Genomic DNA, 53,844 nt, shown 5'->3' with positions numbered 1-53,844 from the left:
CTGTTGGGCACGGTGGGTGACGCTGCGCATTGCGGCATCTACGAGCGTCGCCCGTCGGTGTGTCGGGAGGTGGAGCCGTCCTGGGAGTTCGGCCGCTCCAGCGCGCAGTGCGACAAGGCGCGACTCGGGCATGGGTTGCCGGTACTGACGCCTGACGACTGGACGATCGCGGCAACGGCCGCCTGACTCGGTTAGCGTGCCATTGCCGGGTTGGCGTCGTTCTGGAAGGCCAGCACGAACTGTTTGAGATCGCCTTCGTTGACGTCCGAAATGGCGACATACCGCATGCCATCGCCTGTCCAGCGGATCACTGTGTAGCCGTGCTCCTGCGTGACGGCCGGCGCGGATGAGCCGCCATCAGCGGGCCACTGGAACAGATTGATCACGTGCAAGCGGCGCTTGTACACCAGTGCCGCCACGCTGTGGCCTTCCAGTGCATCTAGCCGTCCGCCGACCAGTGGGAAGCCTTCGCTGGCGAGGTCCTTCACGCGGGGTGAAAAATCCAGCTTGCCTTCGAACCACGGTTTCACGGTGTGCTGGTCGGTGGAAATCACGTCCATCAGATGCTCGCCCTGAAGCGAGCGGACGTGGCTGGAAATGACCTGGGCGACGACATCGTTCGCACCATGCGAAGGCACCCAATGCAGCCACGCCGGTGCCGAAAGAAGCATTGCAGCGGCAAAGCCGGCGGCCGCGGCAAAGGCGATGGGGCCGCGACGGCGTACCAGCAATGGCGTTGGTGCGACGTTCGCCGGTGGCGTGCTCCAGCGGGCACGCAAGGCATCGGGAGCGCGGTGATAGAGCGAGGGTTCCGACAAGGCCTTCTGCATGATCGTATAGGTCTCGTAGCGCGCCTTGCAGGCCACGCATTCGCCGAGATGGCGTGCCATGGCCGCGCTGTTGGCTGCGTCCAGTTCGTCGTCGAGATAGGCATGCATGAGCAGCCCGGCGTCATCGCACATCATGGCGACGTACCTCCTTGGGCCGGCAGGTGAGTTCGTTCCGCAGGCGTTCGCGCGCGCGGGCCAATCGGGACATGACCGTGCCGATCTTCTGTCCGGTAATGGTGGCGATTTCCTTGTACGAGCATTCTTCCAGCTCGCGTAGAACGAGGATCTCGCGCAGCGGCGCCGGCAGGCGCTCCAGTGCTGCCTGCAGGGCACCGACGTCCACGGCCAGCAGGGTCAGTGCTTCCGGCGAGGGCGCATTGTCGACCAGTGGGTGTGCATCCTCATCCAATTCGTCATGCAGCGCATCCTGCGGATGCCGGCTACGCAGCGTGTAGAAGGTGTTGCGTACGATGGCCAGCAGCCAAACGCGTACGTCGCCGCCGTGGAAACTGTCGAAGTAGCGCAGGGCGCGCAGCATGGCTTCCTGGACTACGTCCTGCGCGTCGGCAGGATTATGCGCGAGCCAGTGCGCGAGGTTATAGGCCGCGTCGAGATACGGCACCACCAGCGCCTCGAAGCGTGCGCTTCGTGCGGCATCGGCACCTCTCGGACGGGCGTTGGGCTCAGTCGGCATAGGGGGGAATACCTCGCTTGGAGCCACTTTATTCCAATGCCTTGTTTTCCGCTTGTACCGGGGAATAGATCATCGTGTCGGCGGGTATTCGGGGTAAGGGCGGCGGGCGAGGTGCCTGTCGCCAATACCGGAGAACCGACCATGAACGACATCGAAGACCGTGAAATAGACGGTCGCCGCCAGTTCCTCAAATGCATGGCGTGGGCGGGCGCCGGCACCTTGTGGCTGATGCACGGCGGCGTGCTTCGCGCGCAGCCCCTGACGGCCAAGGGCGTAGCCTCGGCGACCGATGCCAGCTTCGGCTTCGTGCAGATCAGCGACTCGCATATCGGCTTCCATAAGGCACCGAACATGGACGTGGCGGGAACGCTGCGCGAATCGTTGGCGATGATCAACGCGCAAAAAGTAAGCCCGGATTTCGTGCTGCACACGGGCGACCTCACGCATCTGTCACGCCCGGAAGAATTCGACACCTTGGCCGGGATCATGCAGGACGCACGCATGGGCAAGGTGTTCTATGTGCCGGGTGAGCACGACGTCATTGGTGACAACGGCGCCGAATTTTTTCATCGGTTCGGCGAACGCCAGCAGTCGGGCGGCTGGTACAGCTTCGACCATCGCGGCGTGCACTTCGTCGGACTCATCAACGTGCTCAATCTGAAGGCCGGCGGGCTCGGTTCGCTTGGCGCTGATCAACTGGCGTGGCTGAAGAAAGACCTTGCTGCGCTATCGCCCGACACGCCGCTGGTGGTGTTTGCGCACATGCCGCTGTGGCCTTTGTATCCCGATTGGGGCTGGGGCACCGACGACAGCAACGAAGCGGTGAGTTACCTGCGCCGGTTCGGCTCGGTAAGCGTGCTCAACGGACATATCCACCAGATTCAGCAAAAGGTGGAGGGCAGCATCACGTTCTATACGGCACGTTCCACCGCGTATCCTCAACCAGCTCCCGGCACGGCGTCCGCGCCGGGGCCGATGAAGGACGTCGCACCCGGCGATCTGCATCGTTACCTCGGTATCCGCGACGTACGCCACGTACAAGGTAGCCACGCGCTGGCCGTGACCGAGGAGGTAATGGCATGAAGCAGGCGACGCGTCTCCTAGCGGTGATGGCGGCGCTGCTGCTGTCTGCACCGATATCCTTGTCAGCGAGCGCTGGGGCTGCACCCACGAAGCCTGTCGCGGTGGAGATCCGCAACTTCGCTTTCTGGCCCAAGACCCTGACGGTATCGGCGGGTACGCGCGTGGTGTGGACCAATCGCGACGATGAGCCGCATGTGGTGGTTAGCGCCGGTCACCAGTTCGCATCGTCAGTTGCGCTCGATACCAGCGACAGCTATGCCGTGACGTTCGACCACGCTGGCACTTACACCTACTACTGCGCAATCCACCCGATGATGGTGGGCACCATCATCGTGCAGTGACGGCGCTGTCGAAGCGATAGATGTCCATGGCGAGTAGCCCGTGTTCGATCCCGGCATCGATGCGTTGGGCGTGTGAATGATCACCCGCCGCGCCCAGCGCCACGAACAGTGGCAGGAAGTGCTCGTCGGTGGGATGCGCGCGCTCGGCGAATGGTGCCTGTCGGCGGTAGTCGAGCAAGGCAGGCACGTCTCCCTCCGACAGTTTGCGTTCGACCCACTCGATGAAGGGACGCACGTACGGTGCCTCGCGGTCTTCGCTGTAACCCGCGCGGAGGTCATGCAGATTGTGCGTGATACTGCCCGAGCCGATGACCAGCACACCCTCGTCGCGCAGCGGCGCCAGTGCGCGACCGACCGCGTACTGGTGCGCAGGGCCAAGTTGCGGTTGGATCGAGAGCGGTACGACCGGAATGTCTGCATTCGGGTAGAGCAGGCGCAACGGCACCCATGCACCGTGGTCCAACCCCTGAGTCGGATCGAGCGTCGTCGGCAACCCGGCCTTGTCCAACAGTTCAGTGACCTGCGCGGCCAGCGCAGGATCGCCTTTGGCCGGGTACTGGATGTCGAACAGCGCCGTTGGGAAGCCGTAGAAGTCGTGGATGGTCTCCGGACGCGCTGCGCCGCCGACGTGCGGTTGGCGCGCAAGCCAATGCGCCGTGGCGATCACGATGGCCCTGGGTCGCGGCAACGCGCTCGCCAGCTCCGCCAGTCGTTCGCCCACGCGGCGTGGCTGGATCGCGGTCATGGGTGAACCGTGGGAGATGTAGAGGCTGGGGAGGGTGGTCATGGTGGTTACCTCGGGGGACCACCATAGATTAGGGATTTCGCGGGGGATTGCAGCGCTTGTGGGGTGAACGATGCGTTGTCGGAGTGGAACGATGGGGATGGTGATGGCGCGCCGTTGTGCTTTCTCCCTCTCCCCGGCGGGAATAGGAAAACAAAACGCCGCTGATGCAGCGGCGTTTGATCAATACAGGAACAAGCGGCCCGAGGACGCGAATCACCCGGGCACACCGAGCTTACTTCCCGCGTCGCGGACCCTTGTTGCCACCATACCCATGCGGCTTGGGCTTTCCGCCTGGCTTCTTGAAACCACCCGGACGATTACCACCGCCCGGCCGATGCGGCGGAGCTTCGCTGGCGCCGCTGTCGTTGCCATCCCACTCTCGGATGCGCAACTGCTGCTGGCTCACCCACACCTTCTGCAGGTGCTGAAACACTTCCGCCGGCATACCGGCGGGCAGGTCGATCAGGCTGTATTCGCCGCGGATGCTCAGGCGGCCGATGTGCTGGCTTTCGAGGCCGGCTTCATTTGCGATGGCGCCGATGATGTTGCCCGGCTTCACGCCATGCTCGTGGCCCACTTCGATGCGGTAGGTGCTCTTGCCTTCTTCCGTGTGATGCGGGCGCACCGGACGTGGTGTGAAATCACGCGGACCGGCATCGCGATCGCGGTCGCGCGGACGCTGCTCGCGTTCACCGCGATGTTCACGATCGCCACGATCGCGGCTGTGTTCACGCTCGCGACCCGGTTCGCGCGGCGTAAATTCGCGCTTGGGTGGCGGCGTGAGCAGCAGCGGCTGGTTGCCCTGTGCAATGCGCGCTAGTGCAGCGGCGATCTCGACGGCGGGAATGTTGTGCTCCTGCTCGTACTGCTCGATCAACTGCTGGAACAGACCCAGCTCGCCCACCGCGATGGTGTCGCTGATGCGCTGCTTGAACTTGGCGATGCGTACGTCGTTGACGGCTTCCACCGTCGGCAGCTTCATCTCTTCGATGGGCTGACGCGTAGCGCGTTCGATCGCGCGCAGCATGCCTTTCTCACGCGGGGTCACGAACAAAATAGCCTCGCCGCTGCGACCTGCGCGGCCAGTGCGGCCGATACGGTGCACGTAGCTTTCGGTGTCGTACGGGATGTCGTAGTTCATCACGTGGCTGATGCGTTCCACGTCGAGACCACGCGCTGCCACATCGGTGGCCACCAGAATGTCGAGCTTGCCGTCCTTCAGCTGCTGGATCACTCGCTCACGCTGCGCCTGCGCGATGTCACCATTGATGGCAGCGGCGGCGAGGCCGCGCGCCTGCAGCTTCTCGGCGAGCTCCTCGGTTGCCGACTTGGTGCGCGCGAAGATGATCATCGCGTCGAACGGTTCGGCCTCGAGGATGCGCGTCATGGCATCGAGCTTGTGCATGCCGCTGACGAACCAATAGCGCTGGCGGATGTTCGCGGCCGTGGTGGTGGACGACTTGATCGTCACCTCGCGAGGATCTTTCAGATGCTGCTGAGCGATTTTGCGGATCTGCGACGGCATGGTGGCGGAGAACAGCGCCACCTGGCGCTCCGGCGGCGTCGCCTGGAGCACTTTCTCCACGTCGTCAATGAAGCCCATGCGCAGCATTTCGTCGGCTTCGTCGAGCACCAGGAATTTCAGCTCGGAGAGATCCAGCGTGCCACGCTCCAGATGGTCGATGACACGACCGGGCGTGCCCACCACGATCTGCACGCCGCGCTTGAGCGAGTGCAGCTGCGGACCATAGCTCTGGCCGCCGTAGATCGGCAGCACTTGCAGCCCTGGCATGTGAGTGGCGTAGCGCTGGAATGCTTCAGCCACCTGGATGGCGAGTTCGCGCGTGGGCGCCAGCACCAGCGCCTGCGGCTTGCCGGGCTTAAGGTCGATGCGCGACAGGATCGGCAGCGCAAACGCGGCAGTTTTGCCGGTGCCGGTCTGCGCCTGGCCGAGCACGTCGCGACCTTCCAGCAGAGGCGGAATGGTGGCGGCCTGGATCGGCGAAGGCGATTCATAGCCGACGTCAGTGAGTGCGCGCAGCAGCTCCGGATGGAGGCCAAGCGCAGCAAAGCCGACGGCTGCCGGCTGGGAATCGGAAGACGGGGAGGACATGGGGAACCTCGACATGGCATGCACGACGGCATGCGGGAGAATGACGCCATTGTAACAGGCCCACCCGCCCCCACTGGGTTTTTTTAAGGGCCTGTCGGCCAAATCCCCAAGGAATATTCATGTCTGGACGTCTTGATGGTCGTATCGCGCTGGTCACTGGCGCGTCTTCGGGTATTGGCGAGGCCACGGCGCTGGCCTTGGCGCAGGACGGCGCGAAGGTCGCCATCGCAGCCCGTCGACGCGACCGGCTCGAAGCCCTTGCCGCCAAACTGCAGGCACTGGGCGCTGAACCCACGGTGCTGGTGGCCGATCTGGCGTTGGAGGACGAGGCCAAGCGCATCGTGGCCGAGACCGAAGCGCACTACGGTCGCCTGGATATCCTGGTGAACAACGCTGGCGTGATGTACCTGGAGCCGGTGGAACAGGCCGATCTCGGCCGCTGGCGCCACATGCTGGAGCTCAATGTGCTCAGCCTCATCGCGTCCACGCAGGCTGCGCTGCCGGGTATGCGTGAGCGCCGCGAGGGGCATATCGTGAATATCTCGTCGACGGCCGGGCGCGTCGCTAATCCCAACGCCGCCGCCTATTCCGCGACCAAGTTTGGCGTGGTGGCGTTTTCCGAGGCGCTGCGGCGCGAGGTATACCAGCACAACATCCGCGTCACGGTGATCGAGCCGGGCGTGGTGGAGACAGAGCTGCGCGATCACATCGGCCACGCCCAGACCAAGGACAACCTCAACGCCTGGGCAAACAGCATGCGCCAGCTGCAGCCGGTGGACGTGGCGGATGCCATCGCGTTCTGCGTGTCGCGGCCTTCGCACGTCAACATCAACGAGCTGTTGATGCGGCCCACGGACCAGGAGCGTTGAGCGCAGCGCACTATGATGGTCGGGTTTAGTACTTCAGAGGGACTGGGCATGACAGGGATTGAGACGATCTCCGAGCAGTGCTGCCATGGCGGCGTGCAGGGGTTCTACCGCCATCATTCGGAGGTCTGTGGTGGCACGATGCGTTTTGCATTGTTCCAGCCGCCGCAAGCAGCGCAGGGGCCGTGCCCGGTGCTGTACTTCCTCGCAGGGCTCACGTGCACGGAAGAGACGGCCACCATCAAGGCCGGGGCGCAGCGGCTTGCCGCGGAGCTTGGCCTGATCCTGGTGATGCCTGATACCAGCCCGCGTCAGACCGGTTTCGATGGCGCGACGGGTGATTGGGAGTTCGGGGAGGGTGCGGGGTTCTATCTCGACGCTACGCAGTCGCCGTGGTCGTCGCGGTTCCGCATGCATAGTTACGTGGTGCACGAACTGCCCGCGCTGTTGACGCAGCACTTTCCCGTCGATATTGCGCGCAGCGGCATCATGGGGCATTCGATGGGCGGTCACGGCGCGCTGACCATCGCTTTGCGCCATCGGGACAAATACCGATCGGTGTCGGCCTTTGCGCCCATCGTTGCGCCGAGCCAGGTACCGTGGGGGCAGAAGGCGTTTCCGCGTTATCTCGGCGATGATGCGAAGACGTGGGCCGACTACGATGCTTGCGAACTGGTACGCAAGCATACGTTCGACGGCACCATCCTGATCGATCAGGGCGAAGCAGACAGCTTCCTCACCACGCAACTGAAACCCGAGCTGTTCGATCAGGCATGTGCGGAGGGCGGCCAGTCGCTGTTGTTGCGTCGGCATCCCGGTTACGACCATAGCTACTACTTCATCACCACGTTCATCGAGGATCACCTGCGTCACCACGCCGAGGCGCTGGTCCGTCGGTGAACGCGTTGCACCCGATCACCACATCCCGGACCGTCCTTCGGTTGGCGGAAGTGGCCGATGCGTCCCGCTTGCTGCGCTATCGCGAGCAGAACCGCGAACATCTCGCGCCATGGGAACCCCTGCGTGACGAGGCGTATTACACGCTGGACCATTGCGTGCAGACCCTGGCCGAATCACGCGAGGCGATGCGGCTGGACCGTGCGTATCCGTTCTACGCGCTGGATCTTTCGGGGAAGGAAATCCTGGCAACCTTCACTTTCGCCAACGTCGTGCGCGGTGCATTCCAGGCCTGCCATCTCGGCTACAGCATTGCGTTGCGTCGGCAAGGGCAGGGGGTGATGCAGGAGGTGCTCGAAGCGGCGTTGCCGTGGGCGTTCCTCGAGTTGGACATGCACCGGGTGATGGCCAACTACATGCCGCGCAACGAGCGTAGCGGGCGACTACTGGAACGCTTGGGCTTCGAGCGCGAAGGCTACGCGAAGCGCTATTTGCAGATTGCTGGCGCGTGGGAGGACCACGTGCTCACGTCACGCATACGCCATCCGTAACGGCATCTAGCGGATCGAAAGCCAGATGGTTGCGAGTTGGGCTCAGCTCTTCGTGGCCGGTGCCGTGGCGGGCGCGGAAGTGGCGGGGGCCGGTATGGCCGGAGCCGCTGCTTGCACGGTGGGACGGGTGCAGGCGGCTGGCATCCACTGGCTGTTGCCAGCAATGATGTCGCAACTCCAAGTCAGTGGCGCGCTGCCGCCGGCAGCGGAGTTGTCCAGCGGCGTCAGCAGGAAGACCGGGTCGGGTGCGGCCCCTGTGTCCTTCGTTGTGATGGTGATGCGCCCGCTCTCGGAGATATCGATCTTCGCGGTATAAGCATTGAGCGACGAGGTGGCGTTGAAGCTGAGGTCGCTAGGCTGGAGCCGGTTGAGGCCGCCGCGCACCGTAGTGGCTTCCATAACGACGAGCTTGGCCGCTTCGCCAGCCTTGAGCGCTTCACCCAGGCGCTCGGAAATCCGGTGATTGCGCGAGGCAGGAATCGCAATGGCAGCGATTACCGCAAGCACGGCGAGCACGGCCAGGCCGATCATGAGGGGGACGGACTTTTCGCTGCGCATCTCGATTCTCCGTGGCTACGACGATGCTTGGACAAGCGCTTCCGGCTTGGCGCGCGACTTGTCAAAGCGAAACGTTGCCGGCTTGCCGGCATGAACTCACGGCACACATTCGCACAGTTACGTAGACCCAGGATTAACGCGGGGCCTTACAGTGGCGAAAACGAGTGACCAGGACCTGAAGCGTGGACAACGCGCTGGCGTCTCGAGTGACGCCAGCGCGACAAAGGGCAGTTAGGCCTTTGCAGCCGGACGGCCGCGACGCTGGCGCTTGCGATTGCCTTCGGCCGGACGATCACCGCCTTGGCTGTGACCACCGTGATGACCATGCGGGCGATGCGAACCCTGGGGGCGCCCCTGGCGCCCCTGGCGCTGCTGGGGTTGGCGCTGGCCCTGCACTGGACGCGGTGCGGCGGCGTCGGTACGCAGCGGGTGCGACGGCTCGAAGCCTGGCACGTCGCTGAAGGCGATGTCCTGCTTGAGCAGCTTGCGGATGTCACGCAGCAAGCCCGATTCATCGTGGCTCACCAGCGACACGGCCTTGCCCTCGGCACCGGCACGGCCGGTGCGGCCAATGCGGTGCACGTAGTCTTCCGCGACCATCGGCAGGTCGAAGTTGATCACGATGGGCAGCTGATCGATGTCGATGCCACGTGCCGCGATATCGGTCGCCACCAGCACGGTGACGCGGCCGGTCTTGAAGTCGCTCAGGGCGCGCGTGCGGGCGTTCTGGCTCTTGTTGCCATGGATGGCGGCGGCACGCATGCCGGCGGCACTCAGGAACGTTACCAGCTTGTCGGCGCCGTGCTTGGTGCGGCTGAACACCAGCGTCTGGCGACAGCTGTCCTGCGAGAGCACGTGCAGCAGCAGGTCGCGCTTCTTGGCTGCGTCCACCGGGTGCACATGGTGCGTGACGGTGTTGGCCACGGTGTTCGGGGGCGTTACCGATACTTCGCGCGGCTGGTGCATGAACTGCATGGCGAGCGCTTTGATCGGCGGCGCGAAGGTGGCCGAGAACAACAGCGTCTGGCGATGCTTCGGCACCGCCGCGAGAATGCGCTTGAGGGCCGGCAGGAAGCCCATGTCGAGCATGCGGTCGGCTTCGTCCAGCACCAGCACGTCGATGCCGGAGAGATCCACGGAGCGCTGCTGCATGTGGTCGATAAGGCGGCCAGGCGTGGCGATGATGATGTCCACACCGCGACGCAGTGCCTGCACCTGCGGGCCCATGCTCACGCCACCGAAGATGGTGGTGCTGCTGATGCGCAGGTGCTTGCCGTAGTCACGCAGGTTGTCATGCACCTGGGCGGCGAGTTCACGCGTCGGCGTGAGTATGAGGGCGCGCGGACGGCGTGTGCCGGCGGGCGCGGTTTTCGACAGGCGGTGCAGCAACGGCAGCGAGAAGGCGGCCGTCTTGCCGGTGCCGGTCTGGGCGGCGGCAAGCAGGTCTCCGCCTTCCAGTACCACCGGAATAGCGGCAGCCTGAATGGGAGTGGGGTTGGCGTAGCCCTGTTCGGCAAGCGCACGCAACAACGCGGGCTCAAGGCCCAACGATTCAAACGACATGGGAAGCTCCAGAGCAACCCGGAGCGTTCAAGAACCGTGTTGCATTATTCAAGGGGGAGGGACGACGCGAGGGTCGTGACCGCGAAGTATAGCGTAAATGCCGGCAGCCTGCTTGGCCCGTCTATCGGCGGTTCAGCGTGGCGCCCGCTCCGCCACTAGCAGGTAGCAGTCAAAGGGCGTTTTTCCGTGCAGTGAACGGACGCTCACCGCTAACCCTGCTGCCTCCAACGGGGTGCGCAATTCCTCTTCGCTGGGATAGTGCTGTGCACCGACCCGCATCCAGCCACTGGTGCGCAGAAAGAACTCGGAGATGCGCGTCATGGCGTAGCGCAAGCTGCGTTCGCGAAGCACGTTGCGGATCACCAGTAGGCCGCCGGGGGCGAGGTGGGCTACAGCGTTGTCGAGCAAGGCGCGTTGACCTTCCTGCGGCAGGTAGTGCAACACGTCGAGCAGGGCGACGTGGCCGCGTATGGGTTGCCGCGCCGTGCCGTCAGCGTGGGCTAAATGCAGGGCGTTGCCCAGCCCGGAGAGGTGCAGGGCGCGGTTGCCCGCCTCGATCTTGCGTAGGTCGCTGTCCACGCCCAGGTAGCGCGTGACCGCTCCGTGCGTATGCAAGTACTGGCCGAGAAGCCCAATGCCGCAACCGATGTCGAGCAACGGCATTGGCCGATCCATGACCAGGGCCGCCGTGGCTGCATACGCGGGATCCGCTGCCAGCTTGCTCTTGACGTAGCGGCGCTGGAGCCAGTGGTCGTATGAGTTGGCGATGCGGTAGAGGGCGGCGTCCATGCAGGACATGTGAGCCCACGCCGTGGTTGCGCGATGTGAAGGCCAGCATGTCTTTTCTGTTGGGTGCCACACCCTGCGATGGTCGGCCTTGCGCTGTGGCGGCGGTGATGGTTCGCTTGGCGCCTTCGTCGCCCGCTTCACGATGGAGTAGCCCATGTCGCCACTTGCGCCCCTTCGGGAGCTCACCACCACCCAGCGTCATACCGTGCTGGCCAGCTTTCTCGGCTGGACGCTAGATGCCTTCGACTACTTTCTGCTTACTTTCGTCATCGTGGCGGTGGCCAAGGAGTTTCATTCCGACCAGGGGCATGTGATCACCGGGCTGTTCCTCACGCTGGCGGCGCGACCGCTGGGTGCGTTGTTGTTCGGACGGCTGGCCGATCGTTTTGGGCGACGCCCGATCCTGATGCTCGACGTGATCCTGTTTTCCATATTCGAGCTAGCCACCGCTTTTTCCGCCTCGCTCACCATGTTGCTGGTGCTCCGGTTCCTATTCGGCGTCGCCATGGGTGGCGAATGGGGCATCGGTGCATCGCTGGCGATGGAGTCCATTCCCGCCAAGGCGCGTGGTGTTGTGTCGGGTCTGCTGCAAAGCGGCTATCCCGTCGGTTTTTTCCTGGCGGCCTTGGTGAACTGGCTGTTGGTGGATCACATCGGTTGGCGTGGCCTGTTCGTGGTCGGTGCGGCGCCAGCGTTGCTGGTGCTGTACATCCGCCGCTCCGTGCCCGAGTCCGAGGTGTGGCAGCAGGAGCGTGCGGCGCAGGACAAGAAGGGGCTGCTCGAATCCATGCGGGGCCATTGGAAGCTTGCCATCTACCTCATGGTGTTGATGGCGGCGTTCAACATGTTCAGCCACGGCTCGCAGGATCTGTACCACACCTTCGAAGAGGAAAGCCTGCACTTGCCGACCGGCTCGGGGGCGGCCTTCATGCTGGTGGCCATGCTCAATCTCGGCGCACTGGTGGGCGGGCTGTTCTTCGGCGCGCTGTCTGAGCGTATCGGGCGTCGGCGGGCCATCATTCTTGCCGCGCTGCTCGCGATACCGGTGATTCCGTTGTGGATGTATGGCGCTTCGCTGCCGGCGCTGGCCCTGGGTGCCTTCCTGATCCAGGTGATGGTGCAGGGCGCGTGGGGCGTGGTGCCAACGCACCTCAATGAGCTGTCGCCTGACGGCATGCGCGGGACGCTACCGGGCTTCGCCTACCAGACCGGCAACCTGCTGGCGGCGGTCACGGCCAACGCACAGCACTGGATCGCGAATTGGCGAGGCGGGAATCTGGCGTTCGCCATGTCTGCCTGGATCGCCGCCGTGGCCCTGCTGCTGGCTTTCCTGGCCTGGGTAGGGCCGGAGGCGCGGGGCGTGCGCTTCGGGCAAGCCCGGCCCGACACGGGCGAGTAGCCGGGCAGGCTGGTAGCATTGGGGGTTTGATCCATCACGAGACATGCAATGAAGGCTGGCAAGGACAAGGTCATCTCGCTCCACTACACGCTGACGGTGGACGGTGAAAAGGTCGAGAGCTCCCTCGACCGCAACGAACCGCTGTGGATTCTGCTCGGCTATGGCCAGCTGATTCCGGGCCTGGAAAAGGCACTGGAAGGCCATGAAGCGGGCGAGAACCTGCAGGTTGAAGTGGCGGCGGCCGAAGGTTACGGCGAGCGCCAGGAAGGCATGACCCAGCGTGTGCCGAAGAAGTACTTCCAGCAGTCTGCCAAGCTCAAGCCGGGTATGACTACCGTGCTGGCGCTGAAGGAAGGCGGCCACCGCGTGGTGGTGGTGCAGAAGGTGGGCATGAGCACGGTCGATGTGGACTTGAACCACCCGATGTCGGGCAAGACGCTGAACTTCGATGTGACCATTAATGAAGTGCGTGACGGTACCGAGGAAGAGATTGCGCATGGTCATGCGCATCCGCCGGGTGCTGAGGCGCACTGATAGCGCTTTTCTCCCTCTCTCCTTTGGGAGAGGGGTTAGGCTCGTGAAGCCGCTCCGTCAGGGGCGGCTTTTTTGTTGGCGGTTGGTAGAGGGGGCAGGGGAGCTCGGCTCCTTCTTTCTCCCTCGCCCCCTTCGGGGAGAGGGTTGGGGTGAGGGGTCAATCTAGCCTCATCGTTTCTTCTAAGCCGTCATCCCTGCGTACCCCACAAAAGGGGGCAAGGGCCGGGATCCAGTGTCGTCAGTGGTCGGCTGTCGTCTCGTGCGCTAACTGCGTCTGGCTGCTTACGCAGCGGGCGTTTCGATCGTCTGCCGACGACGCGAAGCTAGTCCCGTGGGACGCTCGAGTCACTTTTCTTTGTTGGCCCAAAGAAATGGCCTGACAGGCCAACGCCCGCAGCATTCTGCAGGGAAAAGCCCGAGCGCTTGAGGCAGGTTGTTGCTTGGCAACCTTCGCCTCTACACAGCGGGTAGTTCGAAGCGCTTCGCAACGCGCCGATGCGGAGAGGACTTAAAGCAGGCTTCGCTACGCCTCCCGACCGGTGTGGAGAACTCGCCACGTAACGGCATCGTTCATCTGCCTTGGCTTTCTGCGCTAGAGCAGGAGCAATGCGACCTGCCGCGATGCGATGTGCAGCAAAGCTGCGCGAGCCGTCCGCTTTCGCCTTTGACCCTCGGGCCCCCTGTGCGGCGGTGAGGGGTGGACGAGAAGGCCCGCAGGGGGATCGGCAGGACGCCGATCCCTTTTCGCCGGGGCAGGAGCCCCGTCGAAAAGCCCGGCCGCCCCTCACGAACTGGCCGGCTTCACCGGCCAGCGCCAAGTGGGGGTGCCCTTTCTTTGGGTTACTTTTCTTTGGGCAAGCAAAGAAAAGTGACTCGGCCTCCGGTAAGAGGTCGAAAGCCCGCCGCAGGCGAGCCAGGTCGCCACCACGCGACAACCTAGCGCAAAGTCACTGGATCCCGGCCTGCGCCGGGATGACGGCAAAGATGAAACGGTGCGACGAGCACCAACCCTCACCCCAACCCTCTCCCCCAAGGGGAGAGGGAGTAGAGCCAGCGAGTTCTGCGCGCTTTAGCGTCGCTCAACCCGAATGCACCATGACGACAGTCAAAGCCAGAACGAACGCCACCACAAACAATGACGGCGCCCCTCAAGGCGCCGCCATCGCTTACATCAAGGGAAACCCGCTCAGACGAGCGTGATATCCACATCCACATTACCGCGCGTCGCATGCGAATACGGGCAGATGTCGCGATGCGCCGTATCCACCAGCTCCTGCGCCACGGTGCGGTCCACACCCGGCAAGCTCACCTCCAATTTCACGGCGATACCGAAACCGGTCGGCTCGCGCGGGCCGATGCCCACGTGCGCGGTGACCGAAGCATCCTTCAACGTCACGCCCTTCTGGCGGGCTACGAAACGCACTGCGCCTTCGAAACAGGCCGCATAACCGGCGGCGAACAGTTGTTCCGGGTTGCTGCCGTGGCCGCCCGGGCCACCCAGGCCCTTCGGCACGACCAACTGCAGGTCGAGGACGCCATCGTCACTCTTGGCGTGGCCTTCGCGGCCGCCGTGTACGGTGGCGGTAGCGGTATAGAGAATCTTGCTGATGTTCATGGTTTAGTCCTCGCGTTGGGAGAGTTGGATCTGTCGGGTGAGTCGCTTCAGTTCATCGCGCAGGCTTTGCATCTGGTCGAGTGACAGCTGCATGCACTGTGCGAGGCATTCGGGAATCCCACTGGCCTGTTCGCGCAGGGCGAGGCCGGTGTCGGTGAGGCGGATGTCCACTTCGCGTTCGTCTTCCTTGCGGCGTTGCCGGCTCACCAGTCCAGCTGTCTGCAGGCGTTTGAGCAGGGGGGTAAGCGTGCCGGAGTCGAGTTGGAGGCGTTGGCCTAGCTCCCGCACCGTCAGGCCGTCCTGCTCCCACAACACCAGCATCACCAGATATTGCGGATAGGTCAGTCCCAGCGGGTCCAGCAGCGGGCGGTACAGACTCGTGACTGAGCGGGACGCGGCATACAGGGCAAAGCAGAGTTGCTGGTCGAGCAGGAGGTGATTGGGTGTGGGCGTCCGGTTCATGCGATAAATCCTAAGCGAAAAATTAAATTGTGTACAATTCAATTTTTCAATCGATGCCATAGGCAGAGCCAAAGGCGCGACCGTGGGGTACTCGGAGCCAGAAAGGGTCGGAGGATGCGCTCGGGTCGGTGAAGCGTCAGTCCATGTCGCTACCGTCGCCGCTGAGGCCGGCGGATCAGGCGCAAGCGCGCTTCTACACGGCAGGAGAGGTCGCGAGGCGACTCGTCAGTCCAGCAGACGTTTGCCGAAGGCGAAGTGGTCTTTCCAATACGGGCCGTCGATATCGTCCAGCCGTACGGTGCCGCCGCTGTTGGGGGCGTGAACAAAACGGCCCTTGCCGACGTAAACGCCCACGTGGCTGATGCCGCTAGAGCCGCCGAAGAACACCAGGTCACCACTGACCAGGTCGGTCATCTGCCCGACCCGCGGCCCGTTCAGCTGAGACATCTCGCGGGAGCTGTGGGGCAGGGTCAGTCCGGCTGCATTGCGGTAAATGTAGTCGACCAAGCCGCTGCAATCGAAACCGCCGTCAGGCGTGTTTCCGCCCCAGCGATAAGGAGTGCCTACCAGGGCAATGGCGCGAAACAGCACGTCATTGGCGGTACCCGCCGCACCGGTGGGAGCGCGGGCCGGCAGGTTGGCCAATGAAGAACGCGAGTCTTTGTAGGTCGGTTCCGGACGCCGACTGTTGCTGGCGCAGGCGGCCAATAGGAGCACGGCGGAGGCGAGCAGGGTGGTGCGGGCCATGCGCCAGGAAACCAACCGGCGGTTGGTTAGAACGGCAAACTCCGGGCGCATCTCGTATCCCCTTTGCTTGAGACGAGCCCGAGGTTATCAAATCAATGAGTTGGAGGAAAGTTGTGAGTGATCACACTAAGTGGGGTCTCCGGCTGTCATGAGCCGGGTGCGCCTACTGTGAGGTTGTGTTCGCCGACCTTGCGATCGCCGCGGTCACGGCTGGTGATCTTGTACTCGCCCGGCCACAGGTAAAGTGAATTCATGGTGTCGTTGGCGGTAAAGACATAGCGGTCTACAGGGATGGCGTCGTCGCTCTCCTTGGTGAGGCGCGCTTCCACGACGCAGGGAAGCTGTCGTTGGCAGATGTCGCTCGAAATCACTCGGGTATCCCGTGCACCACCCAGTGCCAGCCAGTGTGGCCGGCGCTGGTGCCCGGAGGGCGGGAGAATCACGTCGACGTCATGACGGTCCGGGTCGGACGCCCACACACTGCCGCTCTGACGGCTGAGCAATACCGACGGCTTGTCGACCGGGAAGGCGGCGATCAATTGGTTGTACAGGTCCTTCTTGGGCATGGGCCCAATGTCGCGCCAACGCGTCTGGTCGACCGACAGCGGGTCGAAACCTGTCAGCTGCTTGAGCTGCATCGCCATGGGTTTGATGGTCTTGCCCAGATTGCCCACGGCCTTGTCGATGTGTGCATAGCCGGCGTGCACAAACAGTCGGGCGTTGGGGTCGTTCTTGAATACCTCGCGATAGAGCAACTGGGCCTGACCTGCTTCGCGATCAGATAACGCATCGGCATCGGATTCGTAGGCCACCACCTTAAAGCCCAGACGAATCGCTTCGCGGATGATCTGGCCGTAAAGCGGCTCATGCAGGTATTCGCTGCCGCTGCTGGTAACGGGGTAGCCGCGCTTCATCAGGTCGGTGTCGCTGTTGACCAGCGCCTCGGCAGCGAAATAGGTGAAGCCTTCGGCGCGCAGCTTCGGTAGCAAGGCCAGCGTAAGCTCGCGAGTGTGTGCGTCGTGGTGTGCTTCGTTGACCATCACGATGCGGCGGTCGGTGGCGAGCTTGGCGATCTCTGTCGCTGCATCGGCAGGTGCCCAGTCACCGGGGGACGGCAGCGGCACCGGTGTCTGCACGCGGTTGTCGAACGGGAAATCCAATAGGGCCTCGTCATACAGGCCCAGCTCGTCTTCGACGGTGGCAAGCAGTTGCTGGTCGATCAGGCGATCGTCCTTGGTGAGTTGCGGCATGACCTCGCGCAGGTACAAATAGCGCGCCAGATCGTTCTTTATATGCGCCGACTCTTCGAACAGATCGCGCTTCACCGTTATAGCGGTGGACGCCCGGACTGGTGGCTCCGGGGTAGGTGCGGTCTGCGCCGACGTGGCGGACTGCTGCGCGGACGCCGCCGCACACACAACCGTGGCCATCGCCAAAGTCAGTAGGGCACGCCACCTGTACATCATCCTGCCGGACTTCACTTCTGACTTACCCATCGCGCTGAACCCTCGGGGTTAGGGGCGGAACGCTACAATAACCGGATGGATGCTTCACGCAGCGATGTGTTGATTCTTGGCGGCGGCGTTATCGGCCTGGCCTGCGCTTACTTCCTGCTGAAGTCCGGGGCTACCGTGCGGATTTTGGAGCAGGGTAACCCGGGCTGCGGAAGTTCGCACGGCAATTGTGGAACGATCACCCCTAGCCACGCCCCACCCTTGGCCATGCCGGGCACGCTCGGCGTTGCACTGCGCTCGATGCTCAGGGCGGATGCGCCGCTTTACCTCAATCCACGTTTCGATGGACCGCGTTTCCGCTGGCTGCTCGGCTTTGCCCGCCACTGCAATTGGCGCGACTTCGAGCACGCGGCGCACGCGCGTTCGGCCATCCTGCAGCACTCGCGTCGGTTGCTCGCGGAGCTCGTGCACAACGAGCGTTTCGATTGCGAATTCGGTGAAGAAGGCGAGCTGTACGTTTATCGCACCGACAAGGCCTTACATGCCGACCAACGACACCATGCCGACGTGCTCGATCGCCTCGGCATCACCGTTGAGCGATGGCATGGGGAGGAGGTGGAGGCCCGGGAGCCTGCGCTGAAACCGGGTGTCGTCGGTGGCCTGTTCCATCCCGGCGACGCACGCCTGCGGCCGGACCGCTACGCCGCCGAACTTGCGGATCGCGTGCAGGCCATGGGGGGTGTGATCGAATCGGGGGCGCGCATCGACCAATTCGGCACGCAGCAGGATCGTATCGATCATGTCCGCACCACGCGCGGTGTGTTCCGTGGCGACCGTGTCGTGATGGCGCTCGGTGCGTGGTCGCCACTGTTGGCGAACCAGTTAGGTCTGCGCCTGCCGATGCAGCCGGGCAAGGGTTATTCGATCACCTATTCGAGGCCCGCATTGGCCCCCCGTCATGCGTTGGTGTTGCGCGAAGCCGCCGTGTGCGTAACGACCTGGGAGACGGGATTCCGATTGGGTAGCACCATGGAGTTCTCTGGCTATGCGGAGGGCCTCAATCGCACGCGTCTGGATGCTTTGCGTCGCGGCGCGGCGCAGGGGTTGCATGTCTCTGAAGGTCCCGCGATGCAGGAAGAATGGTGGGGCTGGCGCCCGATGAGCGTGGATGAAGTACCCATCATCGGGCCAAGTTCGCGCTGGTCCAACCTCACGTTGGCTACAGCGCATGGCATGCTCGGCGTCAGCATGTCGGCGGCCACGGGTGAGTTGGTGGCGTCGATGTTGCGTGGTGGCGTGCCGTCGCTGGATCCGACCCCCTACGCGCCCTCTAGGTTCGGCGTGTGATCTTGGCGTCCACAGGTTCTGGAGAGCAGCATGGCGGAAACCTTTGACCTGATCGTGCTTGGCGGTGGCTCCGGTGGTTTGGCTACGGCCATTCGAGCGGCGCGCCACGGTGCCCGTGTGGCCTTGCTTGAACCGGGTGCGCTGGGTGGAACATGCGTCAACGTCGGCTGCGTGCCGAAGAAGGCGCTGTGGTACGCAGGGCAATTGGCGCGGGAGCAGCGGCTCGCGCTCGACTATGGTTTTGCGTTGTCGCCGGGTCCGCTCGACTGGGAACATTTTCGTCAGTTGCGTCAGCACTACATCGATGGCATTCGCCAGCGATATGCGGCGAACCTGGCGACGGCGGGCATCCAGGTATTCGCGGAGACGGGACGTTTTGTGTCCGCCGATATCATCGCCACGTCTGGCGGTGAGGAGTTGCACTCTGCGCGGATCGTGATCGCCACGGGTGGCCGCCCACGCCGGCTGGACCTACCCGGCTTCGATCTCGGCATGGTGTCGGACGACATCTTTGCACTTCGCTCATTGCCCAAGCGCATTGCCGTGATCGGCGGCGGCTACATCGCTATCGAGTTCGCGGGCCTGTTCAATGCATTGGGTAGCGAGGTGTCGCTGCACGTGCGTCGCCGGATGCTCACGGACTTCGATATCGAACTCGTGGACGCGCTGGAGCAGCACATGGGCGAGGCGGGGATCAGGGTGACCCGCCAAGTCGAGGTGACGGGCCTGCATCGCGAAGGCGACGCCATCGTGATCGACGACGCCGTGCATGGTCCCTGCGGCTCCTATGACGCTGTGCTGTGGGCAGTCGGCCGTATACCCAACAGCGAGCGACTGGACCTGGAAGCGGCAGGTGTGCGCGTGAATGAAGCCGGGTATGTCGTCACCGATACGTGGCAGAACACCAACGTCGACGGCATCTTCGCGGTGGGCGACATCACCGGGCGTCCCGAACTGACTCCCGTCGCCGTGGCAGCCGGGCGGCGCCTTGCGGATCGTCTGTTTGGCGGGCAGCCGGATAGCCGGCTGGATTACGACAACATTCCTAGCGTCGTCTTTGCTGAGCCCCCGTTGGCGATGGTGGGGCTCACTGAATCCGAAGCACGCGAACAGCATGGCGAACAGGTGCGTGTCTATCGGGCACGCTTCACGCCCCTGCAGTGGGCCGTCAGCGGACGACACTACAAGAGCCTTATGAAGATCGTCTGCGCAGGTGAGGACGAGCGCGTGGTCGGCATGCATGTGCTCGGCAGCGGTGCGGACGAGATGCTTCAGGGTTTCGCTGTCGCAATGAAGATGGGGCTGCGCAAGCGTGATCTCGACGCCACGGTCGCCATCCATCCGAGTTCCGCCGAAGAGCTGGTGCTGATGAGTTGATGCGGCGGGGACGAGGCACCGCCGGCCGCGCTAAACTCAAGCAATGACCGCCACCTATACGTTGCATCGCGGCACCGCGCCGCTGCTCATCAGCCTGCCGCATGACGGCAGCCACATTCCCGATGACATCGTTGCACGCATGCGGCCGAATGCGCAGCGCTCGGTCGATACCGACTGGCACGTGGGGCGACTGTACGAACCGCTCGCGAAGGCTTTGGGCGCCAGCGTCATCCGCCCGGCGGCATCGCGTTACGTGGTTGACCTCAATCGTCCCGCGGATGGGCAAGCGCTTTATCCGGGCAAGCGCGAAACCGGCCTCGTCTCCACGATCGGTTTCGATGGCGAGCCGCTCTATCTCGATGGCGATGAACCCACCGCCGAAGAAATGCAACGTCGGGTAAACGTCTACTGGCGCCCTTACCACGATGCGTTGTCGCAAGAACTTGAGCGTTTGCGCGTGGAGCACGGTCGTGTTGTGTTGTGGGACGGCCATTCCATCCGCAGCCATGTATCCATGTTGTTCGAAGGGCAACTGCCGGACTTCAACCTGGGTACGGCCGACGGCACCAGTTGTTCCGCCGCCTTGCAGGAACAACTCAGGGAAGCGCTGGAGGCCCAGTCCCGTTACAGCTTCGTGGTCAATGGACGCTTCAAGGGCGGCTACATCACGCGCCACTATGGCTGGCCTGCTGAAGGTGTGCAGGCGGTGCAATTGGAGTTGTCACAGCTCAACTATATGGATGAAGACAGTTTCGCGTATGCCGATGAACGAGCAGTGCGCGTGCAGGAGACCATCGCGCGGTTGCTGGCGCTATGTATCGCCTGATCGCAAAAACATTCGGTCGTTGTTAGGCGATTGCAATGTCAAGACGGCCAACGGGAAAATCTGACAACGACGCGAGAAAAGAGCAGTTCCGGATAACGCGGAAACATGCCATGTTTTAGGCGTCGCGCCGCTCGTGTCGCCGGGTTCCGGCCGGGTCCGCGACAGAACACAGATTCTTCAAGTCGAGGCTTATCACATGCGCAAGTTCGCGATCGCTTCCCTGCTCGTAGCGGGTGTGGCTCTTTCCGGTTCCCTGCTGGCGCAGACCGCAGCCCCGCAGCCTGCCGCCCCGCAGGCTGCGCCCGCAGCGGCCAAGCCGGCTTCGGCCACGCCTGCCGCCGCGCCGGCGCACCATCACAAGAAGAGCAAGACCGACAACAACGGCCAGCCCAAGCCAAAGGGCAGCAAGTCGCCCAAGCGCACGGCTAAGTCCACGTTGCCGCAGACCGAAGCCAGCCACTGAGTTCCGGTCAAAGAAAAGCCCCGGCGCGTCAGCGTCGGGGCTTTTTTCTTGCGCGCATACTGGGCGGTTTCAGGACTTGAGTGAGGCGATGCACTTCAGTTCGATGGCGATCGGCGTCGGCAACGCGGTGATACCTAGCGTGGTGCGACACGCGTCGACGCCGGCGAAATGCTCCGCGTAGAGCTTGTTGTAGGCCGGGAAATCGCCCGCCATGTCGGTAAGGAACACGGTGATGTCCACCAGGTCTTCCCAGCGTGCGCCGCTGGCTTCGAGAACAGCGCGCACGTTTGCGAACACTTGCCGGCATTGTGCTTCGATGTCGTAGCCGGCGAGCTTGCCTTCGCTGTCGTAGACATTCCCTGGAATGGCATTGCTGCCCGGCGTGCGTGGACCTACGCCGGAAAGGAACAGCAGGTCGCCCACGCGGCGCGCGTGCGGGTAGGCGCCTACCGGCGCTGGCGCTTGATCCGTGCGGACGACGTTGCTCATCGGTTGAACTCGGGGATGGTTCCCAGGCGCTGGAGCGCGCGCTCGTAAGCGGGCCTTAGCTCGTCACGTGAACTCACGTGCATGCCCATGTCGTTCACATGGCCATCGAACAGGCTGTAGCACCACGCGTGCACGGAGAGCTTCTGACCGCGCTCCCATGCGTCCATCACCATGGTGGTGTGGCAGACGTTGACGGCCTGTTCCATCGCATTGAGCTCGCACAGGCGGGCATTGCGCAGATTCATCAGGTCGATCGAGGTAAGCAGCTTCGAATGCTTCTGCGCCACATCACCCACGTGGCGCAGCCAGTTGTCGACCAGGCCCATGCGGCGTTCGTCCAGCACTGCCTGCACACCGCCGCATCCGTAGTGACCCACTACCAGGATGTGCTCGACCTTGAGCACGTCGACGGCGAACTGAATGGTGCTGAGGCAGTTGAGATCGGTGTGCGACACGACGTTGGCGACGTTGCGCTGCACGAAGATCTCGCCCGGCGGCAGGTCCACGATCTGCGTGGCGGGCACGCGCGAGTCGGAGCAGCCGATCCACAGATATTTGGGGGCTTGCTGCTGAGCTAGACGTTCGAAGAATCGCGGGTCCTGTTCGACCATGGTGGCGGACCACACGCGATTGCTGTCGAGAAGATTTTGGAGGGGGTTTTTCACGGCAGCATTCTCAGTAGCGTATGCAAATATTTTTGGGCTCGGTGAAGAAGCGCAGCGCTTCCGCGCCACCTTCGCGGCCGAGGCCGGATTGCTTGGTGCCACCAAAGGGCGTGCGCAGATCGCGCAGCAGCCAGCAGTTGGTCCACACGATGCCAAAATCCAATTGGGCGCCGAAACGGTGCGCGCGCGACAGGTCACGCGTCCATACCGATGCAGCGAGCCCGTAGCCGGTGCCATTGGCGATGGCGAGGGCTTCCGCTTCGTCCTCAAAGGGAATCAGGCTCACCACGGGTCCAAAGATCTCGTGCTGGTTGGTGGCGGTATCGCTGCCCAGGCCGTCGATGACGGTGGGGGCGACAAACCAGCCACTAGCACAGCGCCCATCCACGGTGATGGCTTTGCCACCGCACAGAATGCGCCCGCCTTCTTCGCGTGCCGTGGCGATGCAGCCCATGACCTTGTCGAAGTGTTCGCGCGAGACGAGCGCACCGAGGTCGCTGTTGTTTTCGTTCGGATCGCCGACGCGTAGTGCTTTAACGCGCGCAAGGTAGCGTTCGCGAAACGTTTCATGGATGGAGCGCTGCACCAGCAGGCGTGAACCGCACAGGCAGATCTCACCTTGGTTGGCAAAGCCTGATCGCACGATGGTGTCGAGATTGGTGTCGCTGAGGTCCGCGTCTTCGAACACGATAGCCGGGTTTTTGCCGCCCAGTTCCAGCGATACCTTCTTGAACTGTGGCGCGGCGACGGCGGCGATCTGCGCACCGGTGCGCGTGCTTCCCGTGAACGACACCGCCTTTACCGCCGCGTGTTCGACGATGGCCTGCCCCACGCTGGGGCCGCGTCCCTGCACGATGTTGAACACACCGGGCGGGAAGCACGCCTCGATGCTTAGCTCGCCGAGCAGTGCGGCCGTGCACGGTGTGATTTCCGATGGCTTGGAAACCACGGTGTTGCCGGCAGCCAGCGCAGGGGCGATCTTCCAGGTAAACAAATACAGCGGCAGATTCCATGGGCTGATGCAGCCAACCACGCCGAGTGGCTGGCGCAGCGTGTAATTGATCGCCCCGATTTCCATGGCATGCGATTCGCTGCTCCAGCCCATGATGGCGGCGGCGAAGAAGCGTAGATTGGAAACCGCACGGGGAATATCGAGATTGCGTGCCTGGACCAACGGCTTGCCGCTGTCGCGCGACTCCAGCGCGACGAATTCGTCCGTACGCGCCTCGACCAGATCGGCGAGTCGATACAAGAGACTGGCACGCTGCTCGGTCGGCGTCGCGGCCCAGCCGGGGGCGGCCCGCCGGGCAGCGGCCACGGCGTCGGCGACGTCATCAGAAGTGGAGTCGGGACAGTGTGCGAAGACCTGGCCGGTGGCCGGCTCGAACACGTCCAGCCAGCGATCGTTGCGTGGCGCCTGGAGGCGGCCGTCGATCAGATTGGCGAGGCGCAAGGTAGGCATCTGAGCAAGCTTAAGGCCTGGGGTCTTCAATTGCACCGGACGCGAGCGTATGCGGCGCGTGACGATGCGCAACGATGTCGTCAGCTCAGGGAGCGGGTCCTGCCGCCATCCACCGCAATACTCACGCCATTCACGTAGGCCGCAGCCGGCGTGCATAGGAAGGCGATCACAGCGGCCACTTCGGCGGCGTCGCCAAAACGACGGGCAGGTACCGTGGACAGCATGCCCAGCGCGACGTCTTCCTCACTGCGTCCGCTGCTGCGCGCCTGTGCGGTGAGCAGTCCATCCAGACGTGCGGTGCGCGTGTAGCCGGGCAGTACGTTGTTGACGGTGATGCCATCGGCGGCCAGCTCGCCGGACAAGGTCTTGGCCCAGCTCGCCACGGCGGCGCGCACGGTATTGGATACGCCCAAGCCGGCGATCGGCTCCTTCACCGACGTAGAGATGACATTGACGATGCGGCCGTAACCACTGGCGCGCATGCCGGGAAGCAACCCCTGCACGAGGGTCTGACCAGCCAGCAGGTGCTGGCGGAAAGCCGTCTCGAAGGCGTCGGCGGTGGCTGTGTGGGCAGGACCGCCCGGCGGACCGCCCGTGTTGTTGATCAGAATCTCGACCGGATGGTCCGCCACGATGTCCGCCAGCGCGTCGCGCAGGTTGTCCGTCTGGGCCATGTCCACGGCAAACCATCGATGCTGCTGATCGTGCTTGTGGGGCAGGGCCTCCGCGACGGCTTTCAACGTATCCGCGGAACGCGAGAGAAGGGTGACGCTGGCGCCCAGTTCAGCCAGCTCGATGGCGCTGGCGCGGCCAATGCCCTGCGAGGCACCACATACCAGGGCGCGACGTCCGCTCAGATCCAGTTGCATCGATGTCTCCCCTTAGGAAAGTGCGATCAGCGCGCGGTGTACTGCACGGCAAGTGCGCCGAACCAGCACAGCCACGCGGCCCACGGACTGTAGCGCCAGACCTGGCGCCAGCGGGTAACGGAGCCGTCTTCCAGTGCGGGCAGTACGGGCGACCGCAGCGCCAACTGCAGGCGCATCCACGTGCGCAACGCGTTGGTGGGCTGGCCGTCGCTCTCGGCGATGATCTTCCACTCGTTCGGGTGCCGGCTGCGCAGGAGCGACGCAACGCGGTATTGCGCGCCGAAGTGCAGTACGAAACAGATGGCGCCGGCCAGGAGTAGCGAGAGATAAAGCTGAATCATGCCGTGCCTGTTGTTGGTGAAGGCCTGCGGATGCGAACTCAGCCCTTGGCTGAGTCGTTTGTCGCGGGCGAGGAATTCGTATTGTTTGTGCTGCTGGGCGATGCTGCAGGCTTGGCTGCATTGCTCTTGTCACCGTCGCTGCCGATGCCGGGCAGGGGGATCGCATCACGCAGGGTGCTCAGCACACCGTTGCCCTGCTCAGGCTTGGCGCAGATGGCGTTGTTCTGGGCGTCCTGATAGGCCTTGTCCATCATGCCGATCCACACCGTGCCGTCGGGCCCGTGCGGCACCTTGAACGTGCCGGCGGCTGCCATCTTCACCGGCGCCTCGGCCGAGAACGCCGCGGGTGACTGCTCCCAGTAGGTATTGCCGGCCTGCTGTTTGGCTGAGCTGTACAACACCAGGTAACGCGCGCGATTGTCGGTGACATCCACGCTGCCGAAGGCACCCGTGGTGTCGTCTGTCCAGCCCATGTGCTCGCACAGGCTCAAGTCCTTGCTGTCGATCGGCTGGAAAGCGTCGTCCAGTAGCACAACGGTTGGCGCGAACAGATAGCTCGCGCGCAGCCAGCGGCCGTTCAATTCCGACTTCACGGCAACGCGGTAGGGCATCTGCGTTTCGCGAGGCAGGCTGAAGCTCAGGAAGTAGCTGCGGTCGCCATTGAGATTGGCGACCATGCTGCCCGGGCCAAGTTCGAACTTCTTCGGCCGCCAGGGCAGCGAATCCTGGAAGGAGAAATCGGCAAAGGTGCTGCAGCAGGGGGTGGCCTGCTGCAGAGACTTCTTCGCCTGATCGAGGCCGGAATTGTTGTTCTCCGGCGGACGCAGGTTGGGCGGTACCAGCGCTTTCACGCTGCAGCCGCCCACCAGCATGGCGGACACGAGAAGGGCAGTGGCGATGATCAGTCGATAGCGCATAACTCAACCGTGGAAGATCAGAATTCAGCCGTCCCTGCCGCACGGGGATAGGGGATGGCATCGCGGATGTTGGACAGGCCACACACGTAGACCAGCAGGCGCTCGAAACCGAGGCCAAAGCCGGCGTGCGGCACGGTGCCGTAACGGCGCAGGTCACGGTACCAGCCATAAGTGGCGGGATCGAGTCCAAACTGGGTCATGCGGCGGTCGAGGTAGTCGAGGCGCTCTTCGCGCTGCGCGCCGCCGATGATCTCGCCAATGCCCGGCGCCAGCACGTCCATCGCGGCGACGGTTTTGCCGTCGTCGTTCAGGCGCATGTAGAAGGCTTTGATCTGCTCGGGATAGTTCATCACTACCACCGGGCGGCCGATGTGCTTTTCGGCGAGATAGCGCTCGTGCTCGGTTTGCAGATCGATGCCCCAGGCCACCGGGAACTCGAATTTCTGGCCCGAGTTCTTGAGGATCTCGATGGCGTCGGTGTAGTCGATGCGTTCGAACGGTTTGGAGACAAAAGCTTCCAGACGGCTGATCGCGTCCGGCAACACGCGCTCAGCGAAGAACGCCATGTCATCCGCGCGCTCTTCCAGTACGGCCTTGAAGATAGCCTTGAGGAAGCCTTCGGCGCAGTCAGCGTTATCGTTGAGGTTGGCGAAGGCGATCTCCGGCTCCACCATCCAGAACTCAGCGAGATGGCGGGCGGTGTTGGAGTTTTCCGCGCGGAAGGTCGGGCCAAAGGTGTACACCTTGCTCATCGCCAGGCAGTACGCCTCAAGGTTGAGCTGACCGGACACGGTGAGGAAGGCTTCGCGGCCGAAGAAATCCTTGCGGAAATCGATCTTGCCGTCCGGCATGCGGGGCAGGTTGGCCAGGTCCAGCGTGGACAGGCGGAACATGTCGCCCGCGCCCTCGGCATCGGACGTGGTGATGATCGGCGTGTTGATCCAGAAGAAGCCCTGCTCAGTAAGCCAGCGGTGGATCGCCGTCATCATGGTGTGGCGCACGCGGGTCACTGCGCCGAACAGGTTGGTGCGCGGACGCAGGTGCGCCACTTCGCGCAGGAACTCCATGGTGTGCGGCTTGGGTTGAATCGGGTAGGTCAGCGGATCGTCCACGAAGCCGGTGACCTCGACCGTATCGGCCTGGATCTCGAAGCGCTGTCCCTTGCCCTGTGACGGCACCAGTGTGCCGGTCACGATCAGGCCGGCACCGGTGGTCAGGTGCTTCACCTCGTTCTCGTAATTCGACACTTTGTCGGTGACGACCGCCTGGATCGGATCGAAGCAGGAGCCATCGGTCACATTCACGAAGGACAGGCCGCCCTTCGAATCGCGGATCGTGCGCACCCAACCGCGCACCGTGACGACACTGCCGGCTTCGATCGAACCGGAAAGAGCCTGCTTGACGCTAACCACCGCCATGGATTGAAACTCCTGCTGGGCGCCGCATATCGGACGCGTAAGTCGAACTGAGCATGATAATGTAGGTTCCGTTCAGCTAGCGACACCTAGCGTCCGTTTTCCGACCGCCGAAAGGCCTCAGTAGTTGCATCGCCCATGACCATCACCATTACTCCCGCCGCCAGCGAACGCATGCGTTCCTTCCTTGCCGGTACCCCCGGTGCCGCAGGTGTGCGCTTTGGCGTGAAGAAGACCGGCTGCTCAGGTTTTGGTTACGTGGTCGACCTAGCTCAGGATCTGGGCGAGGGCGACGAGATCATGAACGTGGACGGCGTGCCGCTGATCGTCGAGGGCAAAAGCCTGCCCCTGATCGATGGCACGGTGATCGATTTCCAGCGCCAGGGCCTGAACGCCGCCTTTGTCTTCCACAACCCCAATGCCACGGGCGAATGTGGTTGCGGTGAGAGTTTCACCGTCGGCTGAGATTTGGCGCGAACGCAGCCGGGGCTGTCATCGACTTGCCCCAAACGGCTGAATTCCCTTACACTTCCGCTTCTGTCCATGCCTCAAAGGCGCGGATGGAACCTTGCCTCACCGCATAGGGCGGGAGGCTGCCAGGCCCGAAAAGGCCGCATCCACAAGGAGTTACCACACGATGTCCCTGCGACATTACGAAGTCGTGTTTCTGGTCCACCCTGACCAGAGCGAGCAGGTCCCGGCGATGATCGAGCGCTACAAGGCGCTGATCGAGACCGACGGCGGCAAGATCCACCGCTTGGAAGACTGGGGCCGCCGCCAGCTGGCGTATCCCATCGTGAACCTGGCCAAGGCTCACTACGTCATGCTCAACATTGAAGTGAGCCAGAACGCGCTGAACGAGCTCGAGTCGGGCTTCCGCTTCAACGACGCCGTGCTGCGCCACCTCGTGGTTCGCCGTGACGAAGCCGATACCGAGCAGTCCTTCATCCTGAAGTCCAAGGAAAAGGATGACGCCAAGTCCTCGCGTCGCCGCGATGACGACAGCGATGGTGACGAGCGTCCGGCTCGTCGTGACCGCGAAGAGCGCGACAACGATCGCGACAGCGACGACTGATCAGGAGCACAGACATGTCCAAGTTCTTCCGCCGCCGCAAGTTCTGCCGCTTCACGGCCGAAAAAGTCAAAGAGATCGATTACAAGGATCTCAACACCCTTCGCCAGTACGTGACCGAGAACGGCAAGATCGTTCCGTCGCGCATCACCGGCACCAAGGCTCGCTACCAGCGTCAGCTGGCGACCGCTATCAAGCGCGCCCGCTTCCTGGCTCTGCTGCCGTACACGGACAACCACGACGTCTAATAAGTCGTGGCATGCGCCGGGTGGTGACATCCGGCGCATCTCCAACTCTTCGGACAACCGTCCACGGCTGCGCCGGGCCCATCCGGTGCTAACGAAAAGGAACCACCATGGAACTGATTCTTCTAGAAAAAGTCCGCAACCTCGGCAACCTGGGCGACAAGGTCAAGGTCAAGCCGGGTTACGGCCGTAACTACCTCCTGCCGCAGGGCAAGGCCGTGCCGGTCAACGCCGCCAACCTCGAAGCTTTCGAGAAGCGCCGCGCCGAGTACGAAGCCAAGGCTGCCTCGCAGCTGTCCGGTGCCGAAGGCCGCAAGGCCAAGCTGGAAGGCGTCACGGTGACCATCGCCGCGAATGCCAGCCCGGAAGGCAAGCTGTACGGCTCGGTTGGCCCGCGCGAGATCTCGGAAGCCCTGCAGGCTGCCGGTCACGACGTGAACAAGGGTGAAGTGATCCAGGGCGAAGGCCCGATCCGCCACACCGGCGAGTTCGACGCCGTGGTCGCGCTGCACGCTGACGTGCAGACCCAGATCAAGGTGATCGTGGTCGGCGAAAAGTAAGCCGATCCATCGCTTGCAGTACCCAGACGGGCGCCTCCGGGCGCCCGTCTGCTTTTCCGTCGTTCGTTCCAGGTTATCCACAACGAACCACAGGTTATCCACAGAGTTATTGTCTCGTCGCCTGAGAGGGTGCCGCGTATGCTCTGTGCTCACGTAACGCCGCCGGCAATGCAGCGCTCCGCTGCGAGGAATCGCGATGTCCTTCGTTTCCGATCGTTCCGATCGCCCTGAGCGCCGCGGTCGTTCCGAGCGCAAACCTCCGTCCAGCATCGATGCCCTGCGTGTACCACCCAACTCGATCGACGCGGAACAAGCTGTGCTGGGTGGCCTCATGCTGTCCCCGGATTCGATGGACAAGGTGGCCGACCGCCTGAGCGAGCAGGACTTCTATCGCAAGGATCATCGCCTGATCTGGCGCGCCATCACCGAGTTGGCGGCCAAGGGCATGCCGTGTGATGCGGTAACGCTTGGCGACTGGTTCGAGGCCAACGGCCTGGCCGAGATGGTGGGCGGTGCGTCGTATCTGATCGAGCTGGCCAACACCACGCCGAGCGCGGCGAACATTGCCGCCTACGCTGAAATCGTTCGCGAAAAATCCGTGCTGCGTCAGCTGATCGATGCGGGCGTCGGCATCACCGAGGACGGTTACCAGCCCGAAGGCAAGAGCGTGCAGGAAGTGCTTGAGCGCGCAGAGCAAGCGGTGTTCAAGATCGCCGAGTCGGGTGCGCGCGGCAAGAAAGACACCGTGTCCATGCGTGAGGCGGTGAAGGACGCCTTCCGCATCCTCTCTGAGCGCTTCGAGAACAAAGGGCAGCTCACCGGTGTTTCCACCGGCTTTTCCGATCTGGACGAGCTCACCTCAGGTCTGCAGCCCTCCGATCTGATCATCGTCGCGGCGCGACCCTCCATGGGTAAGACCGCGTTTTCGGTGAACATGGCCGAAGCCGTGGCAATGCGTGGCAAGAAGGCCGTGGCGATTTTCTCGATGGAAATGTCGGCTTCGCAGCTGGCCTTCCGAATGATTTCCTCGGTGGGCCGTATCCATGCGCAGCATTTGCGCAACGGCGACCTCGCCGAGGAAGACTGGCCGCGTGTCACTAACGCCATCGCGCTGTTGTCCGAAGCCAAGATCTTCATCGATGACACGCCGAGCTTGTCACCGGTGGAATTGCGTTCGCGTTCGCGCCGACTGCATCGCGAGCACGGCGGCCTCGGGCTTATCGTCATCGACTACCTGCAGCTAATGCAGGTGCCGGGCATGAATGAAAATCGCGCGACTGAAATCTCGGAAATCTCGCGCTCGTTGAAGGGTCTCGCCAAGGAGCTCAACTGCCCGGTGATTGCGCTGTCGCAGTTGAACCGCTCGCTGGAGCAGCGTGCCGATAAGCGCCCCATGATGTCCGACCTGCGCGAATCCGGCGCTATCGAGCAGGACGCGGACGTGATCATGTTCATCTACCGCGACGAGTACTACAACAAGGAATCGCCCGATAAGGGCCTCGCGGAAATCATTATCGGCAAGCAGCGTAACGGTCCGACTGACACGGTGAAGTTGACCTTCCTTGGCCACTACACCAAGTTCGAGAACTACGCGCCCGACTCGTTCGTCGGCGCCTTCGAATAAACAACGATGCATCACGTACAGGCGCGTTCCGTTATAGGAACGGCGCCTGTACTGCATTGCGTCTATGCATGCTCTACACATGAATCCCGTGCGGCATTCACATGTCGCGGCGCAGCCTCGTAGCTGGTTCCCCACACGAGGCACGACACATGTCGCTGATTCTTCTGCTCATCATCGTGTTGCTCTTGCTCGGCGTACTGCCGACATGGCCATACAGCCGTGCATGGGGCTATGGCCCGAGCAGTGGCCTGGGCTTGATTGTGATCGTCCTGATCGTGTTGTTGGTGCTGCGTGTCATCTGAGAGGTGCCGCCATGAGCCGAACCATCATTTCTACATCGCTGATTGCCGCTTGCCTGGCGCTGGCCGGCTGCGGCAGCAGTACCCGCGTCGTGCAGAACAATGACACCTGTGGCAAGCAGATGACGGACCTGCAGAGCGCGCTGGCGTCCGGTGCCATGACCCAGCACGAATACGACAAGGCGCGTCAGGTCGCGATTGAGCGCTGCGATTCCCACGACAACCGTTGAGTGGGTGCGGCTACCGGTGAGGGTAGCCGTTGCCCGGGGAATGCCACGGTGGCGCCCCGGGAGTGCCGGACCGGAACGTTAGGTTGGGCGCGTTGGGCCGGGTCGTCCCGGACAAGGCTGGTAAGCTTCCCGCCTTGTCCGAGGTTATCCGGCCTATTTTTCCGCCCATTTTCATCGCGTCCAAAGGGCGCCAGGCACGCATGAGCCGTACTACCGTCGCCACGATCCACCTGGGCGCCTTGCGCCACAATCTTGCGCGCATCAAGCAGATGGCCGCGCCAGCCAAAGTCATGGCTGTGGTCAAGGCCGACGCCTATGGGCATGGTCTTGAACGTGTGGCGCGCGCGTTGGATGGTGCTGCTGATGCCTTCGCTGTCGCGGCGCTGGGCGACGGCTTGCGGTTGCGTGCGGCGGGGCATCGCCAGCGGATCGTCGTGTTGTCGGGGCCTGATCAGGCGAGCGATATCGCTGAAATGCAGCGGCTGAATCTGGACGCTGCCATTCATCATGAAGAACAACTGCACTGGCTGAAGGAAGCTTCGCCGTCGCGCGGTCCCTTGCGTGTGTGGTTGAAGGTGGACAGCGGTATGCATCGGCTAGGCTTCGCGCCCGAGGCCGTGGCTTTTGTCCATGCGCAGCTGGCATCGATGCCAGGCATCGATCCCGAGATCGGCCTGCTGACGCATTTCGCTGAATCCGAAGTGTTCGACGGTGCGGAGACGCCCGCGCAGATCGCGCGTTTCGCCGAGGCGACACGCGGCTTGCAAGGGCCGCGCTCGCTCTCCAATTCCGCGGCGGTGTTGGGCTGGGCCGATGCGCGCGGCGATTGGGTGCGCACGGGTGGTTTGCTGTATGGCTTGTCGGTGGTTGACGGCAAAACCGGGGCCGATTTCGGCTTCCGTCCGGCGATGACGTTGAGCACGCGGCTGATCGCCATCAACCGCATTGGCAAGGGCGAACGCATTGGCTACAACGGCACCTGGACCTGCCCCGAAGACATGGCGGTGGGTGTGGCGGCCGTGGGCTATGGCGACGGTTATCCACGCAGCGCGGTCGCCGGTACGCCTGTGCTGGTGGGCGATCGACAGGTGCCGTTGATCGGCCGCGTGTCGATGGATCTGATCACGCTGGACTTGCGTGGTGCTCCGGATGCCAAGGTCGGTGATCGCGTGACGTTGTGGGGGCCGGAGTTGCCTGTCGAAATCATCGCGACGCAGGCTGGCACGATCTCCTACGACCTGACGTGTGGCATGACAAAACGCGTGTTGTTCGTCGAAGACGAAGGCTGAGCGCGCCGGGAGGTTCAGTCCCGCGTTTTTCCCGAGGTCGACTTTATCCGCGTCTCGCCGATTGCGATGGCGCCCCGTTAAGCTTGGACGTCTTCACGATGTACCCAGGAAAATGACGCATGGCCAAAGCCAAGACCGCCTATGTCTGCACCGATTGCGGAGCAGAGCACTCCAAGTGGCAGGGCCAGTGCGTGGACTGCGGCGTGTGGAACACCCTGAGCGAAATTGTGGTGCAGCCGGCAGTGAAATCGGCGGGTGCGGCGCGCAGCACCGCCGGCTATGCCGGTGCCGCCGCCGGCTCGCCCAAGGTAACCCCGCTGACGGCGGTGGCGCTCAATGCGGAAGTACGCACGCTCACCGGTATCGGCGAGCTGGACCGCGTACTGGGCGGCGGCCTGGTAGACGGCTCGGTAGTGCTGATCGGTGGCGACCCCGGCATTGGCAAATCGACGTTGCTGCTGCAGATGCTTGGCACGCTGGGATCTCGGGTGCCCAGCGTTTACGTGACCGGCGAAGAGTCGCTGGCGCAGGTCGCCTCGCGCGCGCAGCGCCTGGATCTGCCACTGGCGCCGTTGCACGCGCTGGCTGAAACCTGCATCGAGCGCATCATCGAGCAGGCACTGAGTAATCGTCCGCGTGTTTTGGTGATCGACTCCATCCAGACCATCTGGACCGAGTTGCTGACCGCCGCGCCGGGATCGGTGAGTCAGGTGCGCGAGTCCGCGGCCAAGCTAACCCGTTTCGCCAAGGAAACCGGCACGTCCGTTTTCCTCGTGGGACACGTGACCAAGGAGGGCGGCATCGCCGGTCCGCGCGTGCTGGAGCACATGGTGGACGCGGTGCTGTACTTCGAAGGCGAATCAGGCAGCCGCTTCCGCGTGCTGCGTGCCTTCAAGAATCGCTTCGGTGCGGTGAATGAGCTGGGTGTGTTCGCTATGTCGGAGAAGGGACTGCGCGAGGTGCCCAACCCGTCGGCGATCTTCCTGTCCGCGCACAGTGGGCCGACGCCCGGCAGTGCGGTGATGGTGACACGCGAAGGTACGCGACCGCTGTTGGTCGAGGTGCAGGCGCTGGTGGACCAGTCCTCGTTGGGCAATCCGCGTCGTGTTGCGCTCGGCCTTGAACAGAATCGCCTCGCCATGCTGCTGGCCGTGCTGCATCGGCATGGTGGCGTGGCGGCCTACGACCAGGATGTGTTCGTCAATGTGGTTGGTGGTATCCGCGTGCAGGAGACGGCCGCGGATCTTCCGGTGCTGCTGGCCGTGCTCTCCTCGCTGCGTGATCGCCCGTTGCCGGAGAAAACCATCGCTTTCGGTGAAGTGGGTTTGTCTGGAGAAATTCGCCCGGTACCCAATGGTGAGGAGCGCCTGAAAGAAGCGGCGCACCATGGGTTCCAAAGAGCCATCGTGCCCAAGGCGAATGCACCGAAAAAGGCAAAGGTGGGGGAGATGGAGATCGTCGCAGTGGAGCGGCTCTCTCAGGCGATCGATGCCTGCCGCTGAACGGTGATGAAGCAGCGTGTGGGAGTGGCACACGTGTTGTCCGCCGGGAATGGTTAGTCTGCGCTTCCCCAGGTCGATCAGGCAGGACGCTGTATGTACCGCAGGCGGAAGCGAGGGATGATGCGAGGATGGGTTGCCGTATTGGGCGTGTTTGTCGCCAGTGCGGTGCTGGCCCAGGATGCGACCAAACCCAATGAGGAGGTGACCGGCAAAGGTGGTCACTTTCTTCATTACAGTTCCACGCAGACCAATGTGGAGCTTGGCGAAAAGGATCAACAGACCCTGCAACGGGTGCGCGATCATCGTTACAGCGCGAGCCTTGATCCGGCGCTGGATGCCGCGGTGCAAACCTTACGCGAGCAGGGCTACGAAACGACCATGGTCGACCGCGAGTTCCATTTGGTCGAGGCGCGGCATAACGAAGTGCTGGTGAGTCAAGGCCGTGAGGTTTTGCGTGGCGTTTTGAAGGCAAAGGTGCCCTTGCCCAGCAAACCGGATCACCAGACTACCGAGGCACTGATCTTGTTGGAGCCCGCGCCCGACGGCCAGGGCGTATTCGCCAGGACGCGCTTTCGCCGCACCGTGTGGGACAGCAATGGCGATTCCCGCACCAGCGTGCTGAGCGACGCAGCGATCTACGACCAGTTCTACGGGGCGTTGGCTACCCACCTGTCGCGCTGAGCTGCGACTTGCGCTGTTATTGACTTGCGCTGTTATTCCGGCGGCAGCGCCTGGAAAGCCGGCAAATGCTCCGCGCGGAGCGAAAGCGCGCGGAGCGCAGGGTAGTCGCGCTGGCCTAACGCGTCGCGTGCAACGAGTTGGGTAAAGCGCCAGGCGACGGCCGTGCTGAGGTCCGCCTGGCTGAAATGGTCGCCGACCAGCCAATCGCCATGAGCGGCAGCGTGCAGCTCGAGCATGTCGTAGGCGGCGCGCAGTTGGCCTTCGACGCGGGCCAGCCAGTCGCTGTCGCGACGTTCCGGCACGCGCTTGTGCTCGTACACGATTTGCACGGATTTTTCGCTGGCGGTCAGCGCCATGCCGATCAGGCGCCATGCCTGCAATCGCTCGGTCGGCGCCACGGGCATCAGGCTGGGCGCGGTGCGCACGGACTCGGCCCATTCGATGATTAGCGAGGAATCAACCAGTAGCTCGCCGTCGTCACCAACCAGCGTCGGCGCCTTCACCAGTGGGTTGATCTGCTCGAACTCGTCGAAGTTGCGAAACACCGATAGCGAGCGGTGCTGGAACGGGATGCCCAGCATGCGCAGCGAAATCGCGGCGCGACGCACATAGGGCGAATCGAGCATGCCGATCAGTTCCACGCGGATCTCCGTCAAGAATGGAAGACGACCGTTTTCGCCTCGTTGAGCAGCACGCGGTCGTCGAGGTAAAGGCGCAGCGTGCGTGCAAGCACGCGGCGTTCGATGTCGCGGCCGATGCGGATCAGGTCGTCCGGCGTGTCGGCGTGCGTCACGCGCTCGATGTCCTGCTCGATGATCGGGCCTTCGTCCAGTTCGGCGGTCACAAAGTGGGCGGTGGCGCCGATCAGTTTCACACCGCGGCGGTGCGCCTGATGATACGGACGCGCACCCTTGAAGCCCGGCAGGAAGGAGTGATGGATATTGATGCAGCGACCGGTCAGCTTGCGGGCCAGGTCGTTGGACAGGACCTGCATGTAGCGCGCCAGCACAACCAGATCCGTGCTTGATTGCTCAATCAGCTGCCACAGTGCTGTTTCCTGTCCGTCCCGGTTGTCGCGGTTCACCGGCAGGTGGTGGAACGGGATGTCGTCGAGATCAAGGTGGCGATACGTGTCGCGCGGATGATTGGCGACGACGCCGGCGATATCCATCGGCAATTCGCCGATGCGCCAGCGATAGAGGATGTCTGACAGGCAATGGTCGAACTTCGATACCAGCAGCATCACGCGTCGACGCTGGGCGCGGTCACGCAATGCCCATTGCATGGAAAATTGCTTCGCGAAACCTTCGAAGTCAGAAGACAGCGCATCGAGGTTGCGCTCTGCATCCTCGAACACCAGGCGCATGAAGAACCGGCCCGTCTCCGCATCGCCAAACTGCTGCGCCTCGATGATGTTGCCACCCTGAGCGGCAAGGTGGTTTGACACTGCTGCCACGATGCCGGCGCGATCAGGACAGGAAAGTGTCAGGACGAACTGGCTAGCCGTGCTCATGGGTTGCTCATGGCGTGCGATGGAGTATCAGCTCCAGCACCGCCTTGGTGCCGAAGAAGGCCAACAGCAGCACGCCCATGCCGATCAGTGTGAGGTTCACCGCACTGCGACCGCGCCAGCCGTGGCGCCAGCGGCCGTAGAGCAGGGTGCCGAACACCAGCCACGCGATGATGGACAACACCGTCTTGTGGATCAGGTGTTGGCCGAACAGGTTGTCCACGAACAGGATGCCGGTGAGCAGGGTCAGCGTGAGCAACAGGAAACCCGTGCCGATCAGACGGAACATCAGGGTTTCGGTCAGCGTCAGCGGCGGTAGGGCGCGCAACCAAGGGCCGAACTGGCGATGGCGCAGCGCGCGCTCCTGCACCGCCAGCAGGATGGCCAGCACGGCGGCAATGGACAGCACGCTGAAGGCAAACAACGCCACGATCACATGCAGCTTGATCTGCCACTCCAATGGCAGCGGCGCGGTTATCGGCGCAGCGAACGTATCCAGTGCGAGCAGCAGCGCGGTCAGCGGGAACACGATGACGCCAAGCGCTGCGACCGGCCGCCAGATGTTCACCACTAGCGTCAGTGCGGACACCACGCAGGCCACCAGCGAGAGTGCGGAAAAGAAATGCAGGTCCAGCGAGCCACGATGCATGCTCAGCAGGGTGCCGGCGTGAATTACTACCGCACCACCCGCCAGTAGTAGTGCAGAGCGATTCAGCGGCTGCCCGCCACTCAACAGCGGCCGGGCCAGTGCCGTCGCTGCGGTGAGGTAAAGCACGATGGCGAGCAGAGCGAAGAAGACGATGGCGGCCATAGCGGACGAGTGTGGCATAGGGCCGGAAGTGGCGGGAGGGGTACGGCGTCGCGGCGGCGGATGCGGCACGATGGGTGCCCGGGCTCGCCATTTTGCGGGCTCCGCCGAGGGCCCCGAGACCCGGCCCCCAAGCCCGGCTATAATCGATCTCTTTCCGCCTACCGGCACTATCCATGTTCGAGTCCCTCAGCCAACGCCTCTCCGCCACCGTCAACCGCCTGCGCGGCCGCGGTCGCCTGACCGAGGAAAACATCCGCGAAGCGCTGCGCGAAGTGCGCATTGCCCTGCTGGAGGCCGACGTGGCCTTGCCGGTGGTGCAGGCGCTGGTTGAGCGCGTGAAGGTACGCGCAGTGGGTCAGGAAGTGCTCAAGAGCCTGTCGCCGGGCCAGGCGCTGGTGAAGGTGGTCAGCGACGAGCTGACGGCCGTGATGGGCACCGCGAATACTGAGCTCAACCTGGCGCAGCAGCCGCCCGCCGTCGTGCTGATGGCGGGCCTGCAGGGTGCCGGTAAGACGACGACGGTCGCCAAGCTTGCGCGCTTCCTCACCGAGCGCAAAAAGAAGAAGGTGATGGTGGTGAGCTGCGACGTGTACCGTCCGGCCGCTATCGAGCAGTTGCGCACGTTGGCAGAGCAGGTGGGTGTGAAGTTCTTCCCGTCGGAAGCGGGGCAGAACCCGGTCGACATCGCCAAGAACGCCATGGCTGCCGCGCGCCGCGAAGTGATCGACGTGCTGCTGGTCGACACCGCGGGTCGCCTGCATGTGGACGAGGCGATGATGGCGGAGATCAAGGCGCTACACGCTGCGATCACGCCGGTCGAAACGCTGTTTGTTGTCGACTCCATGACCGGCCAGGATGCGGCCAATACCGCCAAGGCCTTTGCCGAAGCCCTGCCACTCACCGGTGTGGTGCTCACCAAGACTGACGGTGATGCGCGCGGCGGTGCGGCGCTCTCGGTGCGTTACGTCACGGGCCGCCCGATCAAGTTCCTCGGCGCGGGCGAAAAGACCGATGCGCTGGAGCCTTTCCATCCGGACCGTGTGGCGCAGCGCATCCTGGGCATGGGCGACGTGCTGTCGCTGGTCGAGGAAGTGGAGCGTAAGGTCGACCAAGAGAAGGCGCAGAAGCTCGCAGAGAAGGTCATCAAGGGTAAGCGCTTCGATCTCAACGATATGCGCGACCAGCTCGAACAAATGAACAACATGGGCGGCTTGGCTGGCCTCATGGACAAGCTGCCGGGCGTTTCCGCACTGCCGGAAAACGTGAAATCCAAGGTCAATGACGGTGAGATCAAGCGCATGGTCGCGATCATCCAGTCGATGACCAAGAAGGAGCGTCGCCATCCAGACCTGCTCAACGGCTCGCGTCGCGCTCGCGTGGCGCGTGGTTCGGGCACTCAGCCGGCTGACGTCAACCGCCTGCTAAAGCAGTACATGCAGATGGAGAAGATGATGTCCAAACTCTCCAAGGGTGGTACCAAGGGCCTGCTACGCCAGATGCGCGGTGCCATGAAGGGCATGGGCGGCATGGGTGGAGGCTTCCCCCCGATGCGCTGAGTCTGAACAGCCCGGCTGGGATTTCTGGCCGGATTTGCCCCTCAGCTCTTCCTTTTTCCTCAGAATTCATTAAAATGCCGCGTTCACCGCGCACCGCTGCGTGCGTGCTGCCGGCATCCCGGCAACTCTGGAGCTTTTATTTATGGTCAAGATTCGTCTTTCGCGCGGCGGCGCCAAGGGCCGTCCGTTCTACCACATCGTTGTTACCGACCAGCGCAACAAGCGCGATGGCCGCAGCATCGAAAACGTGGGTTTCTACAATCCGGTGGCTTCGGGCAAGGACAAGCGCCTTGAGCTGAACGTTGCTCGCGTGCAGGAGTGGATTGGCAAGGGTGCGCAGCTGACCGATAAGGTCGCGTCCCTGGTCAAGGAAGCCGGCAAGCAGCAGGCTGCCTGAGTATGACGGCAGCCGGCCGGCGCGTCCTCGTCGGACGCATCGTCGGGCTGTACGGCGTGCAGGGCTGGCTCAAGATCGAATCTTGGACCGAGCCCCGCACGAAGATCTTCACCTACCAACCCTGGCTGCTCACGTCGGCGCCGGGTGTGGAGACGGAGATCACGGGAGTGAAGGGTCGTCCGCAGGGCAAAGGGCTTGTCGCTCAATTCCCGGCCGTGGACGACCGCGACACCGCAGCAGCACTGATCGGGCAAGACATCTACGTCGCTCGTGAGCTGCTGCCACCTCCCGGCAAGGATGAGTATTACTGGGTCGATCTCGAGGGTCTTGAGGTCGTCACCACGGAAGGCGTGGCATTGGGTCGAGTCAGTCATCTGTTCGCGACCGGCGCCAACGACGTCGTGGTAGTGAAGGACGGCACGCGCGAGCGGCTAGTTCCTTTCATCCAGGGATCTTTCGTGCGTTCGGTGGACTTGTCCGGCGGGTGCATGGTGGTGGACTGGGATCCTGAATTCTGAGCGCGCTAAGCGCTACCAAACAGGTTTGAGGATCTATGCGCATTGATGTCGTCACGCTGTTTCCCGACTTCATGCGTCAGTGTGCTTCGGTTGGCGTAGTCGGTCGGGCGCAGCAGCGGGAACTACTTCAGGTGGAAACCTGGAATCCCCGTGATTTCGCCACCGACAATTACCGTACTGTGGACGGCCGCACTTGCGGCGGCGGGCCTGGGATGGTGATGCTGATTCAGCCTTTGCGTGATGCCCTCAAGGCAGTGCGTGAGGCGGCACCGGAACCGGTGCATGTGGTTTACCTCAGCCCGCAAGGTGCGAGGTTGACGCAGGGTAGGGTGGAAGCGCTGGCGAAAATGCCGCGCATTGCTTTGCTTTGTGGGCGTTACGAAGGTGTGGACGAGCGTTTGCTGGCGCACGAGGTCGACGAGGAGCTTTCCATCGGCGATTATGTGTTGTCCGGTGGCGAGTTGGGCGCGGCAGTGATCATCGATGCCGTGGGCCGCTTGCAGGACGGTGCGTTGAATGACGCGCAGTCGGCGCAGCAGGATTCGTTTTCGGACGGACTGCTGGATTGTCCGCACTATGCAAAACCGGTGCATGACGCACTCGGCGACGTACCGGATGTACTGCTTTCCGGTGACCACGCGGCTATCCGCCGCTGGCGCCTTAAGCAATCGCTGGGACGGACCTGGTTGCGACGTCCCGATCTTTTGGCGCAGCGCGCGTTGGATGCAGAATCCCGAGCGCTGTTGGATGAATTCCGCCGCGAGCATGCTCAGCAGACGCGGCACGACGATACGGCCCATTAAGGGCGCAGTAAACAGACAGGTGTTGCCATGAACAAGATCATCGAACAGTTCGAAGCCGAGCAGATCACCCGCCAGCTGCCGGAGTTCGGCCCTGGTGACACCGTGGTGGTCAACGTGAAGGTGAAGGAAGGTAACCGCGAGCGCGTCCAGGCGTTCGAGGGTGTCGTCATCGCCAAGCGTAGCCGCGGCCTGCACTCGGCCTTCACCGTGCGCAAGATTTCGCACGGCACCGGCGTGGAGCGCGTGTTCCAGGCTCACAGCCCGGCCATCGACTCGCTGGAAGTGAAGCGTAAGGGTAAGGTCCGCGGCGCCAAGCTGTACTACCTGCGTAACCTGGAAGGCAAGGCTGCCCGCATCAAGGAAGACGTCGCTGCTGTCTCCGCAGCCAAGGCTGCCAAGAAGGCTGCTGCTGCCGAGTAATTCGGGCGTCTGCTTGTTGGTTTAAAGAGAACCCCGCGAAGGAATTCGCGGGGTTTTCATTTGTGGGGTTGCCTTGGCTTTTTCTCCCTCTCCCTTTTGGGGAGAGGGTAGAAAACTGAGGCGATAGTGCGCTATGCGCTTGCCCGGCTCGGGCATACGTCGGGACAATGATTGCGCTGACAATGGAGAGGCAAGACCGCGCCTGGGCCATCAACCTTTGACAACGCAAACGATCACGCCAACCTCTGCGGCTCCTGCAGAAAGTTACCCTGCACAAAGTCCACGCCACAGGCGAACAACAGCGACGTGCTCGCTGCATCCTCTACCCATTCGGCAATGGTCTGCTTCTTCAGCTCGCGCGCCTGGCGACAGATCTCGACCACCTTCTTCTGATTTTCGGCTTGCTGAGGCAGGTCGGCCATGTAGCTGCGGTCGATCTTCAGATAGTCCGCACTGATGTGGTTGAGCAATTGGAACGAGTTGAGCCCCGAGCCAAACTGTTCGAGCGCGAATTGTCCGCCAAGCTTCTGCCAAGCTTGTACGAACTCCTGCGAGGGTCGCAGTGCCGTCACCACCTTGCTCTCGGTCATTTCCAGTACTAGCTGGCCATGCTTGAGTGCCGCTTGGCGGAGGCGCTCGCCCAGCCAGGGCAGTAGCTCCTTGTCCGCCAGCGAGCCGGCGGTGAGCTTGACGAAGAACGTCGTCGGCGAGCCCATGCGATCGCGGGCGCGCAGGTGTTCGATCGCTTGATTCAGCACCCATCGGTCGATGGCCGGGGTGAGGTTGTGTTTCTCGGCGATCGGCATGAAGAAGCCGGGGAGTACCTCGCCTTGTGGCCCATTGAGGCGTAGCAGGATCTCGGAGAACTCGCCCTCGGCATCCTGCAGGCTGATGGTCTGCTGGTGATAAAGGACGAAATCGTTCTGTGTAAGCGCCTGGTTGATGACGCCCAGCCAGTAACGCTCGCGCTCCTCGTCGGCCTTTTCGCGGGCTGCGGGATCGTGCAGATCGCTGCGATTGCCGCCCTGGCTCTGTGCATTGCGCAGTGCCTGGCTCGCCTGGTTGAGCAGCAGCTCAGTGTTGGCGTTGCGCTCGCCGAGCAGGCTGCCGCCGGTGCTCGCGGTGATGGTGATGGAGCGGGTGCCGAGGTCGAAGATGCCGCCAGCGATGGCCTGCTGCAGCCCCGTGATCCACTGCTTGATGCCTTCATCATTGCGAGTGTGCAGCAGCACGCCCACCGTGTGCTCGGCTAGCAGGCCGGCGGTATCGTGGGCCGTGAGCTGGCTCTCCACGCGGTTGGCAAAAGCGGCCAGCAGTTCGTCCGCCTTGGCGAGACCAACGCCGGCTACGATGCTTTGCCAGTTGTCCGGCTCGATCAGTAGCAGCGACTGCCCCTTGGTGCCCTGCGAGGCGGCGGAGACAGCCTCGTCGACGCATTCGAGCATGCGCGCGCGGTTGAACAGGCCGGTGACTGCATCACGCTGCAGCTGTTCGATCACGCTGGTGTCGACCTTCTGCCGGCGGAATACCACCTGCAGGCAGGGCTCGCCCTCGAACATGGCGTGCGCGAACTCCACGCTTGCCTTGAAGCTGGTGGCATCGGCTCGGCGCGCCTGCAGCTCGATCACCCCGGCGGGCTTCTCGCCCTTGGAGAGTCCCTTGAGCGTGCCCTTGAGTTCGTCGGCATCACTGGGGCTGATCATGTCCAACAAGGGCAGGCCGAGCAGGTCGTCGAAATCCGTGTAGCCGAAAGTATCGAGATAGGCCTGGTTGGCGCGGACGTGCATGCCTTCGTGTACGTAGGCAATGGCGTCGGTGGAGGAGTCGAGCAACGCGTCGCAGCGTCGCTCCGACTCGCGCAGTGCAGCTTCCAGGCGACGCACCTGACGGCGCATGTTGAGAGCGTCGAACTCGCGCTGGATGACCGCCATCAGCTGTTTGGGCTGTGGCCGCAGTGCCACGCTGCGCGCGCCGTTGACGAAAAGCTCGGTGATCGCTGCGTTGTCGACCTGGCTGACGAGCGCGATCAGCGAAAGGTCGCGGCCATGCGCATCAAGCATGCGCGACACTTCGCGCAGTTCGAGCGTGCCGACGGAAGGGTCGAAGAGGACGATGTCCGGGCCCAGTTCGTCGAGTGCCGCCGTGACCTGTTCGGCGCTGGTGGCGCGCCCGGGCCTTACGGCGATGCCGCTGTTGCGCAGCAGGCTAATGATCTGTTCCGCGTCTTCGACTGACTTCTCGATGAAAAGGATCTTGATGACCTGGTCAGTTTTCATGGGCTCGCCGAGCTATTCCGTTGTGCGCCGCTGCTTGCCTGAGATGACAGGAGGGCGGGCCGTCCGTGGGTTTTAGCGGATTCCGCCGGCCGCTGCCAGCAGAAATATTCCGGTAGTGACGTAACCCACAACTGTACTGTGGATCTGTTACACAGGTCTCTTCGAGGGTTCGCCGCCGACTTCGCGAACCAGCTTGGGTACCAGGTAACCCGGCAGTCGATGCCGGACCGCCTCGATGAGGGCGAGGGCGCGTTCGTCGTCCACCTCGAAGTGTGCAGCTCCCTGCACGCGATCGAGCTGGTGCAGGTAGTAGGGCAGCACGCCCGCGGCGAACAGGCGCTCGGACAGGGCGGCCAGCGTGTCGGCATCGTCATTGATGCCACGCAGGAGCACCGACTGATTGAGCAAGGTAGCACCGGCATCGCGCAGGCGGGCGCAGGCGGAATCCACCGCCGTGTCGAACTCGTTAGCGTGATTGGCGTGGAGTACCACCACCTTCTGCAGCGGAAGCTGAGCCAGCCACTGGCCGAAGGCCTCGTCAATACGTTCTGGCAGCACGACGGGCAGGCGTGTATGGATGCGCAGGCGGGTGACGTGCGGAATCTCGGCCAGTCCCTGCGTAAGCTCCGCCAGCTTGGACGTCGCCAGCGACAGTGGGTCTCCACCGGAAAGGATCAGCTCACTGATCGAGCTGTCCTCACGCACGTGCTCCAGCGCCTTGCGCCATTGGCCGGCGGCGGCCATCTCGTCGCCATAGGGAAAATGGCGGCGGAAGCAATAGCGGCAGTTGATCGCACAGCTGCCGCTGGCGATCAGTAGGGCGCGGCCCTCGTACTTGTGCAGCACGCCCTGGGCGGAGCGGGCCGCCATATCGCCCACGGCGTCGGTGCCGAAACCCGGGATCACGTCATGTTCCGCCAACTGGGGCAGAACTTGCAGGAGCAGGGGGTCACTGGGGTCACCTTGCCGCATGCGGGCCACGAAGCCCCGCGGCACGCGTACGGCGAAGCCGGCATCGTCCACGGGCAGGCGGTCGGCCAGATGCCTCAGGCCAACGAGGTCCAGCAGTTCGCGTGGGTCCGTCACGGCCTCGCGCCAGAGCGCGCGCCAGTCGGGTCCGGGCGGTGATAGGCGGGCGGCGCGGCTTGCGGTTATCATAGGAGGTCATGAATCGGGCCCGGAGGCCCGGTGAAAACCCTATTCTAGCCGCCTCCCCGCGGCATCACACCTGGAGCGCAGCACATGGCCACCGCCGGTCTTAACGACGTCAAGAAGGGTATGAAGATCCTTCACAACAATGACCCGTGGGTCATTACCGACGCCGATTTCATCAAGCCCGGCAAGGGTCAGGCGTTCACACGCATCTTCATCCGCAACCTGAAGAACGGCCGCACCAGCGAGTCGACGATGAAGTCCAGCGACAGCTTTGAAGTCGCCGACGTCGTGGACACCGACATGCAGTACCTGTACTCCGACGGCGAGTTCTGGCACTTCATGCACCAGGAAAGCTTCGAGCAGCACCAGGCCAGCAAGGCAGGCCTGGGCGATGCCGTGAAGTGGCTGAAGGGCGAGGAAGAGTGCGTGGTCACGCTGTTCAACGGCGAGATCATCAGCGTGCAGGCCCCGAACTTCGTCGAGCTGAAGATCACCGAGACCGACCCGGGCCTGCGTGGCGATACCTCCGGTGGCGGCGGCAAGCCGGCGACGCTGGAAACCGGCGCCGTAGTCCGCGTGCCGCTGTTCGTCACGACCGACGAAGTGATCAAGGTCGATACCCGCACGGGCGAATACGTCAGCCGCGTCGGCAAGTGACGCATTGGCCTGCGCATCTGCGCATGGCGTGACAACGTATGGTTCGTCATGCCGTTAGGCAACCATGGGGCGGCCACCGCAAGGTGATCCGCCCCATGTCGTATCCAACATTAAAAAAAGTGAGTCAAGGAATGAGCCAGAACGCCCCGCAAACCATCGACCTCCTGATCGAAGCGCGCTGGGTCGTGCCGGTGGAGCCGCATGGCGTCGTCCTTGAGCACCACGCCGTAGCTGTCGACAAGGGCGCCATCGTGGCGCTGTTGCCCATATCGGATGCCCGCGCCGCCTATGCACCGCGCGAGCGCGTGGAACTGGGTGAGCACGTTCTGATTCCCGGCCTCGTCAACACACATACGCACAACCCCATGACGCTGCTGCGCGGCCTTGCCGACGATCTGCCGTTGATGGTGTGGCTGCAGAAGCACATCTGGCCGGTGGAAGGTCAGGTGATCGGCCCGGAGTTTGTGCGCGATGGCGTCGAACTGGCCGTGGCCGAGATGATCCGTGGTGGTACCACCTGCGCCAACGAGAATTACTTTTTCCCCGACGTCATTGGCGCTACCTACCGACGTATGGGCTTTCGGGCCGTGGTCGGCTTGCCGGTGATCGATTTTCCTACCGCGTGGGCGAAGACGCAGGACGAGTACTTCGATCGCGCCATCGAAGTGCACGACAGTTTCCTGGGTGACACGCTGGTCAGCACGTCGTTTGCGCCGCACGCGCCGTACACCGTGTCGGACGAAAGCTTCGAGCGCATTCGCGTGCTCGCCGACCAGCTCGATATCCAGGTGCACCTGCACACGCATGAAACCGCGCATGAAGTGGAAGAGGAGAAGGCCAAGTCCGGTCTGCGTCCCTTCCAGCGCTTGCAGAAGTTGGGACTGGTCAATGACCGCCTGATTGCTGTGCACATGACCCAGCTCACCGACGCGGAAATTGAAGCCTGCGCGGAAGCGGGTGTTTCCGTGGTGCATTGTCCCGAATCCAACCTCAAGCTCGCCTCGGGCTTCTGCCCGGCCGAAAAGCTGCGCAAGGCCGGGGTGAACGTCGCCATTGGTACGGACGGCTGCGCGTCGAACAACGACCTCGACATGTTCGGTGAGATGCGTACCGCAGCGCTGCTGGCGAAGGCTGTGGCCGGCGACGCAGCTGCGTTTGATGCCGCGTATGCGCTGCGCGCGGCCACGCTCAATGGCGCACGCGCGATGGGCCTGGAAGACCGCATCGGTTCCATCGAAGCCGGCAAGCAGGCTGATCTGGCCGCCGTGCGACTGTCCGATCTGGAAACGCAGCCGTTGTTCCACATAGCCTCGCAGTTGGCGTACGCCACCGGCCGTCATCAGGTCACCGACGTGTGGATCAACGGTGTGCGTAAATTGGCTGGCCGCCTGCTGACGGATATCGACACCGATGCTGTGCTGGCTAAGACGCACGCATGGCGCGAGCGCATTGCAGCCATCGACGCGGGCTGAGGAGATCGTCGTGCATCGTTATCTCGTCATGGCTATGCGTCGCCCGAACTTCGATCCGGCTTTCGTGCAGCCGCATAAGGACTTCCTCGAAGGCCTGCGTGCTGGCGGACGGCTAGACATGTCCGGTGGCTTCAGCGACCAGTCGGGTGGCGCCTATCTCATGCGTGCCGCCGACATGAGCGAAGCGCTGTCCATTGCACATCAGGACCCGGCCCATACCAGTGGCGGCTGGGATATCACGGTCTACGAATGGAACGCGCGCTAAGCTGCGCGAACGTTTCAAAGGATGCTTTCGATGCAAGCCGCAACCAATGTCAGCCCTGAGGAAATCGCTCGCTTCGGCAAGCTTGCCGCGCGCTGGTGGGATCCGGATGGCGAGTCTCGCCCACTGCATGACCTGAATCCGGTTCGTGCTTCGTACGTAGCCGATCGCGTCAATCTGCGCGGTGCGCGGGTGGCCGACGTCGGTTGTGGTGGTGGCCTGCTCAGCGAGGCGTTGGCCAAGGCGGGCGCACGTGTCACCGGCATCGACCTGGGTGACAAGGTAATCGAGATCGCGCGACTGCACATGCACGAATCGCGACTGGAGAACCCGAGCCTCGACATCGACTATCGCGTGCAGTCATCGACCGAATTGGCATCTGCCGAACCGGAGAGCTTCGACGCCGTGTGCTGCATGGAGCTGATCGAGCACGTGCCCGATCCGGCCGCGCTGGTGAGTGACCTCGCCCGCATGATCAAGCCCGGTGGCGTGGTGGTGATGTCCACGCTCAATCGCACGCCGGTGGCGTTCGGTGCGGCCATTCTTGGCGCTGAGTACATCATGCGCATGCTTCCGCGCGGCACCCATCACTACGCGCAATTCCTCAAGCCATCAGAGCTCGGGCGCCTGATGCGCCATTCTGGATTGGAAATCGATGACGTGTCGGGCCTTGGTTACAACCCGCTCAATCGCAAGGCGTGGTTGAGCCGCGTCACGGCCGTGAACTACCTGATCAGCGCACGAAAGCCCGCATGAAGTCGTTTCCGGTAAATATCCAGGGCGTGCTGTTCGATCTCGACGGCACACTGCTCGACAGCGCTCCCGATCTCTATGCGGCGCTGAAAGCCCAGTGCGACGAAATGCAGGCGGCCGCGCCGCCGTACGCGATGGTTCGCGACGTGGTCTCGCGTGGCTCACGTGCCATCCTGCGCTGCGCCTTTCCTGACCTCGATGACGAGGCGTTGCTGCTCCTGATACCGCGTTATCTTGAGCTCTATCACGCGATGATGGCCGAGCACACACGTCCGTTCGATGGCGTGGACGAACTGCTGTCGTCGCTCGAAGCGCAGGGTATCGCGTGGGGCATCGTCACCAACAAGCCGGGTTTCCTGACTGACGAGCTGCTGGTCCGTATCGGCTGGGCGCCACGCGCCGCGGCCGTGGTGTCCGGCGATACGTTGCCCGTCAAGAAGCCAGACCCGGCACCCGTGCTGCTGGCATGCGAGCGCGCTGGGCTCGATCCTTCGCGTTGCCTGTTCGTGGGCGACGATCGCCGCGACGTCATGGCAGGCGCCGGGGCAGGCACGTATACGGTCGCCGTGCGTTGGGGCTACCTCGATGGCGGCGACCCTTATCAGTGGAATGCGGATCTCGTGGTGGACCATCCATCTGATCTCACCCGCCGCCTGACGGTGGTCGCATGAGCGATACAGCGCTGCAGAGCTACATCGACAAGTGGCTGGCCGTACAGCCACAGCAGCGCATCGCGTTGGCATTCGTGGATAAGAACACCTACCCCGGCCACATCGCGCTAGCGGCGCTCGAGCAGGAATGGCTGGCGGCTGCGTATGGCATTCGTGAGCCGCACGTGGCGGCCACCAAGCTCAACTGGTGGGCGGAAGAACTGTCGGGTGCGGCCTCCAGTGGCGGTCGCCACCCCCTGACGCACGTGCTGTTCGACGATGACCGTGCCCATGCCATTGCGGCTGAGCGCTGGGTCGCTCCCGTGCTGGCCGCCATGGGGCAACTGGAGGAGGGCACGGCAGCGGATTTCCCGGCCCAGGTTGCCGCTGGCTCGTTGCTGCACGGGGCCATTGCCGAGCTGGAAACTGCGTGGTGGTTCGGTGATAAGGCATCCAGCGAGCGCGCCGCGCGCGTGGCGACCTTGTCACACATGCTCTATTCGCTGCTGCGTCTCGAGGAAGATGCCGACCGCGATCGACTGGCGCTTCCGATGTCGCGCCTGGCCAAATTCGGCCTGAGCCGCCATGAGCTGCGCGAGGCCAGTACCGTGCGCAACGATGCGGTTCGTGCCCAGTTGGAAGATCTGCACCAGGCGTGGCGTGAATCGGAGCGTCTGCCTGGCCCGTTGAGCGCGTTCCGCGGGCTGGAGTCGCGCCAGGGTAAAACCCTGGTAGGCAAGGCGCGCAAGGCGACAGACCCGCTCGACGTGCTGCGCAAGGGGCAGGGGCGACAGGGGCCGGGCGTGGCGTGGCAAGCGTGGCAGGCAGCAAAGGCCTGGCGCCGCGCGGCGAACTGAGGCAAGCCGGGACGCAGCGTTTCCCGCGCGCCACTATTGCGAGGCACCCACCGTGCCCCAAGATTGTGGTCTCCCGGCGCCAAGACCGCCGGCCGGACATACAGGATTCACTATGTACACCGAGGAAAACACCGCCCGCCTGCTGCCCGATGTGGCAGTCCACGCTCAGCCGCATCTCGTCGGCGAGCTGGATTGGGTCGGCATGGACGGCATCGAGGTGCCGGTGCGCTTCGATGCCGGCGACGGTGACGTACAGCGTGCCAGCGCACGCGTCGGGGCTTTCGTCAATCTGCGCCGCCCGGACAAGCGGGGCATCCACATGTCGCGCCTCTATCTGCAGGTCGAGCAGGCACTGAGTACGCAGACGCTGGGCACCGACACGCTGCGCGAATTGCTGCGCGGCTTTCTGGAGTCGCACAAGGATCTGTCCGATCGCGCCTGCCTGAGCATCCGTTTCGAGCACCTAGTGCGTCGTCCGGCGCTGCGCAGCGCCAACAGCGGCTGGCGCTCATACCCGGTGACCATCGAAGCAAGCATGATCGGTGATGAGTTTCTGCTGGAGTTCGGCACCGAGATCGTCTACTCGTCGACCTGTCCCGCATCGGCTGCGCTGTCACGTCAGTTGATCCAGGACCAGTTCGCCAAGGATTTCGATACCGCCAAGCCGCTTGACCACGCCGCTGTGCTGGCCTGGTTGGGCAGCGAGAAGGGCATTGTCGCTACGCCGCACGCACAGCGCAGCGTCGCGCGCCTGCGCGTGCGTCCGGCGGACGGCGCCAACTTCAACCTGATCGACCTGATCGACGTCACCGAGCAAGCCTTGGGCACGCCGGTGCAGACTGCCGTGAAGCGCGAAGACGAGCAGGCGTTCGCGCTTGCGAATGGTGGCAACCTGATGTTCTGCGAGGACGCGGCCCGCCGCATCCAGAAGACGCTCGACGTGAACAAGGCGCTGAGCGACTTTCACATCCGTGTGGAGCACCAGGAGAGCCTGCATCCGCACGATGCTGTCGCCTACGCCAGCAAGGGCGTGGAAGGTGGCTACGCAGGCAAGGGCTGCGCCTGAACACTAGTTCAAGTAGGCCCTGTTAGCATGATGAAAGCCCGTTGCAGGGCTTTCATCGTCTGGAGAACATGCATGTCGTTTCGTCTTCCCTTGCTGGCCGTTGCCTTGCTCGCGCTGTCTGCTTGCTCGTGGCTCCCGTTCCATCACAAGGAAGCGGCCTCCCAGCCGACGGCCACCACCAGCGCGCCTGCAGCTCCGGTGCACGAAGCGTTGATGAGGACGCTGGTGGGCGACGTGCGCTACGACTTACCGAATCCGGTGCCGGCCGATGCCGTGCTGATCGTGACGCTAGCTGACGTGAGTCGCCAGGACGTTGCTTCACGCACCGTGGCGGAAGAACGCATCCAGCCCGTCGGCGCGTCGCCGGTGGATTTCATGCTGAGCTATGACCCGGCCGACCTGCACGACGGCGTGGATTTCGCTATCAACGTGCGTCTGCAGCAGGGCGACAAGCTGCTCGCCATCAACGACACGCGCACCAGTGTGCTTGGTCGTTCCGGCGAAAACGGCCCGGTGAGCATCACCCTCAAGGCCGTACCGTAACCGGCGACATGCAGCCCGCTTAACGAGGGTTAGTGCGGGCTGGTGCCTTCGATACCTGGCAGCAGCATCGGGTCGAGTCGCACCTCGAACCAGTTGATCCCCCAGTGCACGTGTGGGCCAGTCGCCCGTCCGGTCATGCCTGCTGCGCCGATCACCTCACCCTGGTGCACTGTCTGGCCGACCTTCACGTCGAGTCGCGACAGGTGCAGGAAACTGGAGCTGAGCCCGAAGCCGTGGTCGATCAGCACGGTGCCGCCGGTGAGATAGAGGTCGGGCTTGGCGAACGTGATGATGCCGTCAGCCGGGGCCTTCACCGGCGTGCCCTGAGGCACGGCGATATCCATCCCCGGATGCGGCGATTTCGGCGTGCCGTTGAAAATGCGCTGGCTGCCGAAACGTCCGCTGATGCGGCCCGTCACCGGCCAGATAAAGCCGTGTGCAAAGCCTTCACGGTCATCGTCACGCTTGCGCGCAGCCGCCATTTCGGCCTGTTCACGCTGGATGCGCGCGGCGATGTCGGGCGGTGGGTTTACCGTCTTGGGTGGCACGCCGTTGACGCGCTCCACGGGCCAGGCGCGAGGCGTCACGGTCACTCGTGAGGTGTCCCGGTGGCCATCGGGAGAGGTAACCACAACAACCACGGGCCCCTTTTCATCACGGCCTACGCCAAACACCAACATGCCGTTGTCACCAACGCGCACGTTCTTGCCGTTCACGGTGGCGGACGAGCCCGCCGGCACCGTGGCCGTTACCAATCCGCCCTGCGAAAGGCTTTGCGGTAGCGTGGCCGCCGCCAGGGGCAGGGCGGCTACGCCAAGGGCGAGCAGCGCGCTCGCCCGTAGCCTCCACGTCATCGATCAAACGCCAGTCGCTGGCCGCGCACGGCATGATCGACGCTCTTGCCATCCCACACGCGTTGGCCGTTCACGAAGGTGGCCGCGATCGAGCTGTTGAAGGTGTAGCCCTCGAACGGCGACCAGCCGCACTTGGATAGCACCTCCTCGCGACGCACCGTGTGCGACTTGTTGGGGTCGACCAGCACCAGATCGGCGGCATAGCCTTCGCGCAGGAAACCGCGTTCCTTCACGTCGAACAGCGTGGCAGGCGCATGAGTCACGGCTTCTACCACACGCTCCAGCGTCAGCTTGCCTTCGAACACACGCTGCAAGGCTGCCTGCAGCGCGAACTGCACCAGCGGCAGGCCGCTGGGGGCCTTGTCGTACAACTGGCCCTTCTCTTCCAGCAAATGCGGGGCGTGGTCGGTGGCCAGTACGTCCAGCCGGCCTTCGGCCAATGCCTTGATGATGGCTTCACGGTCGGCCGAGGTCTTGATCGCCGGGTTGCACTTAATCAGGAAGCCCAGGCGCTCATAGTCGCGATCGTCGAAGTGCAGGAAGTGCACGCAGGTTTCCGCGGTGATGCGCTTGCCCTTGATCGGGCCCGGCTCGAACAGCGCGAGTTCGTCCGCAGTGGAGATGTGCAGCACGTGCAGGCGGGTGTTGTGGCGTCGGGCCAGCTCGATGGCGAGGCGCGTCGACTTGATGCATGCCTCGCGCGAACGGATCAGCGGATGCTCCCAGGCCGGAATGTCGTCGCCGTACTTCTCGTGCGCCTTGGCGAGGTTCACGTCGATCATCGGCGTGTCTTCGCAGTGCGTGATGATCGGCGTAGGCGCGTACTTGAAGATGCCGTTCAATACCTCTGGGTTATCCACCAGCATGTTGCCCGTGGAGGCGCCCATGAATACCTTGATGCCGGGCGCTGCCAGCGGGTCGAGGCGCTTGATGGCCTCAAGGTTGTCATTGCTGGCGCCCATATAGAAGGCATAGTTCACGGCGGAGACCTCCGCGCCGCGCGCATACTTCGCTTCCAGCGTCTCGCGGTCCAGTGCGGGCGGCTTGGTGTTGGGCATCTCCATGAAGCTGGTGATGCCGCCGGCGGCACAGGCGCGCGACTCGTGAGCGATATCGGCCTTCTGCGTCAGGCCGGGTTCGCGGAAGTGCACCTGGTCGTCGATCATGCCCGGAAATAGCCAGAGGCCGCTGGCGTCGACCACCTGCTCGCCGGCGCGGGCGTCCAGGTCGCCGGCAATGGCGTCGATACGGCCCTGCTTCACGCGCACATCGGCGTGGAAACGGCGGCCTTCGTTGACCAACTCGGCGTTTTTGATCAACCAGTCAGTGGACATGGGTTTCTCCTGGGGTGCGACAGCGGCGAAAGGTGAAGTGCTCGGGGACGGGGTCATTGCCACCCTCGCATAATGGCTGGCAGCGCAACAGGCGCCAGATGACAAGTGCGCCCCCCCCTGAGCGGCCCGAAGCGCACGATGGCAATCCGTGCATAATCGGAACAGCTGGGATGGAAGCGGCAGCGTTGACCCAGCAGGGGGCTTAACCAGCGCTTGTAGAAGCCAAGCAATAGAAGTATCAGTCGGGTCACGACGGTTTGACGCTGCCAAAACAGCTTGCGGCATGTAGTGGCGCAAGTATTCCAGAAGCAAGGTTGCCGGTGTAAGCCGCATGGGCTATAACACCCGGCCGCCAAGGCCAAAATGGTGAAGGGAAATGGCGAAAACGACGCGTAGTGCGACAGCCACCAAGCCGCAGAAGGGAAAGCCTGCCGGCAAGGTGAAAGACGTCAAGGCCGGCAAGAAGGTTGCCGCCGGGCGTAGTGCGGTGCCCACCAAGGCAGCCGCGGTCAAGAAGCCGGCCGTGAAGAATGCGCCGGTGAAGAAGGCTGCCGCTGCCAAGAAGCCTGCCGCCGCGAAGGTCGTCGCCAAGGCTCCGGCCAAGAGTGTTGCCAAGAAGGCCGCTCCCAAGCCTCCCGCCAAGAAGGCGCGCCGGCCAAGAAACCGGCCGTCGCTAAGAAAATTGAGAAACCGGTCGCCAAGAAAGTTTCGGAGCCCGCCAAGAAGGAGCCGCCCAAGGCGGTGACCAAGCCGGTGAAGCCGGCTCCGGCACCGGCAAAGACGGCCAAGGCAGCGCCCGCCAAGCCCGCGGCCAGCCCCGTCCCCGCCAAGCAGCCTGCGGCTGCCCGGCCGGCGACGCCGGCCCCGGCCAAGGCAACCCCGGTCTCCCATGCCGTGCCGGCCAAGCCGGTCACATCGCCTTTCACAGGCAAAGTGGCCAGTGCGACCGCTCGTCACATCCCCATCAAAACTCAGAAAGCCCAGCAGTCCTCGA

62 protein-coding genes and 1 pseudogene (2 of these 63 running past the window's edge) are annotated in these 53,844 nt (G+C 63.4%); 37 read left to right on the top strand and 26 right to left on the bottom strand.

What is annotated here, in order from left to right:
* Positions 1–186, top strand: partial view of a YkgJ family cysteine cluster protein gene (locus DyAD56_RS09565; RefSeq protein ID WP_102302519.1) — the 3' portion only. Its footprint begins 177 nt before the window's first position; 186 of the gene's 363 nt are visible here — the last part of the coding sequence; its start codon lies beyond the left edge, outside the window; it ends in the stop codon at positions 184–186.
* A gap of 5 nt (positions 187–191) precedes the next feature.
* On the opposite strand, the gene DyAD56_RS09560 is transcribed toward DyAD56_RS09565, so the two are convergent.
* Together DyAD56_RS09560 and DyAD56_RS09555 are read right to left on the bottom strand one after the other, a co-directional pair.
* Positions 192–965 carry an anti-sigma factor gene (locus DyAD56_RS09560; RefSeq protein ID WP_102302518.1) on the bottom strand — a complete coding sequence of 258 codons (774 nt, stop codon included), beginning with the start codon at positions 963–965 and terminating at the stop codon, positions 192–194.
* Positions 952–1,524, bottom strand: a complete 573-nt coding sequence (locus DyAD56_RS09555) for a sigma-70 family RNA polymerase sigma factor (protein WP_102302517.1) — start codon at positions 1,522–1,524, stop codon at positions 952–954. Before DyAD56_RS09555 ends, DyAD56_RS09560 begins: the two co-directional genes overlap by 14 nt.
* 141 nt (positions 1,525–1,665) lie before the next feature.
* On the opposite strand from DyAD56_RS09555, the gene DyAD56_RS09550 reads away from it, so the two are divergent.
* Both DyAD56_RS09550 and DyAD56_RS09545 read left to right on the top strand, forming a co-directional pair.
* A complete protein-coding gene (locus DyAD56_RS09550; RefSeq protein WP_102302516.1) occupies positions 1,666–2,607 on the top strand; it encodes a metallophosphoesterase in 942 nt (313 codons plus the stop codon).
* Complete coding sequence (locus DyAD56_RS09545; protein ID WP_102302515.1) at positions 2,604–2,948, top strand: cupredoxin domain-containing protein; 345 nt, start codon at positions 2,604–2,606, stop codon at positions 2,946–2,948. Before DyAD56_RS09550 ends, DyAD56_RS09545 begins: the two co-directional genes overlap by 4 nt.
* On the opposite strand, the gene DyAD56_RS09540 is transcribed toward DyAD56_RS09545, so the two are convergent.
* Together DyAD56_RS09540 and DyAD56_RS09535 are read right to left on the bottom strand one after the other, a co-directional pair.
* Positions 2,935–3,735, bottom strand: a complete 801-nt coding sequence (locus tag DyAD56_RS09540; protein ID WP_102302514.1) for a class III extradiol ring-cleavage dioxygenase — start codon at positions 3,733–3,735, stop codon at positions 2,935–2,937. The two genes, DyAD56_RS09545 and DyAD56_RS09540, sit on opposite strands and share 14 nt — an antisense overlap.
* 232 nt (positions 3,736–3,967) lie before the next feature.
* On the bottom strand, positions 3,968–5,848 hold the full coding sequence (locus DyAD56_RS09535) for a DEAD/DEAH box helicase (protein ID WP_102302513.1): 1,881 nt from the start codon (positions 5,846–5,848) through the stop codon (positions 3,968–3,970).
* 119 nt (positions 5,849–5,967) lie between these two features.
* Here DyAD56_RS09535 and DyAD56_RS09530 point away from each other — a divergent pair, with 119 nt between their 5' ends.
* The 3 genes from DyAD56_RS09530 to rimJ are packed head-to-tail and all read left to right on the top strand — an operon-like array spanning position 5,968 to position 8,162.
* Positions 5,968–6,717 carry an SDR family NAD(P)-dependent oxidoreductase gene (locus DyAD56_RS09530; RefSeq protein ID WP_102302512.1) on the top strand — a complete coding sequence of 250 codons (750 nt, stop codon included), beginning with the start codon at positions 5,968–5,970 and terminating at the stop codon, positions 6,715–6,717.
* Between the two features lie 48 nt (positions 6,718–6,765).
* Positions 6,766–7,614, top strand: a complete 849-nt coding sequence (gene fghA / locus DyAD56_RS09525; RefSeq protein ID WP_199178927.1) for an S-formylglutathione hydrolase — start codon at positions 6,766–6,768, stop codon at positions 7,612–7,614.
* On the top strand, positions 7,611–8,162 hold the full coding sequence (rimJ, locus tag DyAD56_RS09520) for a ribosomal protein S5-alanine N-acetyltransferase (RefSeq protein WP_102302511.1): 552 nt from the start codon (positions 7,611–7,613) through the stop codon (positions 8,160–8,162). The genes fghA and rimJ overlap by 4 nt, the downstream gene beginning before the upstream one ends.
* Positions 8,163–8,204: 42 nt before the next feature.
* On the opposite strand, the gene DyAD56_RS09515 is transcribed toward rimJ, so the two are convergent.
* From DyAD56_RS09515 to DyAD56_RS09505, 3 genes are all read right to left on the bottom strand, one after another.
* Positions 8,205–8,720, bottom strand: a complete 516-nt coding sequence (locus tag DyAD56_RS09515) for a pilin (protein WP_102302510.1) — start codon at positions 8,718–8,720, stop codon at positions 8,205–8,207.
* Between the two features lie 231 nt (positions 8,721–8,951).
* Entirely contained in the window at positions 8,952–10,283 is a 1,332-nt protein-coding gene (locus DyAD56_RS09510) for a DEAD/DEAH box helicase (protein WP_102302509.1), read from the bottom strand.
* 132 nt (positions 10,284–10,415) lie between these two features.
* Positions 10,416–11,081, bottom strand: a complete 666-nt coding sequence (locus DyAD56_RS09505; RefSeq protein ID WP_233202356.1) for a class I SAM-dependent methyltransferase — start codon at positions 11,079–11,081, stop codon at positions 10,416–10,418.
* 145 nt (positions 11,082–11,226) lie between these two features.
* Between DyAD56_RS09505 and DyAD56_RS09500 the strand changes: the two genes are divergently transcribed.
* Both DyAD56_RS09500 and DyAD56_RS09495 read left to right on the top strand, forming a co-directional pair.
* A complete protein-coding gene (locus DyAD56_RS09500; RefSeq protein WP_102302508.1) occupies positions 11,227–12,471 on the top strand; it encodes an MFS transporter in 1,245 nt (414 codons plus the stop codon).
* A 48-nt stretch (positions 12,472–12,519) separates the two neighbouring features.
* Positions 12,520–13,005, top strand: coding sequence for a peptidylprolyl isomerase (locus DyAD56_RS09495; protein WP_102302507.1), 486 nt, complete (start codon positions 12,520–12,522; stop codon positions 13,003–13,005).
* A 1,186-nt stretch (positions 13,006–14,191) separates the two neighbouring features.
* Here DyAD56_RS09495 and DyAD56_RS09490 read toward each other — a convergent pair.
* From DyAD56_RS09490 to DyAD56_RS09475, 4 genes are all read right to left on the bottom strand, one after another.
* The gene (locus tag DyAD56_RS09490; RefSeq protein ID WP_102302506.1) at positions 14,192–14,620 is read right to left on the bottom strand and encodes an organic hydroperoxide resistance protein; all 429 of its coding nucleotides are present in this window, start codon (positions 14,618–14,620) and stop codon (positions 14,192–14,194) included.
* 3 nt (positions 14,621–14,623) lie between these two features.
* Positions 14,624–15,082, bottom strand: a complete 459-nt coding sequence (locus DyAD56_RS09485; RefSeq protein WP_102302505.1) for a MarR family transcriptional regulator — start codon at positions 15,080–15,082, stop codon at positions 14,624–14,626.
* A 225-nt stretch (positions 15,083–15,307) separates the two neighbouring features.
* Complete coding sequence (locus DyAD56_RS09480) at positions 15,308–15,829, bottom strand: C40 family peptidase (RefSeq protein ID WP_102302610.1); 522 nt, start codon at positions 15,827–15,829, stop codon at positions 15,308–15,310.
* A gap of 146 nt (positions 15,830–15,975) precedes the next feature.
* Positions 15,976–17,325: a hypothetical protein gene (locus tag DyAD56_RS09475; protein WP_233202355.1), complete on the bottom strand. Its 1,350-nt coding sequence runs from the start codon at positions 17,323–17,325 to the stop codon at positions 15,976–15,978.
* A 45-nt stretch (positions 17,326–17,370) separates the two neighbouring features.
* Here DyAD56_RS09475 and DyAD56_RS09470 point away from each other — a divergent pair, with 45 nt between their 5' ends.
* The 4 genes from DyAD56_RS09470 to DyAD56_RS09455 all read left to right on the top strand — a co-directional run bounded on the left by DyAD56_RS09470 (position 17,371) and on the right by DyAD56_RS09455 (position 21,296).
* The gene (locus DyAD56_RS09470) at positions 17,371–18,630 is read left to right on the top strand and encodes an FAD-dependent oxidoreductase (RefSeq protein ID WP_102302503.1); all 1,260 of its coding nucleotides are present in this window, start codon (positions 17,371–17,373) and stop codon (positions 18,628–18,630) included.
* A 30-nt stretch (positions 18,631–18,660) separates the two neighbouring features.
* Positions 18,661–20,007 carry a glutathione-disulfide reductase gene (gene gorA / locus DyAD56_RS09465; RefSeq protein WP_102302502.1) on the top strand — a complete coding sequence of 449 codons (1,347 nt, stop codon included), beginning with the start codon at positions 18,661–18,663 and terminating at the stop codon, positions 20,005–20,007.
* A gap of 43 nt (positions 20,008–20,050) precedes the next feature.
* Complete coding sequence (gene hutG / locus DyAD56_RS09460; protein WP_102302501.1) at positions 20,051–20,833, top strand: N-formylglutamate deformylase; 783 nt, start codon at positions 20,051–20,053, stop codon at positions 20,831–20,833.
* Between the two features lie 196 nt (positions 20,834–21,029).
* Positions 21,030–21,296 (top strand): hypothetical protein, encoded by a 267-nt coding sequence (locus tag DyAD56_RS09455; RefSeq protein WP_102302500.1) that lies wholly within the window; start codon positions 21,030–21,032, stop codon positions 21,294–21,296.
* 69 nt (positions 21,297–21,365) lie between these two features.
* Here the strand turns inward: DyAD56_RS09455 and DyAD56_RS09450 are convergent, their stop codons facing one another.
* The 7 genes from DyAD56_RS09450 to asnS all read right to left on the bottom strand — a co-directional run bounded on the left by DyAD56_RS09450 (position 21,366) and on the right by asnS (position 27,457).
* Complete coding sequence (locus DyAD56_RS09450; protein WP_102302499.1) at positions 21,366–21,785, bottom strand: Rid family hydrolase; 420 nt, start codon at positions 21,783–21,785, stop codon at positions 21,366–21,368.
* Positions 21,782–22,450 (bottom strand): carbonate dehydratase, encoded by a 669-nt coding sequence (gene can, locus DyAD56_RS09445; RefSeq protein WP_102302498.1) that lies wholly within the window; start codon positions 22,448–22,450, stop codon positions 21,782–21,784. The genes DyAD56_RS09450 and can overlap by 4 nt, the downstream gene beginning before the upstream one ends.
* Positions 22,451–22,460: 10 nt before the next feature.
* Positions 22,461–23,912: an aldehyde dehydrogenase gene (locus tag DyAD56_RS09440; protein ID WP_199178926.1), complete on the bottom strand. Its 1,452-nt coding sequence runs from the start codon at positions 23,910–23,912 to the stop codon at positions 22,461–22,463.
* Between the two features lie 80 nt (positions 23,913–23,992).
* The gene (locus DyAD56_RS09435; RefSeq protein ID WP_102302497.1) at positions 23,993–24,781 is read right to left on the bottom strand and encodes an SDR family oxidoreductase; all 789 of its coding nucleotides are present in this window, start codon (positions 24,779–24,781) and stop codon (positions 23,993–23,995) included.
* 26 nt (positions 24,782–24,807) lie between these two features.
* A complete protein-coding gene (locus DyAD56_RS09430) occupies positions 24,808–25,122 on the bottom strand; it encodes a hypothetical protein (protein ID WP_102302496.1) in 315 nt (104 codons plus the stop codon).
* Positions 25,123–25,160: 38 nt separating this feature from the next.
* Positions 25,161–26,039 (bottom strand): MalM family protein, encoded by an 879-nt coding sequence (locus DyAD56_RS09425; RefSeq protein ID WP_102302495.1) that lies wholly within the window; start codon positions 26,037–26,039, stop codon positions 25,161–25,163.
* A 17-nt stretch (positions 26,040–26,056) separates the two neighbouring features.
* Positions 26,057–27,457, bottom strand: coding sequence for an asparagine--tRNA ligase (gene asnS / locus DyAD56_RS09420; protein ID WP_102302494.1), 1,401 nt, complete (start codon positions 27,455–27,457; stop codon positions 26,057–26,059).
* Positions 27,458–27,592: 135 nt separating this feature from the next.
* Here asnS and DyAD56_RS09415 point away from each other — a divergent pair, with 135 nt between their 5' ends.
* The 10 genes from DyAD56_RS09415 (at position 27,593) to DyAD56_RS09370 (ending at position 34,956) form a co-directional block, all read left to right on the top strand.
* Positions 27,593–27,919, top strand: a complete 327-nt coding sequence (locus DyAD56_RS09415) for an iron-sulfur cluster assembly accessory protein (protein ID WP_102302493.1) — start codon at positions 27,593–27,595, stop codon at positions 27,917–27,919.
* Positions 27,920–28,091: 172 nt separating this feature from the next.
* Positions 28,092–28,529, top strand: coding sequence for a 30S ribosomal protein S6 (rpsF, locus tag DyAD56_RS09410; RefSeq protein WP_102302492.1), 438 nt, complete (start codon positions 28,092–28,094; stop codon positions 28,527–28,529).
* A gap of 14 nt (positions 28,530–28,543) precedes the next feature.
* The gene (gene rpsR / locus DyAD56_RS09405; RefSeq protein WP_017462785.1) at positions 28,544–28,774 is read left to right on the top strand and encodes a 30S ribosomal protein S18; all 231 of its coding nucleotides are present in this window, start codon (positions 28,544–28,546) and stop codon (positions 28,772–28,774) included.
* Between the two features lie 107 nt (positions 28,775–28,881).
* Positions 28,882–29,331 (top strand): 50S ribosomal protein L9, encoded by a 450-nt coding sequence (gene rplI, locus DyAD56_RS09400; protein ID WP_102302491.1) that lies wholly within the window; start codon positions 28,882–28,884, stop codon positions 29,329–29,331.
* A 196-nt stretch (positions 29,332–29,527) separates the two neighbouring features.
* Positions 29,528–30,955 carry a replicative DNA helicase gene (locus DyAD56_RS09395; RefSeq protein WP_102302490.1) on the top strand — a complete coding sequence of 476 codons (1,428 nt, stop codon included), beginning with the start codon at positions 29,528–29,530 and terminating at the stop codon, positions 30,953–30,955.
* Between the two features lie 149 nt (positions 30,956–31,104).
* The gene (locus DyAD56_RS09390; RefSeq protein ID WP_102302489.1) at positions 31,105–31,257 is read left to right on the top strand and encodes a DUF3309 family protein; all 153 of its coding nucleotides are present in this window, start codon (positions 31,105–31,107) and stop codon (positions 31,255–31,257) included.
* Positions 31,258–31,268: 11 nt separating this feature from the next.
* Entirely contained in the window at positions 31,269–31,484 is a 216-nt protein-coding gene (locus DyAD56_RS09385) for a hypothetical protein (RefSeq protein WP_102302488.1), read from the top strand.
* A gap of 200 nt (positions 31,485–31,684) precedes the next feature.
* Positions 31,685–32,773, top strand: coding sequence for an alanine racemase (gene alr, locus DyAD56_RS09380; protein ID WP_102302608.1), 1,089 nt, complete (start codon positions 31,685–31,687; stop codon positions 32,771–32,773).
* A gap of 119 nt (positions 32,774–32,892) precedes the next feature.
* Positions 32,893–34,275, top strand: coding sequence for a DNA repair protein RadA (gene radA / locus DyAD56_RS09375; protein ID WP_102302487.1), 1,383 nt, complete (start codon positions 32,893–32,895; stop codon positions 34,273–34,275).
* A 117-nt stretch (positions 34,276–34,392) separates the two neighbouring features.
* Positions 34,393–34,956: a hypothetical protein gene (locus DyAD56_RS09370; RefSeq protein WP_102302486.1), complete on the top strand. Its 564-nt coding sequence runs from the start codon at positions 34,393–34,395 to the stop codon at positions 34,954–34,956.
* Between the two features lie 32 nt (positions 34,957–34,988).
* On the opposite strand, the gene DyAD56_RS09365 is transcribed toward DyAD56_RS09370, so the two are convergent.
* Genes DyAD56_RS09365 through ccsA form a run of 3 tightly spaced genes read right to left on the bottom strand, consistent with a single transcriptional unit; the run spans position 34,989 to position 37,277 of the window.
* A complete protein-coding gene (locus DyAD56_RS09365) occupies positions 34,989–35,597 on the bottom strand; it encodes a glutathione S-transferase family protein (RefSeq protein ID WP_102302485.1) in 609 nt (202 codons plus the stop codon).
* Positions 35,598–35,608: 11 nt separating this feature from the next.
* A complete protein-coding gene (gene purU, locus DyAD56_RS09360; RefSeq protein WP_102302484.1) occupies positions 35,609–36,469 on the bottom strand; it encodes a formyltetrahydrofolate deformylase in 861 nt (286 codons plus the stop codon).
* 7 nt (positions 36,470–36,476) lie between these two features.
* Positions 36,477–37,277, bottom strand: coding sequence for a cytochrome c biogenesis protein CcsA (gene ccsA, locus DyAD56_RS09355; RefSeq protein WP_102302483.1), 801 nt, complete (start codon positions 37,275–37,277; stop codon positions 36,477–36,479).
* Between the two features lie 173 nt (positions 37,278–37,450).
* On the opposite strand from ccsA, the gene ffh reads away from it, so the two are divergent.
* The 5 genes from ffh (at position 37,451) to rplS (ending at position 40,971) form a co-directional block, all read left to right on the top strand.
* On the top strand, positions 37,451–38,833 hold the full coding sequence (ffh, locus tag DyAD56_RS09350; RefSeq protein WP_102302482.1) for a signal recognition particle protein: 1,383 nt from the start codon (positions 37,451–37,453) through the stop codon (positions 38,831–38,833).
* A gap of 142 nt (positions 38,834–38,975) precedes the next feature.
* A complete protein-coding gene (rpsP, locus tag DyAD56_RS09345) occupies positions 38,976–39,230 on the top strand; it encodes a 30S ribosomal protein S16 (RefSeq protein WP_038616072.1) in 255 nt (84 codons plus the stop codon).
* A gap of 2 nt (positions 39,231–39,232) precedes the next feature.
* Positions 39,233–39,748: a ribosome maturation factor RimM gene (gene rimM / locus DyAD56_RS09340; RefSeq protein ID WP_102302481.1), complete on the top strand. Its 516-nt coding sequence runs from the start codon at positions 39,233–39,235 to the stop codon at positions 39,746–39,748.
* A 35-nt stretch (positions 39,749–39,783) separates the two neighbouring features.
* On the top strand, positions 39,784–40,551 hold the full coding sequence (trmD, locus tag DyAD56_RS09335; protein ID WP_102302480.1) for a tRNA (guanosine(37)-N1)-methyltransferase TrmD: 768 nt from the start codon (positions 39,784–39,786) through the stop codon (positions 40,549–40,551).
* 27 nt (positions 40,552–40,578) lie between these two features.
* Positions 40,579–40,971 (top strand): 50S ribosomal protein L19, encoded by a 393-nt coding sequence (rplS, locus tag DyAD56_RS09330; protein ID WP_074552164.1) that lies wholly within the window; start codon positions 40,579–40,581, stop codon positions 40,969–40,971.
* A 233-nt stretch (positions 40,972–41,204) separates the two neighbouring features.
* On the opposite strand, the gene DyAD56_RS09325 is transcribed toward rplS, so the two are convergent.
* Both DyAD56_RS09325 and epmB read right to left on the bottom strand, forming a co-directional pair.
* A complete protein-coding gene (locus DyAD56_RS09325) occupies positions 41,205–43,247 on the bottom strand; it encodes an EAL domain-containing protein (protein ID WP_102302479.1) in 2,043 nt (680 codons plus the stop codon).
* Positions 43,248–43,394: 147 nt separating this feature from the next.
* Positions 43,395–44,405, bottom strand: coding sequence for an EF-P beta-lysylation protein EpmB (epmB, locus tag DyAD56_RS09320; protein ID WP_102302478.1), 1,011 nt, complete (start codon positions 44,403–44,405; stop codon positions 43,395–43,397).
* An 84-nt stretch (positions 44,406–44,489) separates the two neighbouring features.
* Here epmB and efp point away from each other — a divergent pair, with 84 nt between their 5' ends.
* The 8 genes from efp (at position 44,490) to DyAD56_RS09280 (ending at position 50,662) form a co-directional block, all read left to right on the top strand.
* Positions 44,490–45,059 (top strand): elongation factor P, encoded by a 570-nt coding sequence (efp, locus tag DyAD56_RS09315; RefSeq protein WP_102302477.1) that lies wholly within the window; start codon positions 44,490–44,492, stop codon positions 45,057–45,059.
* A 131-nt stretch (positions 45,060–45,190) separates the two neighbouring features.
* Entirely contained in the window at positions 45,191–46,531 is a 1,341-nt protein-coding gene (locus tag DyAD56_RS09310; protein WP_102302476.1) for a TRZ/ATZ family hydrolase, read from the top strand.
* Between the two features lie 10 nt (positions 46,532–46,541).
* On the top strand, positions 46,542–46,796 hold the full coding sequence (locus DyAD56_RS09305; protein WP_102302607.1) for a YciI family protein: 255 nt from the start codon (positions 46,542–46,544) through the stop codon (positions 46,794–46,796).
* A 30-nt stretch (positions 46,797–46,826) separates the two neighbouring features.
* Positions 46,827–47,549: a bifunctional 2-polyprenyl-6-hydroxyphenol methylase/3-demethylubiquinol 3-O-methyltransferase UbiG gene (gene ubiG, locus DyAD56_RS09300; RefSeq protein ID WP_102302475.1), complete on the top strand. Its 723-nt coding sequence runs from the start codon at positions 46,827–46,829 to the stop codon at positions 47,547–47,549.
* On the top strand, positions 47,546–48,217 hold the full coding sequence (gene gph / locus DyAD56_RS09295; protein WP_102302474.1) for a phosphoglycolate phosphatase: 672 nt from the start codon (positions 47,546–47,548) through the stop codon (positions 48,215–48,217). Before ubiG ends, gph begins: the two co-directional genes overlap by 4 nt.
* Positions 48,214–49,053, top strand: coding sequence for a squalene/phytoene synthase family protein (locus tag DyAD56_RS09290; RefSeq protein ID WP_102302473.1), 840 nt, complete (start codon positions 48,214–48,216; stop codon positions 49,051–49,053). The genes gph and DyAD56_RS09290 overlap by 4 nt, the downstream gene beginning before the upstream one ends.
* Positions 49,054–49,165: 112 nt before the next feature.
* Positions 49,166–50,119: a GTP cyclohydrolase FolE2 gene (folE2, locus tag DyAD56_RS09285; RefSeq protein WP_102302472.1), complete on the top strand. Its 954-nt coding sequence runs from the start codon at positions 49,166–49,168 to the stop codon at positions 50,117–50,119.
* A 72-nt stretch (positions 50,120–50,191) separates the two neighbouring features.
* The gene (locus DyAD56_RS09280; protein ID WP_158241303.1) at positions 50,192–50,662 is read left to right on the top strand and encodes a YbaY family lipoprotein; all 471 of its coding nucleotides are present in this window, start codon (positions 50,192–50,194) and stop codon (positions 50,660–50,662) included.
* 29 nt (positions 50,663–50,691) lie between these two features.
* On the opposite strand, the gene DyAD56_RS09275 is transcribed toward DyAD56_RS09280, so the two are convergent.
* The 3 genes and pseudogenes from DyAD56_RS09275 to yidD all read right to left on the bottom strand — a co-directional run bounded on the left by DyAD56_RS09275 (position 50,692) and on the right by yidD (position 53,101).
* Entirely contained in the window at positions 50,692–51,516 is an 825-nt protein-coding gene (locus DyAD56_RS09275; RefSeq protein ID WP_102302470.1) for a M23 family metallopeptidase, read from the bottom strand.
* Complete coding sequence (locus DyAD56_RS09270) at positions 51,513–52,850, bottom strand: dihydroorotase (RefSeq protein ID WP_102302469.1); 1,338 nt, start codon at positions 52,848–52,850, stop codon at positions 51,513–51,515. The genes DyAD56_RS09275 and DyAD56_RS09270 overlap by 4 nt, the downstream gene beginning before the upstream one ends.
* Positions 52,840–53,101: pseudogene (gene yidD, locus DyAD56_RS09265) on the bottom strand (membrane protein insertion efficiency factor YidD). Before yidD ends, DyAD56_RS09270 begins: the two are co-directional and overlap by 11 nt.
* Positions 53,102–53,226: 125 nt before the next feature.
* Between yidD and DyAD56_RS23885 the strand changes: the two are divergent.
* Entirely contained in the window at positions 53,227–53,595 is a 369-nt protein-coding gene (locus DyAD56_RS23885) for a histone H1 protein (RefSeq protein WP_158241302.1), read from the top strand.
* A gap of 248 nt (positions 53,596–53,843) precedes the next feature.
* Position 53,844: a 1-nt sliver of an RNA polymerase-binding protein DksA gene (gene dksA, locus DyAD56_RS09255; RefSeq protein WP_102302606.1), read on the top strand. 482 nt of this gene lie beyond the right edge of the window; just 1 of its 483 coding nucleotides falls inside the window; its start codon straddles the right edge of the window (only 1 of its three bases is visible, at position 53,844); its stop codon lies beyond the right edge, outside the window.

Source organism: Dyella sp. AD56 (assembly GCF_002878475.1).
Lineage (GTDB): Bacteria > Pseudomonadota > Gammaproteobacteria > Xanthomonadales > Rhodanobacteraceae > Dyella.
Note: the sequence above shows the minus strand (reverse complement) of the source record. Positions and strands in the feature narration are given on the sequence as shown.

Bases quoted from the DNA above. Each gene is read 5' to 3' on its own strand.
- DyAD56_RS09435 (WP_102302497.1), bottom strand. From the start codon at position 24,781: ATGCAACTGGATCTGAGCGGACGTCGCGCCCTGGTATGTGGTGCCTCG.
- DyAD56_RS09440 (WP_199178926.1), bottom strand. From the start codon at position 23,912: ATGCCTACCTTGCGCCTCGCCAATCTGATCGACGGCCGCCTCCAGGCG.
- DyAD56_RS09385 (WP_102302488.1), top strand. From the start codon at position 31,269: ATGAGCCGAACCATCATTTCTACATCGCTGATTGCCGCTTGCCTGGCG.
- DyAD56_RS09475 (WP_233202355.1), bottom strand. From the start codon at position 17,325: ATGGGTAAGTCAGAAGTGAAGTCCGGCAGGATGATGTACAGGTGGCGT.
- DyAD56_RS09290 (WP_102302473.1), top strand. From the start codon at position 48,214: ATGAGCGATACAGCGCTGCAGAGCTACATCGACAAGTGGCTGGCCGTA.
- DyAD56_RS09505 (WP_233202356.1), bottom strand. From the start codon at position 11,081: ATGTCCTGCATGGACGCCGCCCTCTACCGCATCGCCAACTCATACGAC.
- radA (WP_102302487.1), top strand. From the start codon at position 32,893: ATGGCCAAAGCCAAGACCGCCTATGTCTGCACCGATTGCGGAGCAGAG.
- DyAD56_RS09495 (WP_102302507.1), top strand. From the start codon at position 12,520: ATGAAGGCTGGCAAGGACAAGGTCATCTCGCTCCACTACACGCTGACG.
- DyAD56_RS09510 (WP_102302509.1), bottom strand. From the start codon at position 10,283: ATGTCGTTTGAATCGTTGGGCCTTGAGCCCGCGTTGTTGCGTGCGCTT.
- gorA (WP_102302502.1), top strand. From the start codon at position 18,661: ATGGCGGAAACCTTTGACCTGATCGTGCTTGGCGGTGGCTCCGGTGGT.
- ffh (WP_102302482.1), top strand. From the start codon at position 37,451: ATGTTCGAGTCCCTCAGCCAACGCCTCTCCGCCACCGTCAACCGCCTG.
- DyAD56_RS09530 (WP_102302512.1), top strand. From the start codon at position 5,968: ATGTCTGGACGTCTTGATGGTCGTATCGCGCTGGTCACTGGCGCGTCT.
- gph (WP_102302474.1), top strand. From the start codon at position 47,546: ATGAAGTCGTTTCCGGTAAATATCCAGGGCGTGCTGTTCGATCTCGAC.
- DyAD56_RS09280 (WP_158241303.1), top strand. From the start codon at position 50,192: ATGTCGTTTCGTCTTCCCTTGCTGGCCGTTGCCTTGCTCGCGCTGTCT.
- DyAD56_RS09470 (WP_102302503.1), top strand. From the start codon at position 17,371: ATGGATGCTTCACGCAGCGATGTGTTGATTCTTGGCGGCGGCGTTATC.
- ubiG (WP_102302475.1), top strand. From the start codon at position 46,827: ATGCAAGCCGCAACCAATGTCAGCCCTGAGGAAATCGCTCGCTTCGGC.
- rimM (WP_102302481.1), top strand. From the start codon at position 39,233: ATGACGGCAGCCGGCCGGCGCGTCCTCGTCGGACGCATCGTCGGGCTG.
- DyAD56_RS09390 (WP_102302489.1), top strand. From the start codon at position 31,105: ATGTCGCTGATTCTTCTGCTCATCATCGTGTTGCTCTTGCTCGGCGTA.
- efp (WP_102302477.1), top strand. From the start codon at position 44,490: ATGGCCACCGCCGGTCTTAACGACGTCAAGAAGGGTATGAAGATCCTT.
- DyAD56_RS09395 (WP_102302490.1), top strand. From the start codon at position 29,528: ATGTCCTTCGTTTCCGATCGTTCCGATCGCCCTGAGCGCCGCGGTCGT.
- DyAD56_RS09550 (WP_102302516.1), top strand. From the start codon at position 1,666: ATGAACGACATCGAAGACCGTGAAATAGACGGTCGCCGCCAGTTCCTC.
- rpsP (WP_038616072.1), top strand. From the start codon at position 38,976: ATGGTCAAGATTCGTCTTTCGCGCGGCGGCGCCAAGGGCCGTCCGTTC.
- DyAD56_RS09415 (WP_102302493.1), top strand. From the start codon at position 27,593: ATGACCATCACCATTACTCCCGCCGCCAGCGAACGCATGCGTTCCTTC.
- folE2 (WP_102302472.1), top strand. From the start codon at position 49,166: ATGTACACCGAGGAAAACACCGCCCGCCTGCTGCCCGATGTGGCAGTC.
- DyAD56_RS09555 (WP_102302517.1), bottom strand. From the start codon at position 1,524: ATGCCGACTGAGCCCAACGCCCGTCCGAGAGGTGCCGATGCCGCACGA.
- DyAD56_RS23885 (WP_158241302.1), top strand. From the start codon at position 53,227: ATGGCGAAAACGACGCGTAGTGCGACAGCCACCAAGCCGCAGAAGGGA.
- fghA (WP_199178927.1), top strand. From the start codon at position 6,766: ATGACAGGGATTGAGACGATCTCCGAGCAGTGCTGCCATGGCGGCGTG.
- hutG (WP_102302501.1), top strand. From the start codon at position 20,051: ATGACCGCCACCTATACGTTGCATCGCGGCACCGCGCCGCTGCTCATC.
- rplI (WP_102302491.1), top strand. From the start codon at position 28,882: ATGGAACTGATTCTTCTAGAAAAAGTCCGCAACCTCGGCAACCTGGGC.
- DyAD56_RS09560 (WP_102302518.1), bottom strand. From the start codon at position 965: ATGATGTGCGATGACGCCGGGCTGCTCATGCATGCCTATCTCGACGAC.
- asnS (WP_102302494.1), bottom strand. From the start codon at position 27,457: ATGGCGGTGGTTAGCGTCAAGCAGGCTCTTTCCGGTTCGATCGAAGCC.
- DyAD56_RS09540 (WP_102302514.1), bottom strand. From the start codon at position 3,735: ATGACCACCCTCCCCAGCCTCTACATCTCCCACGGTTCACCCATGACC.
- trmD (WP_102302480.1), top strand. From the start codon at position 39,784: ATGCGCATTGATGTCGTCACGCTGTTTCCCGACTTCATGCGTCAGTGT.
- DyAD56_RS09500 (WP_102302508.1), top strand. From the start codon at position 11,227: ATGTCGCCACTTGCGCCCCTTCGGGAGCTCACCACCACCCAGCGTCAT.
- DyAD56_RS09480 (WP_102302610.1), bottom strand. From the start codon at position 15,829: ATGGCCCGCACCACCCTGCTCGCCTCCGCCGTGCTCCTATTGGCCGCC.
- DyAD56_RS09450 (WP_102302499.1), bottom strand. From the start codon at position 21,785: ATGAGCAACGTCGTCCGCACGGATCAAGCGCCAGCGCCGGTAGGCGCC.
- DyAD56_RS09325 (WP_102302479.1), bottom strand. From the start codon at position 43,247: ATGAAAACTGACCAGGTCATCAAGATCCTTTTCATCGAGAAGTCAGTC.
- purU (WP_102302484.1), bottom strand. From the start codon at position 36,469: ATGAGCACGGCTAGCCAGTTCGTCCTGACACTTTCCTGTCCTGATCGC.
- DyAD56_RS09455 (WP_102302500.1), top strand. From the start codon at position 21,030: ATGCGCAAGTTCGCGATCGCTTCCCTGCTCGTAGCGGGTGTGGCTCTT.
- DyAD56_RS09515 (WP_102302510.1), bottom strand. From the start codon at position 8,720: ATGCGCAGCGAAAAGTCCGTCCCCCTCATGATCGGCCTGGCCGTGCTC.
- DyAD56_RS09535 (WP_102302513.1), bottom strand. From the start codon at position 5,848: ATGTCCTCCCCGTCTTCCGATTCCCAGCCGGCAGCCGTCGGCTTTGCT.
- DyAD56_RS09490 (WP_102302506.1), bottom strand. From the start codon at position 14,620: ATGAACATCAGCAAGATTCTCTATACCGCTACCGCCACCGTACACGGC.
- alr (WP_102302608.1), top strand. From the start codon at position 31,685: ATGAGCCGTACTACCGTCGCCACGATCCACCTGGGCGCCTTGCGCCAC.
- DyAD56_RS09545 (WP_102302515.1), top strand. From the start codon at position 2,604: ATGAAGCAGGCGACGCGTCTCCTAGCGGTGATGGCGGCGCTGCTGCTG.
- rpsR (WP_017462785.1), top strand. From the start codon at position 28,544: ATGTCCAAGTTCTTCCGCCGCCGCAAGTTCTGCCGCTTCACGGCCGAA.
- ccsA (WP_102302483.1), bottom strand. From the start codon at position 37,277: ATGGCCGCCATCGTCTTCTTCGCTCTGCTCGCCATCGTGCTTTACCTC.
- DyAD56_RS09310 (WP_102302476.1), top strand. From the start codon at position 45,191: ATGAGCCAGAACGCCCCGCAAACCATCGACCTCCTGATCGAAGCGCGC.
- DyAD56_RS09485 (WP_102302505.1), bottom strand. From the start codon at position 15,082: ATGAACCGGACGCCCACACCCAATCACCTCCTGCTCGACCAGCAACTC.
- rpsF (WP_102302492.1), top strand. From the start codon at position 28,092: ATGTCCCTGCGACATTACGAAGTCGTGTTTCTGGTCCACCCTGACCAG.
- DyAD56_RS09270 (WP_102302469.1), bottom strand. From the start codon at position 52,850: ATGTCCACTGACTGGTTGATCAAAAACGCCGAGTTGGTCAACGAAGGC.
- DyAD56_RS09275 (WP_102302470.1), bottom strand. From the start codon at position 51,516: ATGACGTGGAGGCTACGGGCGAGCGCGCTGCTCGCCCTTGGCGTAGCC.
- DyAD56_RS09425 (WP_102302495.1), bottom strand. From the start codon at position 26,039: ATGCGCTATCGACTGATCATCGCCACTGCCCTTCTCGTGTCCGCCATG.
- epmB (WP_102302478.1), bottom strand. From the start codon at position 44,405: ATGATAACCGCAAGCCGCGCCGCCCGCCTATCACCGCCCGGACCCGAC.
- rplS (WP_074552164.1), top strand. From the start codon at position 40,579: ATGAACAAGATCATCGAACAGTTCGAAGCCGAGCAGATCACCCGCCAG.
- DyAD56_RS09370 (WP_102302486.1), top strand. From the start codon at position 34,393: ATGATGCGAGGATGGGTTGCCGTATTGGGCGTGTTTGTCGCCAGTGCG.
- DyAD56_RS09430 (WP_102302496.1), bottom strand. From the start codon at position 25,122: ATGATTCAGCTTTATCTCTCGCTACTCCTGGCCGGCGCCATCTGTTTC.